This is a genomic window from Limnohabitans sp. MORI2, assembly GCF_027925025.1.
Lineage (GTDB): Bacteria > Pseudomonadota > Gammaproteobacteria > Burkholderiales > Burkholderiaceae_C > Limnohabitans.
The window spans coordinates 1,361,275-1,418,945 of the sequence record NZ_AP027058.1 but is presented as its reverse complement, the minus strand read 5'-3'; the positions used below and the strand labels follow the sequence as shown (position 1 = coordinate 1,418,945).

The window sequence follows — 57,671 nt, the reverse complement described above, 5'->3', positions numbered from 1 at the left end:
CGTTTTTGATCTGCGCCACCTACATTGGTCGTTACACCTACATTGCCTCCATCTAGCTCACCAACTTTACTGATGAAGTTGATTACACCACCTGCAGCGTTAGTGGCCATTGTTGACGCAGAGCCCCCACGGACAACTTCCAATCCGTCTGTGCCTGAATCGGCGCGAATAAACATGTCAGGTGTTACGAAGTTGAAGTCACCATATAGCAAAACTGGCAGACCATCTTCTTGGAATTGGACATAGCGAGAACCACCAGCTGAGATTGGTACGCCGCGAACTGTGACGTTTGCATTGCCGCCCCCGCCGCTAGATTCAGAACGAACACCGGGAATGTTGCGAAGCAGTTCGGCTGAGCTTGACGCGACTGAGTTTGCAATTTGTTCGGAGTCAATAGAGCTGACAGACAAGCTTTGCTTCATCTTTGAGCGACCTTCTGGCGATGCAGTGATCACCATCTCGTCGAGCTTCAAAGCATCGTTCGATTGCGCATATGCAGCGCCAATTTGCAGTGCGGCTAAAGAGGCTGCAACTGCAATCGTTTTAGGACTGATTTTTGTGTGGTTTGTTTTCACAAACGTCTCCTGTAAAAGTTAAGAAAACCTCTAATTCGCAGCAAATTAGCCATGAATTTAGGTGTGACTCTTTGTCGTGCCTTGGATGCATTGCAATGAGTGATTTGAATTTTGTTTTGAAATGCAAACGATTGCAATTAAATTTTTATGAGTTGGGCTTATTAATCTAAAAGTTTGATCTAAAAACGTTTCATAAGTTATTGATTTTTCTTGATAATAGCAAGAAAACTGGGACTTTCCCTAGTGTTATCAGGGTGCAACAAAATATTTTTCCAGCCGAGGGTTTGCCCCAATGCGCGCCAAATTTTCTTGAAATTAGAATTGCAATCGTTTGCAAAGGGTCTTGATGCTCTCTTGCTGCAATCGATAACCAGGAGCCACACACACATGAAAGACTACGCCAGTCAACAACGCAATCCGGGCAAGCATGTTGTCGGATTGGGTCTGGTGGTTTTGTTGCACATCATCTTGTTTTGGGCGATCAGTTCTGGCTTGGCCAAGAAGTTCGTCAAAGTGATCAAGGGGCCTGTTGAGGCTCAGCTGATTGAAGATGCCAAGCCCGACATTCCACCGCCACCTCCACCGCCTCCTCAAAAGAGTGCGCCGCCACCAGAATATGTGCCACCTGTGGACATCGCGGTCAACGCCACAGCAGGTGCCAATGCCATTGCCTCTGTGTCTGCTGCGCCTGTGCGTACAGCGCCGGTAATTAATGCAGCAGCAAGTTGCCCCAAGCCTGAATACCCAAGCGCATCTCGACGCAATGAAGAAGAGGGCACGGTTCAGTTGCGCTTCTTGATTGGCGCAGAAGGCCAGGTGATTGAGTCGCAGGTTGAGAAGAGCTCTGGCTTTACACGTTTGGACGAGGCGGCCCGCATTGCCTTGTCGCGTTGTCAGTTCAAGCCTGGCACGCTCAACGGTAAGGCTGAACAAAGCTGGGCCAGCATGAAATACACATGGCGCTTGGAATAAGCGACACGTCATTCACAAACACATTCAAAAAATTTCTTAGGAGTCATTCATCATGATGAAACAAATCAAAACTCTCGCGCTGAGCGCTGGCCTGGTTGCAGGTTTGCTGTTTGGCATGGTCGGTCACGCACAAGCTGCCAAAGACAAAGCCCCAGCTGCTGCGCCTGCTGCCGCAGAAGTGGCCGCACCAGCACCTGTGGCTGCACCTGCTCCCGCTCCAGCACCTGCTGCACATGCCGGCGAAGAAAACCCCTACGGTTTGGGCGCTTTGTGGGCGCAAGGTGACGTGGTGGCCAAAGGCACCTTGCTGATCTTGGTGATCATGAGCATGGGTAGCTGGTATGTGATCTTCACCAAGTACTTTGAGCAAGCCAAGATTGGTCGCTTTGCCAAAGAAGCGCAAGACAGCTTCTGGTCTGCAGGCAATGTGCGTCAAGGTGCAGACACCTTGGCCGAAGACAGCCCCTTCCGCTTCATCGCTGAAAAAGGCTTGGAAGGCGCAAGCAAGCACACCGGTTTGTTGGGTGCGATTAACTTCAACGACTGGGTGACCATGAGCATCCAACGCGCCATAAACAACGTGCAAAGCCGCATGCAAGATGGTTTGGCTTTGTTGGCGACCGTGGGTTCTACAGCACCTTTCGTGGGTTTGTTCGGTACGGTTTGGGGTATCTACAACGCCTTGGTCAAGATCGGTATGTCTGGCCAAGCCAGTATCGACAAAGTGGCTGGCCCTGTGGGTGAATCGCTCATCATGACGGCCATTGGTTTGGCTGTGGCTGTGCCTGCAGTGCTCGGCTACAACTGGTTGGTGCGTCGTAACAAGTCGGCCATGGAAGATGTGAACGCTTTCGGTTCTGACTTGCACTCTGTGCTGCTCGGCACCAACGGTAAGTAATTACAGGAGTCACCATCATGGCCATGAACGTTGGATCGGATGCAGATGACGAGATCATCGGCACGATCAACACCACCCCCCTTGTGGACGTGATGTTGGTGCTGCTGATCATCTTCTTGATCACCATTCCCGTGGTGACCACATCGGTGAAGGTGGACCTCCCCAAAGAGAAAAACCTGATCCGAGAAACCAAGCCAGAGAACGTGATTATTTCGGTGAATGCGCAGGGCAATATTTACCTGTACGACACACCGATCAAGAACTCAACTGACTTGTTGGACCGTATGAAAACTTTTGCGGTGAAAGACCCACAACCCGAAGTGCAAATTCGCGGCGATGCTCGCAGCGATTTTGAATCAGTGGGTCGTGTGATGTATGCCGTGCAGCGTGCAGGCATTGTCAAGGTCGGTTTCATCACCGAGCCAAACTGATCTAAGGAGCAAGACATGGGAATGAACGTAGGCCAAGGATCAGGCAGCGGTGAACCCGAAGTGATGATGGACATCAACACCACGCCCTTGATTGACGTGATGTTGGTGCTGTTGATCATGTTGATCATCACCATCCCTGCGCAGTTGCATAGCGTGAACTTGGACATGCCAGTGTCTAAGCCACCCACCAAGAAGGTCGACCCTGTGGTGATCAAGATTGATGTGGACGCCAACAGCGTGATCAATTGGAACGGCAAGCCTTTGGCAACGCGTGCAGACTTGGATCTCAAGCTGCAAGAAGCGACCAAGATGGACCCTCAGCCAGAGTTGCATTTGCGCTCTCACGCCAAGGCCAAATATGAGGCTGTGGCGGCAGTGATGGCCAATGCTCAACGATTGGGTTTGAACAAGCTCGGCATCGTGGGATCTGAGCAGTTTGTGAATTAATTTCTTCAAGGTTTCTTCAAGAGGGAAACCCTTTGCCTCTTCCCTCACCGGAAGAGGCATTTTTTTAAGGAGTATGCAAATGACAACATCATGGAAAAAATTGTTTGCATTGAGCGTGTTGGGTGTGGCCTTGCATTCGGTGGCGCAAGTCAATATGCGTCCAGAAGTGTCTAAGCCTTTGCAAGCAGCGCAAGAAGCGATTCAAGCCAAGCAGCCCGATGTCGCGCTGCAAAAAATTCAAGAGGCGCGCGCCACCCCTCAGCTCACCGAACCCGAAAAAATGTACCTAGAGCGTTTGTCTGTCGTGGCAGCGATGAACGCGCAAAAGTTTGATGTGGCCTCTAGTTCGCTGGAATACTTGCTGCAAAACAAAGAACTTTCAGCGGCCGACCGAGCCACTTTGACGGAGACCATGGTGAGCGTGAGTCAACGCAACAAAGACCACGCCAAAGTGGTGCAATGGGCACGTCGTTATGCGCAAGAGGGCGGTAAAAACCAACGCGTGCACATCATGAAAGTGCAGGCCTTGGCCTTGCAGGGGTTGCACAAAGATGTGGTGCAGGAAATGCAAGAGGCCTACAAAGCTGCTGGCTATCAGGCCGAGGAATCTGAGCTACGCATTTATGCTTTTAGCCAAAAGCAACTCAAGGACGATGCGGGTTATGCCAGTACCTTGACACAGTTGGTGACACGTTTCCCAAGCAAAGACTATTGGTCGGACCTGCTCAACAGCATGGGCCGTGCGCCTGGCATCAATGCACGCACACAACTCGATGTGTCGCGCTTGATGGATGCCGCGGGGACGATGGAAGAGGCTGAAGACTATTTAGACACAGCGCAGTTCGCCATCAAGGCGGGCTTGCCTTACGAGGCCTTGCGTGTTTTAGACCAAGGCCAAGCGGCAGGTTTGTACAAAGGTGCCACCGCAGCGAATGCTGCCAAGCTCAAGCAGCAAGCCCAGCAACGCGCTGCCGAGGATGACAAAGCACTCAAGTCACTCAGCATGGCTTCTGACAACGGTCCGCTGTTGGTGCAGTTGGGCGATGTGTTGCTGTCAAAAGGGCAGTGGGCTGAGGCTGCCGAGGCATACCAAAAAGCTTTGAGTAAAGGCGGGCTCAAGCGTGAGGCGGATGCCAAGTTGCACTGCGGTATCGCTTTACTCAAAGCCAAACAAGCTGAGCAAGCCCAAACCATGCTCCAAAGCGTGACGGGTGAACCCACTGTTGTACAGATGGCCAAGCTCTGGATTTCTTTGGCGAAATGACGCCCTATGATTGGAAGGTATTCAAGTGGTGAAACCAATTTCCAAACGCATGGCCAGTTCAGACAACGACAAACGCAAAATTCAGATGATCGACATCGCTCGCATGGCGGGCGTGTCGACATCTACGGTCTCGCGTGCGTTGAACGGCAGTTCGTTGACGAACGATGAAACGCGTCAGCGCATTATCGAGTTAGCCCGCTCTCTGAACTACACCATCAACCAAAGTGCCAAAAGCTTGCGCATGGGCGACAACCGCACCATCGGTGTGGTGATTCCCTACGACAGCAAAACCCGTCAGCACATTTCTGACCCCTTCTTCTTGGGCATGCTGGGTAGCTTGGCAGATGCTTTGACAGACCGTAATTACGATTTATTGCTGTCTCGTGTGGATGCAGACCATTTGGACGACATGGCTTCGTTGTACGACACGGGTCGTGCCAAAGGCATCATCGTGATCGGACAGTGGGGGCATCATGACCAGCTCAATGAATTGGCTCGCCGCCATGTGCCTATGGCCGTGTGGGGCGCGCAGTTGCCACGTCAGCTGTATTGCAGTGTGGGTAGCGACAACAAGTCGGGCGGGGCGCTGGCCACAGAGCATTTGCTGGGTTTGGGCCGTCGCCGCATTGTGTTCATGGGTGATACCGAAATGCCTGAGGCTGCCAAACGCCATGAAGGCTATTTGCAAGCGCATAAAAAAATGGGTATTCCAGTTGATCCCAAGCTCTACATCAAGTCGCCTTTTACGGCTGAAGAGGCGCAGGCTGCGTTACTTGGCTTTTTAGAAAGTGGTGTTGCGTTTGATGCCATTTTTGCGGCCAGTGATTTGATCGCGATCAATGCCATGGGCGTACTCAAAGGGCAGGGTGTTTCTATTCCAGAACAGGTGAGTGTGGTGGGCTATGACGACATTGACATGGCGTCTCACAGCTTTCCGCCGCTCACCACAGTTCGCCAGCCCATCGATGTCGCGGGTGGTGTGTTGATGGACTCATTGCAAGAGGTGTTGGACGGTCAAATCGCTGATTCCAAATTGCTGCCCACGTCCTTGGTGGTGCGTGGCTCGACGGTGTGAGGCTGGTGTGACCCGACCCCTGCTTGGCGCAATTGGCGTGTTTGATTCAGGCGTAGGCGGCCTGTCCGTCCTGCGTGCCATCCGCGCTGCACTGCCGCACGAGCACTTGGTCTATGTGGCCGATTCGGGGCATGCACCGTACGGCGATCAATCGGAAGATCACATCACCCAGCGCACGCTCACCGTGGGCAACTGGCTGGCGGAGCAAGGTGTGAAAGGCATCACCATCGCGTGCAACACCGCGACGGTGGTGGCCGCCAAAACCTTGCGCGAGCAAACGCATTTGCCCGTGGTTGCGATCGAGCCCGCCATCAAACCCGCAGTGGCGTTGACGCGCAGCGGCGTGGTGGGTGTACTGGCCACGCGCCAAACGGTACAAAGCGCGGCGGTGGCTAGGCTTGTGGCCTTGTACGCCGCAGACAAACGCATCTTGCTGCAAGGCTGCCCTGGTCTTGTTGAACAGGTGGAGCGTGCTGATTTGCACAGCGCTGATACAGAGCACTTGCTGCGCCAATTCATCACGCCGTTGCTAGAGCAGGGCGCCGACACCTTGGTGCTCGGTTGCACGCATTACCCTTTTTTGCGCGACACCATTCAGCGTCTTGTGGGTGAGGGTGTGACGCTGATCGACCCAGCCGAAGCCGTGGCCCGTGAGTTGGTGCGGCGTTTGGATGAAAGCAGCGGTTTGTCTAGCGCAACCACACCAGGCTCGGTGCGCTTTTTCACCTCGGGTGATGTGGCGCAAGCGCAAGCCGTCATGTCGCACTTGTGGCACGAGCCACTCACGGTGCAAGCGCTGTCCTGAAGTACCGCCTGAAAAGCACTTTTCAAGGGCCTTGGCGATAGCCCCTGAAACCTGAAGGAAAGAGCCTAGCCCGTACACTTGAGGCCTTCATGAATGCCTACGCCGACGTCTCCCTATTTCCACGCAACGCCAAGCCGCTGACCAGTTACCGCAAGTACTGGGCGGCCCGTTTTGGCACGGCTCCGTTTTTGCCGATGTCGCGCGAGGAAATGACGCAACTGGGCTGGGACAGCTGCGACATCATCATCGTCACGGGCGATGCGTATGTGGACCACCCTAGCTTTGGCATGTCGGTGATTGGCCGCATGCTGGAGAACCAAGGTTTCCGCGTGGGCATCATTGCTCAGCCCGATTGGCAAAGTGCCGAGCCGTTCAAGGCGCTTGGCAAACCGAACCTGTTTTTTGGCGTCACTGCCGGCAACATGGATTCAATGATCAACCGTTACACGGCTGATCGAAAAATTCGCAGCGATGATGCCTACACCCCAGGTGATGTGGGCGGCAAGCGCCCCGACCGCGCCGCGTTGGTGTACAGCCAGCGCTGCAAAGAAGCCTTCAACGATGTACCCATTGTGTTGGGCGGCATCGAAGGCTCGCTGCGTCGCATTGCGCACTACGACTATTGGTCTGACAAAGTGCGCCGCTCGATCGTGGTTGACAGCAAATGCGATTTGCTTTTGTACGGCAATGCTGAACGCGCGATTGTGGAAATCGCCCACCGCTTGGCGGCCAAAGAGCCGGTGCAAAACATCACCGACGTGCGCGGCACCGCGTTTGTGCGCCGTGAAACGCCTGTGGGCTGGTTTGAGATTGACTCCACCAGCATTGATACACCGGGCAGGGTCGAGGCGCATGTCAACCCCTATTTGATGGTGAGCGAACAAGCCAAAGCCCAAGGCGAAACCTGTGCGCGTGAAGACGAAGCCAACGCCGTGGCCGATGCCGCTAATGCCAAAGCCGGTGCGAAGGCAGATGCAGGCTTTACCGTTTCGCCCTTGAACTTTGTGCCCAACCCCGCTTTCCAAGGCAAAGGTGCACTCAAAGTGCCGCCGCGTGACCGCAGCGTGATTCGTTTGCCGTCTTACGAGCAAGTTAAATCTGATCCCGTGCTGTATGCCCACGCCAACCGCGTGCTGCACTTAGAAACCAACCCCGGCAACGCCCGCGCCTTGGTGCAAGCCCACGGCGAAGGCCACACCGCACGTGACGTGTGGGTTAACCCACCGCCCATCCCGCTCACCACCGCAGAGATGGACCATGTGTTTGACTTGCCCTACGCGCGTAGCCCACACCCTGACTACGCCGATGAAAACGGCAGCCATGACGGCGCGACCAAAATCCCAGCGTGGGAGATGATTCGCTTCAGCGTCAACATCATGCGCGGTTGCTTTGGCGGTTGCACGTTTTGCTCTATCACCGAGCACGAAGGCCGCATCATCCAAAGCCGCAGCGAAGAGTCGGTCATTCGCGAGATTGAGGACATCCGGGACAAAGTGCCGGGCTTCACGGGCGTCATTTCAGACCTTGGTGGCCCCACTGCGAATATGTACCGTTTGGGTTGCAAGAGCCCCGAGATTGAGGCCGCATGCCGCAAACCCAGCTGCGTGTTCCCCGGTATTTGCCAAAACTTGGGCACCAACCACACGCCGCTCATCAACATCTACCGTCGTGCGCGTGCCTTGAAGGGCATCAAGAAGATTTTGATCGGCTCAGGCCTGCGTTACGACTTGGCTGTGAAGTCGCCCGAGTATGTGAAAGAGTTGGTGCAGCACCATGTGGGTGGCTATCTCAAGATCGCCCCTGAGCACACCGAAGGTGGGCCACTGTCAAAGATGATGAAGCCCGGCATCGGCACCTATGACCGCTTCAAAACCATGTTTGACAAGTTCAGCGAAGAGGTAGGCAAGAAGCAGTTCCTCGTGCCGTACTTCATCGCGGCGCATCCCGGCACCAGCGACGAAGACATGATGAACTTGGCCTTGTGGCTCAAGCGCAATGGTTTCAGGGCCGACCAAGTGCAAACCTTCTACCCCAGCCCCATGGCCACGGCCACGGCCATGTACCACTCGGGGCGCAACCCGCTCGGGCGCATCACGCGCACCAGCGAGAGCGTAGACATCGTGCGCGGCGAGCGCCGCCGCCGTTTGCACAAAGCCTTTTTGCGCTACCACGATGCCAACAACTGGCCGTTGCTGCGTGAGGCGTTAAAGGCCATGGGCCGTGCCGACTTGATTGGCAACGGCAAACAGCATTTGATCCCCACCTATCAGCCTCAAACCGATGGGGCCTATACGAGTGCGCGTCGCAAGAACAGCACGGGCGCACCCAAAGCGGTAGGGGCTGGTAAGGTGGTGAGAGGTCGTGTGCTCACGCAACACACGGGCTTGCCACCGCGCAAGAAGAAGTAATCAGCGGTGGCGTGACTTCATGGCACGCTCCACCTCGCGCTTGCCTTCGCGGTCTTTGATGGTGTCGCGTTTGTCGTGTTCGGCCTTGCCTTTGGCCAACGCGATTTCGCATTTGATCTTGCCGTTTTTCCAATGCAAGTTCACGGGCACGAGCGTGTGGCCTTTTTGTTCGACCTTACCGATGAGACGCTTGATTTCGTCTTTCTTCATCAGCAGTTTTTTGGTACGCACTTTGTCGGGTGTAACGTGGCTCGACGCCGTGTGCAGCGGGTTGATTTGGCAGCCAATCAAAAACAGCTCGCCATCGCGGATGACCACATAGCCGTCGGTGAGCTGCACCTTGCCTTCACGGGCGGCCTTGACCTCCCAGCCTTCCAGCACCATGCCTGCCTCGAACTTTTCTTCGAAGAAATAGTTGAACGCCGCCTTTTTGTTGTCGGCGATGCGCGAGGGGGTTGCAGGTTTTTTGGTAGCCATTAGGGAGATATGGGGACAGTAGAGCTTCTTACAATGGCGACCATTCTATGAAAACCGTACACAAGTCCGTTTTGATCTGGTTCAGCGCTGAAGAAATGTTTGCGCTGGTGACCGATGTGGCCCGCTACCCCGAGTTCTTGCCTTGGTGCGACTGCGCAGGCGTGCTCGAAACCCATGCTGATGGCGCGACAGCCCAAGTCGGTATGACCTTTGGTGGCTTTCACAAAAGCTTCACCACGCGCAACGTGCACATCGAGGGTCGCCAAGTCAAGCTAGAGCTGGTGGATGGGCCGTTCAAGCATTTGGACGGTACTTGGGATTTTCATCCGCTGCTCGACCCCAACACGCAACAGCCGCAACGCGCTTGCCGCATTGAGCTGACCTTGAATTACGCCTTTGAGAGCATGTTTGGCAGTTTGGTGGGCCCCGTGTTCGACAAAATCGCCGCCACCTTGGTAGATGCGTTTGTCAAGCGTGCCGAACAGGTGTACACCGCGTGAGTACCTTGCAGATTACGGTGATGTATTCGCCAGCCCCTCGCGTGGTGCACGAGCGTGTGTTGGCCTTAAGCGCCGGCGTGACGGTGATGGAAGCCTTGCAGCTCAGTGGGCTATTGGTTCAGTGCCCTGAAATTGATCTGAGCCAGCCAGAGTTGTTTACCGTGTGCATATGGGGTAAGAAAACCACACGCAACCATGTGCTGCGAGAGTTAGACCGCATTGAAATTTGCCGCCCACTCACCGTTGATCCCAAGGTGGCGCGGCGTGAGCGTTTCCAAAAACAAGGCACCAGTCGTGCAGGCTTGTTCTCCAAGCGTCGCGCAGGCGCTAAGCCTGGCTACTGATCGCCGTCCAACTCTGGCCATCCACCATGACAAATTCGCTTTGGCCCACCTGTGGCTACTCGCTGCTCACCACCAACGAGGCAGGCCACTTGGTGGTGACCGACGACTTTTTGCGTTTTCTTTTAGAGCGTCCTGAGCTGGCCCCTATTGCCAGCTCATGTGCAGCTGAAGTGGCGTTGCATCACAGTTTGATGGACCAACCTCGTCGCGAAGTTCTCCTGCAAGAACTTTCTGAGTTGCAAGACAAAGACGCCGCCGATAACTACGGCGTGTGGTTGCGCTTTCGCCAGCGCATCACCACATTGCCGACGTTAGAGGCCAGCTACATCGCCTTGTTCAAAGGCGAGGGCGTAGATGTACCGCCCTTGTTGGTGCAACAGATCACGCACATCTTGTTGCGCCATGTGTTGGGCAAAGCGCCTACGGCCATGCAAGCCCGTGCTGCAGAGATGCTGATGCACACGCAAAAAATCACCGTGCTTGAAGACGGCGCTGTGATGGCGGCTGATGACGAAATTGTGGAGCGTCACGCCACACAAAGTGGCTTTGGCTCGATTGGCGAGCTGCTCAAGCAAGGCGGCATCAAACTGCGCAGCGTGGACTTGGATGTGCTCAACGATGACAACCAAGACGCATATTGGCCTCGCAGCGAGAGCTTTGACTGGGTGGTGAGCCTCAACCGTGGCCAGCCCGCGCTGAACGCACTGTGCGAGGTGATGGCCAAGTGGGTGCAGCACTTTTTAGGTGTGCAGGTGCGCATTCAAACGGAGCGTGAAATCAACGACGACCACTGGGTATGGCATGTGGGCTTAGATGCCCAAGCCAGCGGCGTGCTCAACGACCTTTACCAAGGCCAAGAGGTCGATGCTGATCGCATGGAGCGATTGCTGTGCCTCTTTAAGCTGGAGTTCGTGGAGCCCAACGACATGCTGGCCGAGGTGCGTGGTAAGCCCGTGTATTTAGCGATGGCGGTGGATGCCAACCAGCGCTTGAAACTCAAGCCACAAAATTTGCTGCTCAATTTGCCATTGGCCAAGCGTTCATGAAAAAAGCCAAGCGCAATGCTTGGCTTCTTGCTGCGGCATCACAAGGACGCGTCAGGGGCGTTCAATTGGCCCAGCGACAGACTTGTACAAGAACACCGCACGTGTGATGTCGGTGACCCACACCAGACCATCACCAATTTGGCCAATCTGCGCGGTGTGAACAATCAGGTCCACGATGCTGTCGCACACCTCGTCAGGCGCCACGATTTCAATGCGCACCTTGGGTGTGTAGTCAGTCAACTCTTCTTTCAAATTGGCGGGGCTGTGCAGGCTAGGGGCTGAGCAGCCTTCGGCTTTGCTCACGGTCATACCCGGAAAGCCAGGCAAGCTACGCAGCTTTTCGCGCAAGGTGGGCAGCTTGGAAGGGCGAATGATGGCTTTGATTTCTTTCATATCAGTCTCTTTTCTTCAATCAAGCTTCTGGGTCTTTTTCGTCAAACCAGTGATAAATCGTGGGCACGACCACCAAGGTCAGCAAGGTGCAGCTGATCAAGCCGCCAATCACCACAATGGCCAAGGGGCGCTGCACTTCAGAGCCGGGGCCATCTGAAATCAGGAAGGGGATGAGGCCTAGCATGGCCACGGTGGCAGTCATCATCACAGGGCGGAAGCGTTGGCGTGCGCCCTCTAGCACAGCGTGTTTGACCGTCATGCCGCCTTCACGCAAGCTGCGGATGTATGACACCAGCACCACACCATTGAGCACCGCTATGCCCCACAGCGCAATAAACCCCACAGACGCAGGCACAGACAAATACTCGCCCGCGATGAACAAGCCAATCACGCCGCCAATCGATGCGAACGGCAGCACCGTGATGATGAGTGTGGCGAACTTGACCGAGTTGAACAGCAAAAACAGCAAGAAGAAAATTGCAGCGACAGTGATCGGCACAATGATTTTCAAGTGGCCCAAGGCACGTTCCATGTTTTGGAACTGGCCACCCCATTCCAAGTAATACCCCTCAGGCAGCTTGACCTTTTCACCCACTTTGGCTTGCAACTCAGCTACGAAGCTGCCCAAGTCGCGGTCTTTCACGTTAATGCCCACGACGATGCGTCGCTTGGCCATTTCACGTGAAATTTGCGCAGGTCCATCTAACACTTGAATTTTGGCTACGTCGTCTAGGCGAGCTTGTGCACCATGTGAGGAGCTCAAAATGATGTTGGAAATGGCTTCTATGTTGTTGCGAAAGCTCTCAGGCAAACGTACCACGGCAGAAAAGCGACGCTCACCTTCGAACACCTCAGATGCGACCTTGCCGCCAATGGCGGTCTCGATCATGTCGTTGACGTCAGATACGTTCAGGCCCATGCGTGCAATGGCTTGGCGGTCGATGTCAATTTGCAAATACTGCTGTCCCGAGATGCGCTCCACGCGCAGGTCTTGCGCGCCTTGAATGCCTTGTGCCACTTTGGCAATTTGGTTGGCGACGCGTTTGAGGTCGTCTAAGTCGTCACCAAACACCTTCACGGCGATGTCTGAGCGCACGCCTGTGACCATTTCGTCGACGCGGTCAGAAATGGGTTGCGCCATCACAATTTGCACGCCGGGCAAGATCTTGAGCTTTTCGCTCATGGCATTGGTGATATCAGTTTGGTCCCAACCCGAGGGCCACTCGCTGCGAGGCTTCAAGCTAACAATGGGGGTGGACTCATTCACGCTTTGTGGGTCTGCCGGTGATTCACCTCGGCCTAAGCCAGAGATCGCCGATTTCACGCCGGGTACGGTCATGACCAACTTCATGGCCTGCATTTCCATCTTGATAGATTCGTTCAGCGAGATGTTGGGCACACGATTGATGCCAGGCACGATGGAGCCTTCCTTCATTTCTGGAATGAAGGCCGTCCCCAAAAACGGCAACATCAGCACTGCGGCTACAAACGCCCCCAAGGAGGCTTGCACGGTGCGTTTTTGGTTGGACATGGCTAAGTCCAACAGTTTCAAGTAGCGTGTCTTCAAGGCTTTGATCAGCGGTGTGTCATGGTCGCCATCACCCTCTGGCGGCTTGAGCAAGTACGAGGACAGCACAGGCGACAAGGTCATCGACAGCGCTAGCGATACAGCCAGTGCAATGGCAATGGTGTAGGCGAGGGGAGCAAACATCTTGCCTTCCATGCCTTGCAGCGTCATCAACGGCAAGAACACCAGAATGATGATGCCCACGCCAAAAATCACGGGCGTGGCCACTTCGACCACCGCATTCAAAATACCGCGTACCTTGCTTTCGCCCAATTCGGCAGCACGACCCAGTCTTGCATAGGCGTTTTCGACCACCACTACGGACCCGTCCACCATCAAACCAATCGCAATGGCCAAGCCCCCAAGCGACATGAGGTTGGCCGAGATGCCCAGCTTATTCATGGCCATGAAGGTCAGCAGTGGTGTGAGCACCAAGGTGGCCACCACGATGAGCGACGAACGCACATCGCCCAAAAACAAGAACAACACAATCACCACCAACACCACACCTTCGATCAGCACTTTGGTGACAGTCCAAAGTGCTGCGTCCACCAACTCTGAACGGTCGTAGTAAGGCACGACTTTGAGTTCATTAGGTAGCATGCCGCGGTCATTGATTTCTTTCACGCGTTTCTTGATGCGACTCACCACTTCTTTGGCATTGCCACCGGTCATCATCATCACAATGCCGCCGACCGCTTCGGTGGTTCCGTTTTTGATGACTGCGCCTTGGCGCACATCGTGTCCGAGTTTGACTTCAGCCACATCACGCATGTACACAGGTGTGCCGTTGACTTCTTTCAACACGATCTGGCCAAGGTCACCGACGCCTTGAATCAAACCCACGCCACGAATCAAATACTGCTCAGCCGCTTGCGGTAGCACACCGCCGCCGGAGTTGGCGTTGTTGCGCGAGACAGCGTCATACACCTCTGACAGACTGATTCTGTAATGACGCAAACGTTCGGGGTTCACCAATACGTGGTACTGCTTGACGTACCCGCCCTGTGAGTTGATTTCAGCCACACCTGGAATCGAGCGCAAGAGTGGACGCAACACCCAATCTTGCACAACGCGGCGTTGGGTGAGTTCTTCTTCGCTCAGCTCACGGTTGCCGTCTGATGCATGCTCTAGCGTGTATTGGTAGACCTCACCCAGCCCTGAAGAGACGGGGCCCAGTACGGGGGTGATGCCAGCGGGCAAGCGTTGACCCACCTCCATCAAACGTTCCATCACCAGCTGGCGTGCAAAGTAAACGTTGGTGCTGTCAGTGAACACCAAAGTAATGAGGGATAGGCCAGGTTTGTTCAGGGAGCGCAGTTCAGTCAAACCGGGCAAGCCCGTCATGGCGACTTCGATGGGGACGGTTGCAAAACGCTCAACCTCTTCAGGCGAACGACCTGGCGCTTCGGTGGCTATTTGTACCTGTACGTTGGTGACATCTGGGAACGCATCAACCGAGAGTTTGGTGGCTGCATTCAACCCAAAAAACAGCAAAACAACGGCGATAACACAAACGACTAAGCGCTGCTTTAGAGCACTACGGACCAAGGATTCAAGCATGCCTTAGCTCCCTTTGCCCATCTCTACAAGGTTGCGGTGGTTGTTCAAGTGAAAAGCACCGTCAGACACAATGCGCATGCTAGGTTTTAAACCATCCAGTACCACCCGATGTCCATTTTGCTCGGTGGCCAGTTTGACGGGGGTGAGTCGAAAACGTTTATCGGACATTTCGACGAACACGTAGTCGGCATCGTCTTGCCTCACGACCGCAGCGACGGGGACGACCAGGCGTTGGGTGGGCGTTGACTCGATGAGCATGGAGGCCAACATAGAGGGTTTGAGGTGGCCACTTTTGTTGTCAAGCTCAGAACGAACGAGCACGGTGCGTGTTTCTGGGTTGACGGTTTGGCCCACGTAAATCAATTTGCCCTCAAGCTTTTCATGGCCCAGTGCGGGAACCTCAATGCGGACAAATTGACCAACTTTGACTTGTCCTACTTGTTGCTCTGGCACTTGAGCGACGGCCCACACGCGGCTTAAATCAGCTACGGCAAACAAGACATCCGAGGGTTGGACCACCTGACCTGCTGCAATTTTTCGCTCCACCACAACGCCTTTGATGGTGGCCATCACACTGGACACAGAGTCGATCACACCCGTGCTGCCCAATCGCTCAATCGACTTTGGACTGACGCCTAATACTCGCAGTTGGTCTTGTGCTGCGCGTGTTTCGGCAGAAGCGATTTCATACTCATTCTCGCGGCGCTGCAATTCGGCTGCGCTGATGACATCGGCATCGAACAACGTTTTCGCGCGCTCCATGTTGCGACGGTGCAGCTCTTTTTCAGAACGCGCTTTCAAATAAGCCAGTTGTGAGCCTGACAACTCGCTGCTGTTGATCAGCGCCAGTGTGTCGCCTTTGTTGACCACTTGACCTAGGCTGGCATGAATTTGCGTCACGCGCCCAGTCACACTGGCACCAATACGGGTCAAGGCCTGTTCATCAAAATCAATTTGGCCTGCCACACGCAAGGTCTCGGAGATGTCTTGGCTCAAAACCTCTGAAACTTGAATCTGCGCTTGCAAGCTCTCGGGCACCGACACAAGCATGTTGTCCGCAGGGGGGCTGGTGACTTCTTGAGTTGTGTTTTTCTTACAAGCAGATAAAGCAACAACAGTGCAGAGCACGACAGCGGCGAAAGCGAAACTTTTGTGTGGTTTGGCGTTCATGGTTGATGGCATTTAAGGTGAAGTTGCTCTTAAACGTTCGATTTCAGACCATGCGCTGGCCAATTCAAACTGTGCCGTGATGAGTTCGTTGCGTGCTGCACGGTAGACCCGTTGTGCATCCATCACATCCAGAAAACTTTTTTCGCCTGCTTTGTAGGCAAGTTCTGCAATGCGCAGTGCATCGGCCGCATGGCGCACGATGCCTCCTTCGAGTGCAACGACTTGTGCATTCGCAATGCCGTACTGTTGGTAAGCGGCCTCCAAACTTTGCAGCAATGAAAACTCTTGATAGGCCAGTTGGTTTTCGGTTTGAGATAGCTTGGCAGCCGCTTCACCAACAGGACCACCGCGCCAGTCCCACAGCGGTAGGTTCATGGCCACGCCGACGCGCTTGCTTCGCCACTCGGGGTCTTGGTCTTGGTCGGCGCGTAAGGCGAATTTAGGAAAGCGCAGCGACTTTTCTTCGCTCAATTTGCGATCCAATTGCTGTCGTTCAGCCCGTGTGCGTTGCAGCTCAGGGTTGTTCTTGAGTACATCGTCTCGTACTTCGTTCAACGGCGCAGGTGCAGCGAATGTGTGGGGTTGTTCTTGAATTTCAAACGATTCGGGCAGATCAATCCCAACCAAAGCACGCAGTGCCCCTCTTGCTTGGCGAACGCGTAAACCTGCAGATTCCTGCATTTTTTGTGCGTTGAGTAATTCAGCATTGGCTTTGACGAGTTCAAACCGCGCTTTCTCGCCGGTCTCAACTTGCAGCTCAATGCGTTTGTGAATGCCATTCATCAGCTTGACATCTTCTGCCGCCACACGGTTCTCGGCCGTGCGTCTCACCAAGTCGTAATAGCGTACACGCAACTGGGCGCGCATATCGGCTCTGAAGGATTGCTCATTGGCTTGCGCGGCGTTCAATCCTGCAATTGCACCGTCCACACGAGGGAAGCGATGCCAAGGCATGTCTAAATCTTGTGTGAGGCTAACGGACTTGAGGTTGCCTTGTGGATTCAAGTTATCGGGCCTAGGCTTGCGTGTGCCATTCATGACCTCAATTTGCGGGTTGGGAATGGTGCGTGCTGTGTCAACGGCGGAACGTGCGGCTTGGACAGCGTCCGTGGCACTTCGTATGGCTGGACTTTGTTGAAACATCATGGTTTCCAAATCTGGCAAGCTCAGCTTGGTGATTTGTTGCGCATCGGCGCAATGGCCAAATGTGGCTGACAGGCAAAGAAAAAGAGCCGTCAGCTGTTTGTTGTGGCGCGAAGTCAAATGAGTCACCTTCATACAAGTTTTTCAAAAGTTAAAGTCATTGTCGTTGAAGCAATAATGCCATCCATTTGTTAAGGAATAGCGCAGAGAAGGTGCTGTATACAAGTGTCTCCAAGGGGCTACGTAAAATGCTGTTTTTGGAGCTATCAACATGCGCCTGCTTGGCAAAGCCCTCACTTTCGACGACGTTCTGCTCGTCCCCGCGTTCTCCCAAGTCCTGCCCAAGGACACTTCACTTGCAACGCAATTCACCCGTAACATCCGCTTGAACTTGCCCTTGGTCTCTGCGGCCATGGATACCGTCACTGAAGCGCGCTTGGCTATCGCCATTGCGCAAGAAGGCGGCATTGGCATCGTGCACAAAAACCTCACCGCGCAAGAGCAAGCCGCTCAAGTGGCGAAGGTTAAGCGTTATGAGTCTGGCGTGTTGCGCGACCCTGTGGTTATCACACCCGAAACCACGGTGCGCCAGGTCATGGCCTTGTCTGACGAGTTGGGCGTATCAGGGTTCCCCGTGTGTGAAGGCGGCAAAGTGGTGGGTATCGTCACAGGCCGAGATTTACGTTTTGAGACCCGCTACGACCAGCGCGTGAGTGAAATCATGACGCCGAAAGAGCGTTTGGTCACGGTGCCCGAGGGCACCACCCCTGAGCAAGCCAAAGCGCTGCTCAACAAACACAAGCTCGAGCGTTTGCTGGTCGTGAACGACGCGTTTGAGCTCAAAGGCTTGATCACCGTCAAAGACATCACCAAACAACTCAATTTTCCCAACGCCGCCCGTGACGCCGCAGGCAAGCTGCGCGTAGGTGCTGCGGTGGGTGTGGGCGAGGGCACTGAAGAGCGCGTGGAAGCGCTGGCTCGTGCGGGTGTGGACGCCATCGTGGTGGACACCGCACACGGCCACAGCAAAGGTGTGATTGACCGCGTGCGTTGGGTGAAACAAAACTACCCGCACATCGAAGTCATCGGCGGCAACATTGCCACGGGCGCTGCCGCTTTGGCCTTGGTTGAAGCAGGTGCTGATGGTGTCAAGGTCGGCATTGGCCCCGGCTCCATCTGTACCACCCGCATCGTGGCGGGCGTAGGCGTGCCGCAAATCATGGCGGTCGACAGCGTTGCCACTGCCTTGAAGGGCACAGGCGTGCCACTCATTGCCGATGGCGGCATTCGTTACAGCGGCGATATCGCCAAAGCCATAGCCGCAGGCGCTGGCACGGTAATGATGGGCGGCATGTTTGCGGGTACGGAAGAAGCGCCTGGCGAAGTCATCCTGTTTCAAGGCCGCAGCTACAAGAGCTACCGTGGCATGGGCTCTATCGGGGCCATGCAGCAGGGCAGTGCAGACCGCTACTTCCAAGAGTCCAGCACCGGCAACCCCAATGCCGACAAGCTGGTGCCCGAGGGCATTGAAGGCCGTGTGCCCTACAAGGGTTCTGTGGTCGCCATCATTTACCAAATGGCGGGTGGCTTGCGTGCCAGCATGGGCTATTGCGGTTGCGGCACGATTGAAGAGATGCACAACAAGGCGGAGTTTGTGGAAATCACCGCAGCCGGCATTCGCGAAAGTCATGTGCATGACGTGCAAATCACCAAAGAAGCACCGAACTATCGGGCGGAATAAGCGCTGAATAAGCTTTTAGTGTTCTCGCACAGGCCACCCCTCGGGGTGGCTTTGTTTTTTGAGACAATAGCGGGCTAGGCCATTTGAAGGCCCTTTTTTATTTATGTCGCATCAAAAAATCCTCATCCTCGATTTCGGCTCTCAAGTCACCCAACTCATCGCCCGCCGTGTGCGCGAAGCGCATGTGTTCTGTGAAGTTCATCCTTGCGACGTGACCAGCGACTGGGTGCGCGAATATGCCAAAGACGGCAACCTCAAAGGCATCATCCTTTCCGGCAGCCACGCCAGCGTGTATGAGGTGGACGACCGCGCACCTGACGCCGTGTTTGAACTGGGCTTGCCCGTGCTGGGCATTTGCTACGGCATGCAAACCATGGCCACTCAGCTGGGCGGCAAGGTGGAGGCGGGCACGACCCGCGAATTTGGCTATGCCGAAGTGCGAGCCCACGGCCACACCGAATTGCTCAAAGGCATTGAAGACTTCAGCACGGCCGAAGGTCATGGCATGCTCAAGGTGTGGATGAGCCACGGTGACAAAGTGACCCAGCTGCCCGAAGGCTTCAAGGTCATGGCATCCACGCCAGCTTGCCCCATCGCGGGCATGGCCGACGAGGCGCGCAAGTTTTACGCGGTGCAATTCCACCCCGAAGTCACGCACACCGTGCAAGGCCAAGCGTTGTTGAACCGCTTTGTGTTGGATATTTGCGGCACACGCCCCGACTGGATCATGGGCGACTACATCGAAGAGGCAGTGGCTGCCATTCGCAAACAAGTGGGCGACGAAGAGGTCATCTTGGGCCTCTCCGGCGGCGTCGATTCATCGGTGGCCGCTGCGCTGATTCACCGCGCCATTGGCGACCAGCTCACCTGTGTGTTTGTGGACCACGGTCTGTTGCGCCTGAACGAGGGTGACATGGTCATGGACATGTTTGCTGGCAAGTTGCACGCCCGCGTGATTCGCGTGGATGCGAGCGATTTGTTTTTGGGCAAGTTGGCGGGTGTGAGCGAGCCAGAGGCCAAGCGCAAAATCATCGGCGGCTTGTTTGTGGACGTGTTCAAAGCCGAGGCTGCCAAGCTCAAAGCGGGCGATGGTGGGCACAAAGGAGCCACCTTCTTGGCGCAAGGCACGATTTACCCCGACGTGATTGAAAGCGGCGGCGCGAAGAGCAAAAAAGCTGTGACCATCAAGAGTCACCACAACGTGGGCGGCTTGCCCGAGCAATTGGGCTTGAAACTGTTGGAGCCCTTGCGCGACTTGTTCAAAGATGAAGTGCGCGAACTCGGCGTGGCATTAGGATTGCCCCGCGAGATGGTATACCGCCACCCCTTCCCAGGCCCAGGCTTGGGCGTGCGCATTTTGGGCGAAGTGAAAAAAGAATACGCCGACTTGCTGCGCCGAGCTGATGCCATCTTCATCGAAGAGCTGCACAACTTCACCGATGAGGCTACTGGCAAAACTTGGTACGACTTGACCAGCCAAGCCTTCACCGTGTTCTTGCCCGTTAAGAGCGTGGGCGTGATGGGCGATGGCCGCACTTACGACTATGTGGTGGCCTTGCGTGCGGTTCAGACCAGCGACTTCATGACCGCCGACTGGGCTGAGTTGCCTTATGCGCTGCTCAAGAAAGTGTCTGGACGCATCATCAACGAAGTGCGTGGCATCAACCGCGTGACGTATGACGTGTCTAGCAAGCCGCCAGCGACGATTGAGTGGGAATAAGACCTCAAGTCGAACAGCCTACAATCGGGGGCTAACGTTAGTTGCCCGCTTTGGGCCAGATTTTTAAATTAGAGAACACAGAAGTACATGGCAAAAGAAGAAATGATCGAAATGAAGGGTGTCGTGACCGAGGTCTTGCCCGACTCTCGCTACCGCGTCACCCTGGAAAACGGTCACTCCCTGATCGCATACACCGCCGGCAAAATGCGCCTGCACCGCATCCGCATCATCGAAGGCGACAAGGTCACGGTTGAACTGTCGCCTTACGACATGAACAAAGCCCGCGTGACTTTCCGTCACATCGAAGGCAAAGCCCCAGGCGGCCCAGCCGTCAAACGTCGTTTTTAAGCAGGCCCTCTGCGGTCGTTTGGCATGTACCTGCCCCCGCAGTTCAAGGCCAAAGATGAGGCACATGCGCTCGCTATCATGCGGGCGCATCCGTTTGCGAATCTCATCAGTGTGGACGACGATGGTTTTCCATGCGTCACACACATCCCCCTTTATTTGACACAGATAGATGGCCAGCACGTGCTGCTCGGTCACTGCGCCAAAGCCAATCCGCATTGGCGCTACTTGCAAGCTCGCCCTCAAGCACTGGTGACCTTCATGGGCCCACAGGCCTATATGTCGCCCAAGGTCTACCTAGACCTCACGCGGGTGCCTACATGGAGCTATTTGGCCGTACATGCCAAGGTGGAAGCTTCGCTGGTACAAGAACCACAAGCGAAAGACCGTTTGCTCAAGCAACTCATTGGCGATCACGAGCCGCCTTATGCTGCGCAGTGGCATGGTTTGGGTGAAGACTACCAACACAAGATGCTCAGCGCCATTGTGGCGTTCGAGCTACGCATCACTGAGCTGCAATGCAAGCTCAAACTCAACCAACACCGACCCGAATCACACGCCGCCATGCACGCGATATATGCGCAGGGCAGCGCGGATGAGCAAGCTTTGGCCGAGTGGATGGTCAAACTCGGTATGGTTCAGCCATGACGCATTCGCCAGAAGACATTGGCTTCATGCAGCTGGCCCTGCGCCAAGCGCAAGCCGCCGCTGATGCAGGCGAAGTGCCGGTGGGCGCGGTAGTGGTGAGGGCAGGGCAGGTGATTGCATCGGCCCACAACGCGCCACTGGCCAGCCTTGACCCCACGGCACATGCCGAAGTGAATGCCATGCGCGCTGCGGCCCAAGCACTGGGCAACTATCGGCTGGACGACTGCACCTTGTATGTGACGTTAGAGCCTTGCGCCATGTGCAGCGGCGCAGCGCTGCATGCGCGTTTCAAGCGCGTGGTGTTTGGTGCGATCGAGCCCAAAACAGGTGCAGCGGGCTCTGTGCTCAATTTATTTGCAAATGAACACATCAACCACCAAACCCAAGTGACGGGTGGTGTGTTGGCCGACGAATGTGCAGCTGTGCTGCAAGATTTTTTTGAACAACGCCGTGTTCAGCAGCAACTCAGAAAAGTACCGCTGCGTGAAGATGCTTTGCGCACGCCTGATGGTGCGTTTGCGGGGCTGGATGTGCCCTTGGAGATGTCGCACTTCTCTGCTGATTTGCCCGCTTTAGAAGGCTTGCGTTTGCATTGGTTTGACAACCGAAAAGACGGTCAAGCAGCGCCGCATGTCTACATCCATGGGCTTGACGCCTGGAGCGTGCAATACATGGCTCAGCTGCAATCAACAGAGCCTGTGGTTGCTTTGGACTTGCCAGGTTTTGGCATGTCCGACAAGCCCAAAAAAGTGGCGACACACCGCATTGCTTGGCATGCCCAAGTACTCAGCGAGTTTTTGGCCAGTTTGCAACCTGCGCCTGTTGCTTTGCATGCACCGCGTGTGATGGCCCCGCTGTTGACCAAACTGGCGTTGCCTATTCATTGGATCGAATCGCTCGCGTTACCTGCAGCCTTGCGTGACGCACCTTATCCCGACCGTGGCCACATGGCCGGTCCTCGTGCCTTGAGCACCTTGTTGGCTGACCCCACACCGACACCGAAACGAAGTTAATCATGTCCAACGCCACACCACCCATCGGTTACGAAGTGAAGTTTCAGAGGGTCGGTGTCGGAGGCGGGGCTGATTTGCAAATACGCTCGTTGCTGGACAAGCAGCAGTTTTACGATCCATTGGGTTTGGCGTTGGATGCCGGCATCTCATCGGCGACGTGGCCTTTGTTTGGTTTGGTCTGGCCATTTGCTCAAAAGTTGGCTGACCTCATGCAAGCGTGGGATATCAATGGCAAGCGTGTGCTGGAAGTCGGGTGCGGCTTAGGCTTGGCCAGCTTGGTGGTGCATCGCCGCGAAGGCAACATCACGGCGAGTGATTGCCATCCATTGACGGAGACTTTTCTAAAAGCCAATGTCTTGCTCAACGACTTGCCGCCTCTGCATTACGAAACGGGTAACTGGGGCAGAGTGAACAAGGGGCTAGGGGCATTTGATTTGCTGATTGCCAGCGATGTGTTGTACGAGCGTAGCCACCCTGCGCAGCTCGCGGGCTTTATCGAAGAGCATGCAGCAGAGGGTGCTGAGGTACTTATCGTTGACCCCAACCGTGGCAACCGCAGCGCGTTTCACAAAGACATGGCTAACATGGGTTTTGGTGTGACTGAAATCATCATTAACGAGCCCTTAGAAGACCTCAGTGCTTATCGTGGCCGCTTGCTGCACTTCAAGCGCAGTTGATTTCGTCGCGTTAATTTGCCGCGACAATGTGCGCATGGCTCACATTTACATCTATTCCCCCAGCGGCGCAGTGCGCGACAAAGCGGCGTTCAAACGTGGCGTGGCACGCCTGAAAAAACTCGGTCACGAGGTCGAACTAGATGCCGATGCCCTGAGCAGCTACACCCGATTCGCTGGGGACGACGTCACCCGTTTGGCCGCCATTCACCGTGCAGCCGCTAGTGGTGCAGATGTGGCGCTCATCAGTCGTGGCGGTTACGGCCTCACACGCATCTTGCCAAATATCCAATACAAGCAAGTGGCCAAAGCGATTGCCAAAGGCACGCAGTTTGTGGGCTTGAGTGATTTCACAGCGTTTCAAAGCGCCATGCTGGCTAAAACAGGCGCGATCACTTGGGCTGGCCCGGCTCTTGGCGAGGACTTTGGGGCTGAACAACCCGACGACATCATGGAAGCCTGTTTTGACGACATGGTCAGCGGGCAGGGCGAGGGCGCGGGTTGGCAACTTTCTAAGGCTTGTGCTTTGGCTAACGAAAAGCGGCGCCCTGGCGTTTGGGCGCACGATGCTATTTTGTGGGGAGGCAATTTGGCCGTATTGGTTTCTTTGCTTGGCACGCCCTATTTCCCGCAAATCAAACACGGCGTGCTGTTTTTAGAGGATGTGGGCGAACACCCATACCGCATTGAACGCATGCTCACCCAGTTATTGCATGCAGGTGTATTGGCTGATCAAAAAGCGATCGTGTTGGGCCAGTTCAGTAGTTACAAACTCACACCGCATGACAAGGGCTTCAAACTTCAGAGCGTTGTTGATTGGCTGCGTACACAAATCAAAATCCCTGTGTTAACAGATTTGCCGTTTGGACATGTACCCACCAAACTGTGTTTGCCAGTGGGCCAGAAGATTGATTTAGTGGTTGAAGAACGCGATGCTTTGCTGCTTTGGGCCCATACAGATCATTAATTTGGTCAAGCTTCAATTTGATACGATGTATATTATGTAAAGTTTATGTTGTGATAGGAAAAATACGTTTTAGTTAATAAAAGGAGACTTTTTGGATTCATAATATAAAAATGAAATCACCAAATAGTTTCAAAATATTAATAACTAGCCCTAAAGGTGGTGTTGGCAAAAGCACAGTCTCAGCCAATCTAGCGGCATTTATGCAATCACAGGGCCAAACTGTGACGCTTCTGGATTTTGACAACCATGGCTCATCGAGCAGCTGGCTGAGACGAGCTCCTAATGTGGGTGTCGTTGTTCAGCATCAGCCGCTTCCCCTGCATCAAGGTGGCAATCGTTCAACGCTCGATGCGCGCCTTCATCTGCGTCGTGCGGCCGTGAGTACCGAGGTGGTCATTTGCGATTTAACTTGGAGCAACACCATCGCCGGTGAGTTGATGTTTGAGTACGACTTGGTGGTTGTGCCGACTTCTGTATCGGAAATTGAACTGACAGCCACGGTGGGCTTTTTGAGTCATCACCATTGGGTTTTTGACTCAGCCATGCACGCGCCGCCTTTGTTGCTGTTAAGCCCCACGCGAGTTCAAACCGATCAGATGAACGATGACACGTTTTCGAAGCAACGGTTTCCAGTGAAGTTCATATTAACGCCCCCAATTTTGGAAGCGCAAAGCGCCAAGAGCATGTTTGAGCGGGGTTACCTGATGGACATGACAGATGCTTGTGGGCAATCGTTTGTTGAGTTTTGCCATGCCGTTTTAGAGGCCCAAGTGCTGAGCAAGGCGAATCAAAAAATTCGTCAAATTTCAAAATTAAGTTCTGCGCGAAGCCGTGGCACTTTGGATACGGCCTCCGCATTTGCCAATCAGGGCTCATTGCTGGGGCGTCATCGGGTGCACAAGGCCAAGCAATACGACGAAATATTTACCCAATCGGCCCAGCATGAGGCCGGCACGGCTACTACTACGGCAAGGCTGACAGGCTTTCTCAATCGATGGTCAGCCAGTCGGCTTTGAGTGGACCTGATCACTCGGGGGATTGGGTGACGATCGGGTTCTGAATAAACCAAGCTTCTATATAAGCGCGAATGTAAAACGCACTTTGCGTATGCTCTTTGCTCAGCGCAATGTCCAGTGCCGAGAGTTGTTGGTGATTCACCAAAGTGGGATCTGCGCCCTCTTCCAATAAGAGTTTGACGGCCAGTGGGGGCGCTGAAAAAGCAGCCATCATCAACGGTGTAGTGCCATCGTCAGTCTCACTGTCAAGGTAGGCATCGTTTTCGATCAACAAGCGCATCATCTCGCGATGCCCTCGTGTCGAGGCGTAATGCAAGGGTGTCCAGCCCGGCTTGTTGACGTCCGCACCCCGCTCAATGAGAAGCTGTGCGAGTCCAAGCTGGTTATGGATGGCTGCTAGCATCAAGGCCGTTTCACCGTTCAAATTGGTGGCATTGACCTGAGTCAGTGGATGCTTGGCGAGCACCAAGGCGGATTTGGGCGATGGGGATTGAATGGCAACCAGTAGCCCTGGAATGCCTTTTTCGTTGGGGGTATTTGGATCAAAACCCCGTGCCAGTAGCTTTTCAATGGTCTCGGGCTGATCAAAAGTGACTGCCGCGATAAAGTCATCATAAGACCCTGCATTGGATGATGAAAATCCTATAAAAACATATAGATATAAAAAATACTTAAAGTATTTTCTCATCTGAGAACCTCGCTGAAAAGCTGGTCAAAGTTACGGCTGGTTGCCTCTGCCACCGCCTCCACTGACAGACCTTTAATCTCGGCAATCTGTTTTGCGACAAACGGCACATAAGACGGGTTGTTGGTTTTGCCACGGTGCGGGACAGGTGCCAAATACGGGCTGTCGGTCTCAATCAGGATGCGATCCATCGGCACAAAGGCGGCCACATCCCGCAAGTCTTGGGCATTTTTGAAGGTCAAGATGCCTGAAAACGAGATGTAAAGCCCCAGGTCCAAGCCGGCTCGCGCCACGTCTGAGGTCTCGGTGAAGCAATGAAACACGCCGCCCGCACTGCCCGCCGAGCCGTCTTCGCCTTGCTCTTTCAAAATCGCCACGGTGTCTGCGGATGAGCTGCGGGTGTGGATGACCAAAGGCAGCTGGGATTGCTGCGCGGCTTGGATGTGGATGCGAAAGCGGTTGCGTTGCCATTCCATGTCGGCCACGGTGCGATCGCCCAAGCGGTAATAGTCAAGGCCGGTTTCGCCAATGCCCACCACTTTGGGTAGTTTGGCGCGGGTCAAAAGGTCGTCAAGCGTGGGCTCTTGCACGCCTTCGTTGTCGGGATGCACGCCCACGGTGGCCCAGAAGTTGTCGAACTGCGTGGCTAAGCCGTGCACTTCAGGAAAACGCTCCAGCGTGGTGCTGATGACCAAGGCGCGCGTGACTTGGGCTTTGGCCATGTCGTCACGGATGGTGTGGATGTTTTCAACCAGCTCTGGAAAATTGAGGTGGCAATGGGAGTCGGTGAACATGTCAAGAGATCAATCGCAATTAGTCTTTGGCGCGCAAGGCGGTTTGCGCACGCGCCACCAAGGCTTCAAACATCAAGCCTGCGTTGTACGGGTGTTCTGAGGTACGGGCTGCGTCCATCAAGTCTTTGGACCATTGGGTGAGTGAACTCACCGTGCCAGCCGCAGGCAAATCAGCTGCCATGAAAAAGCGTGGTTCGCCGCCAGTGCGTAAGGCCAGCAAGTCATGACACAACTTTTGCAACATGGCGATGGCTTGCGAGGGCGTGGCATCCGACACGGCGCCCACATCTCCTCGCATGATGGCTTTGGGTAAACCAGCCCAAATGGTGGCTCTGAGGCCAGCATTCGCTAGGTCGAGCGCATCTTCGGGACGCCCGCCCGCAGCACGCAACAACACGGTGGCATCGGCGGCGGACACGCCTTGAGTTTGCAGCCAGCTCAATGCTTCAGCTTCGGTCGGCCAAACCATGGTGTGTGTTTGGCAGCGGCTACGAATAGTGGGCAAAAGCTGGTGGGCAGCTTCGCTGGCCAATACAAAACGACATTCGCCTGGCGGTTCTTCCAAGGTTTTGAGGATGGTGTTGGCCGTCACATGATTCATGCGCTCGGCGGGGTACACAAACACCACTTTGGTCGACCCACCTGAGCGGGTGTGTTGGGTGAATGCCACCATCTCGCGTGCCGCTTCGACGCGAATCTCTTTGCTGGGCTTGCGTTTTTTGTCGTCGAGGTCTTTTTGGGTTTTTTCGTCCAAGGGCCAGTTCAGCTCTAGCGACAAGGTCTCAGGCATCAAGGTGCATAGGTCGGCATGGGTACGCACATCTACGGCGTGGCAACTGCGGCATTGGTAACAAGCACCCTGTTTCGTCGGTGCTTCGCACAGCCAAGCGCGGGCCAGCTCTAAGCCCAGTGTGTATTGGCCCAAGCCCGATGGGCCTTGCAGCAGCCAAGCATGGCCACGGCGCTCCAGTAGCTTGGAGAGCTGGCCTTGAATCCAAGGGCTCAACACAGGGCGCGTTTGGGTTGTTTCGTTCATGCAGCGGGTTTCGCGAATGGCGTGTGCGTGGCTTACTGGGCACTGAGCAGACCACGCTGCACAAACTGCTGGTGCAACTGCTGCCACACAGCCTCACGGGTTTGGGCCGCATTCAGGCGCACAAAGCGCTGAGCATCGACTTCAGCGCGTGCGGCATAACCGCCGGACACTTGCTGGAAAAAAGCCACGGGTTGTGCCTCAAAGCGGTCAGGCACACGAGCGCTGGCTAAACGCTCAGCAGCAATCGCGGGGTCGAGTTCAAACCACACGGTCACATCGGGTTGACGCAGCCCCTCGGCCCTGCCCTGCACCCATTGTTCCAGCTGACGCAGTACATCAAGGTCAAAGCCACGGCCACCGCCTTGGTAGGCAAAGGTGGCATCGGTGAAGCGGTCACACAGCACCACATCACCACGAGCCAAGGCGGGTTCAATCACTTGATTCAGGTGGTCGCGGCGGGCGGCAAACACCAGCAACGCTTCGGTCAGCGGGTCCATCGCGTCATGTAACACCAGCTCGCGCAGCTTTTCAGCCAAGGGCGTGCCGCCAGGCTCACGGGTGAGCGTGACTTGGCGGCCTTGCGCTTTGAATGCCGCGGCCAAGCCCTCGATGTGCGTGGATTTACCCGCACCGTCGATGCCCTCAAAACTGATGAACAGACCTGTTTTTGTCATAGCCCGCTATTTTGCCTGTTCGGCATCACTGTCCAGCGGCTTTGCGTTGGTAGCGATTGACCGCAGCGTTGTGCTCTTCCAGCGTGGCGCTGAAGTGGCTCGTGCCGTCGCCCTTGGCTACAAAGTACAAGGCGTTGCTCGGCGCAGGTTGAACCGCCGCTTTGAGCGCGTTGCGCCCGGGCATGGCGATCGGCGTGGGCGGCAGGCCTTTGCGGGTGTAGGTGTTCCAAGGGTGATCGGCGCGCAAGTCGGCGCGGCGCAGATTGCCATCGAAGTTGTCGAACATGCCGTAAATCACAGTGGGGTCCGTTTGCAGCGGCATATCAACAGCCAAACGGTTGTGAAACACGCGGCTGATGGTGGTGCGGTCGCTCTCACGACCAGTTTCTTTTTCAACGATGCTGGCCAAGATCAAGGCTTCATCGATGGTTTTGATTTGTATGTCCGAGTGGCGTTGGCCCCAAGCAGCGGCCAGTTGTTTGGTCATGGCGTTGGCCGCGCGTTGCATCACGCGCAGCTCTGACGTGCCTTTGCCGTAGGTGTAGGTGTCCGGGAAAAATCGGCCCTCAGGGGCCACGCCGGGCATGCCCAGCTGGGCCATGATTTGTTCATCGCTCAAATCTTTGGTGTCGTGCTTCAAGCCTTCGGCTTTGTTGAGGGCTGCTCGGAATTGGCGAAACGTCCAACCGTCAATCAAGCTCACTGCTTTAAGGCTTTCTTCGCCACGGCTGAGTTTGCGCAGCAAATCAAGTGGGGTATTGCCTTCGTTCAGTTCGTAGCTGCCAGCGCGTAGCTTGCGCGATTGCCCACTGACTCGGAAAAAAGCGTACAGCACGAGAGGTTGCGCCTCGACGCCCGCATCCGCCACAGCTTGAGCAATGCCGCGCACGGGCGTCTGGGGCTCAATCGACAAATCAATCGTGGATGACTTCAATGACAGGGGTTGCAAGACCCACCAGCCAGAAACAGCTGTCAGGAGCAGCATCAGGCTCAGCACTGTCCAAAAGATTCGTTTGATGAGCCGCATCACAACCCTATGTTCAATCACGTTAATCCAACGGGCATGATAATTCAGTCATGTCATTGAACACTTTTTCAGTCTCCGCGCCTTTGAACGGCATCGCTCCCCTGCCTCACCTCGGCATCATCCGCGCAGCGGGCGCAGATGCAGCCAGCTTTTTGCACAACCAACTCACCAACGATGTGCTGTTGATGAAAGCAGGCCAATCGCGTTTGGCCGCTTTTTGCAATGCCAAAGGTCGTATGCAGGCAAGCTTTGTGGTTTACAAGCGTTCTGCCGAGGAAGTGCTGCTGATTTGTCGCAAAGACTTGATTGCCCAAACCGTCAAACGCATGTCGATGTTTGTGATGCGTGCCAAAGCTAAGTTGAGCGATGCCAGCGATGAATTTCAGTTGTTGGGCTTGGCAGGTGATGCCGTGCTTGCTGCTTTGAACGGCGCATCAACAGCTGCATGGCAACGCCATTCGGTCGGGGCCGCCGATGTGTTGACCCTCTACCCTGCCCTAGCGCAACCACGCGCTTTCTGGATTGCCCCCAAAGACGTGGCCGTACCAACCGGAGCGACCCTCAGCGCTGATCTGTGGCAAGTGGGCGAAGTGATGAGCGGTATTGCATGGGTTGAGCTCGCCACCTTCGAAGCCTTTGTGCCACAGATGCTCAATTACGAATCTGTTGATGGTGTGAACTTCAAAAAGGGCTGTTATCCCGGCCAAGAGGTGGTGGCCCGGAGCCAATTTCGCGGTACCTTGAAACGCCGCGCGTTCATTGGGCAAGGCGCAGTGGCCATGGCTGCTGGTCAAGAAGTGTTTTCAAGCATAGACGCCACCCAGCCTTGCGGCCTCGTGGCGCAGGCCGCGAGCGATGGTGCTTGCCATGTGGCAGTGCTGGAGCTGCAACTCAGTGCCACTGAAAACAGCAGCTTGCATTTAGGTGCTGCAGATGGCCCCGTGCTGAGCCTGCTACCGCTGCCCTATGCGCTGCGCGACGACATTTGATCTGCAGGGCCGTTTAGAAACGCACGCCAGCTTTGATGCCGACTGATGTGTTTTTGCCAGTACGGTCGTACTCGGCGGAGAGGTTGAGCAGCAAGACGTTCCAGCTCACACCGACAAATGATTTGCTTTGTGTGAAGCTCTCATCATTCTTGCCCGTGGCTTTGGCATTTGAATAAACCGTGCCCACACCTGCATAGGGCGTGAATCCCACAAAGCCTTTAGAGATCAACACATCTAAACCTGTGTTGTTCAATTCCATGCCCGACACGCCACCCATACGACTGTGGCTACCGCGTACGGCGATGGCTGGTGTGATGGCATTGCCTTCTAGCAATGCATATTTGATATGCACGCCAGATGCTGACACGTTGGTGGATGCCACTTTGGACACAAAGCCACCCACGTCCCAGCCGCCAGACAAACCTTTGCTCACCGACAGTTTGGTTTGAGTCAGGGTATCTGTATTGCTTCCAGACACTTTGCGCCAAGCGTCGCCTGCTTGTGTTTGGGTGAATGACGCTGACCCGCTGATGTCAAAACCTGAGATACCCAAGGGCGCAGCGGGTTCGATGGCCTTGGTGCTGGTTGTTGCTGCCAAGTCTTTGCTCAACGCTAGGAATTCTGTTTGGTTGAGTGTGCTGAAGTTTGTTAAATCAGCTGCAATTGCACTGGTGCTTAAGGTCAATGTGCTCGTTATGACGAAAGTGATGGGCCACAAGCGATTGATGATTTTCATGGAGTTATTTTTAAGAAAAGATTGAAGTCATTTTCGCATGGCTAAAAATTCAAAACTGAATAGCCATCAGTCAGTAAAGCGTGAAGATGGGCAGTAACTGACCTTGTCCAAAAGACTCAATCGTCGTGCTTAAATTGTTCATTTCGATCATTGCACCTGTGCTGATTGATGCAGAAAAGTCCATGCCTTTTGTAGCTCTTGTCACAGTCAAAGGTGTCGTCATCGGTATGACTGCCACTAACTTATCAATTGTTCCAATATCGTTTGGAATAGAGGTTGCCAACTTGTAATTTGATTGAACAAGGTACCCGGTGAGTACACCAAAATCTCGACTGACATCGCCGTTTCCTGAGCCATCAGCACCAAGAGCATTAGACACTTGCGTTGTAAATCCATAGCTAGAGCCTACGTTTGATCCGCAATCAACTAAATCACTGATGTGCCCTATGCGATTTGAATAAAAGCGTCCTGCTCGTGACCAGCAGACCCTACCACTTGTCGCTGTTTGTCCTGCCGCTGGGTAATTTTGTCGATCTTGATCGAACCTCAAAATAGTTTTAATTTCTGAATACGGTGAAAGAACAGCAAATGAATATGAATAAGTCCCGTTCGATGGGCGCTTCACCACACCGTCTAGTTTTGTTGGGATGCCTTTGATAATTCTGACCCGAGCTCCTGAGCTGTTTTCAAAAATGATGGCGCATCGAGAGAATTCAATGGCGGTGCTAGCCGTAGGCGCTGCAGGTGGGGTTGTACACAATCCAAGCTTGTAAATCGTGATGTAGAGCTCTTTAGGCTCAGCCATGCAGTTGGCGTTTGTGTCAGTGATTTCACCATTCACGGTATTGCAACTAGACTGGGCTTTAGCAAGCTGAGTCAATGCCAATAAAAAAAGAACAACCAAAAATCTGTTCATGAGCTAGGCCTGTATGACTTAACGACCAGTGGCTGTGACGGTGAAATTTTCATCCGAATTGCTGCTTGAGCCACCACACGCACTGAGTAGAAGAAAGAAAGTAAGGGTAAGGACTTTAAGAATTTTGAACATAGACAGCTATTTGTTAAGTGATCGTAAAAGCCTTTGTGGTTTTACGTTTTGACCAACATCAAACACATCTCCACATGCGGTATCCCCACTTCATCAAACGGTTCCCCCGCAACCACAAAACCATACGCTGCATAAAAGCCTTCGGCTGTGCGTTGCGCACTCAGGCGTACCTCTTTGTGACCCCTTTGTCGTGCGTAGCGAATCAAGGCCTGTAGCAACCTTGCCCCATAGCCCTTGCCTCGTGCATCTTTGAGAACTGCCATACGCCCTACCTTGGCCACGGTCGCCGAAGGTTGCAGCAAACGTGCGTTGCCCAACGCTTGGCCATTCACATCAAACAACACGGCATGCAAGGCAGTGGCATCGTCTGCGTCCCACTCATCCGCGGGTGTAATGCCTTGCTCGTGAACAAACACAGCTGTGCGCACGGCTTGTGCCGCGTTTTGCATCAAAGCCCATTCGCCAATTTCTATGTAAGTCATCGACTTCAGCTTACAGCCCAAACGCATGCCGCAAAGCACGCGCCGCATCCATGTGCGCGGTCAGCGCCTCTGGAATGACACGGCCCATTTGAATGAAGCTGTGCACCACGCCTTTGTAAATTTCTAAGTCCACAGGCACGCCGCTCAAACGCAGATGGTCTGCATAGGCGATGCCTTCATCCACGATGGGGTCGCACTCGGCCAAGCCCAACCACGCAGGCGCAACGCCCGACACATCGGCGAGCATGGGCGAAAAGCGTGGGTTTTCTCGGTCTTCCAGGTTGGGAATGTAGTGGCCGTAAAAGTATTCGATGCTGGCTTTTTCTAGCAAGAAGCCTTTCTCAAACGTATGCGCTGACGCCAAGTACTCAGGCGAGCAGCCTGGGTAGAACATGAGTTGGAGCTTGAGGTCAATGCTTGCATCGCGCGCTGCAATGGCAGTCGATGCGGTCAATGTGCCACCTGCGCTGTCACCGCCAATGGCGATGCGTGTGGCGTCGAGGCCTAAGTCGGGTGCGTTGGCTGCGAGCCATTGCAACGCGTCAAACGCATCGTTGTGCGCCGTGGGGAATGTGAACTCAGGTGCAAGTCGATAGTCCAACGACACGACCGCGCAGTGCGCCAAATGAGCCAAGTGTTTGCACAGCACTTCGTGGGTTTCGGGGCTGCCGACTGTGAAGCCGCCGCCATGAAAGTACAACAGCACGGGTAGGTTGGGCTTGGCGTGTTCGGCCCACAGTTTGGCCCGCAAGGTAGAGCCATCGCGCGCAGGGATATGCAGCGTGTCATCACGCGCCATTTTGTGAGCATTGATTTCCAGCACGCCTGCACCGAGCGCGAAGGCTTGCTTGGCTTGCTCGGGCGTCAGCAGCGCCATCGGCGGGCGGCCTGCTTTGGCAATGGCATGCAGCACATCGCGCATGGCGGGGGTTAGCAGGCTTTGCGGGTTACGTGGGTGACTCATTTGGATTTGCTTTTTTGGATTCGGCTTTTATAGTGTGCCATGGCTCAAATCCTCTACCTCACCAACATCCAGATTGACTTTGGCGTGCTCGCGACCCTTGGGGCCGAGTGTGAAAAGGCCAACATCAAGCGACCCCTCATCGTGACCGACCAAGGCGTCAAAGCTGTGGGCATTTTGCAAATAGCGCTGGATGCGTTGCATGACCATCACGGTATTGAACAGGTCGCGGTGTTTGACCAAACCCCATCCAACCCGACCGAGGCCGCGGTTCGTGCCGCGGTGGCGGTGTACCACGCGCATCAGTGCGACGGTCTCATTGCGGTGGGCGGCGGCTCATCCATCGACTGCGCCAAAGGCGTGGCCATTGCTGCAACGCACGAAGGCCCGCTCAAAACCTACGCCACTATTGAAGGTGGCTCGCTCAAAATCACACCCGCTGTGTCACCCATCATCGCCGTGCCCACCACGGCAGGCACAGGCAGCGAGGTGGCGCGTGGGGCCATCGTCATCGTGAACGATGGGCGCAAGCTGGGTTTTCACTCGTGGCATTTGGTGCCAAAGGCCGCCTTGCTCGACCCCGAGCTCACCCTCGGTTTGCCCCCTGCCCTCACCGCTGCCACTGGCATGGATGCCATTGCCCACTGCATGGAAACCTTCATGGCCGCGCCGTTTAACCCGCCTGCAGATGGCATTGCACTGGATGGCCTCACGCGTGGCTGGGCGCACATCGAACGTGCCACAAATAACGGCCAAGACCGTGAGGCACGCCTGAACATGATGAGCGCCTCTATGCAAGGCGCCATGGCGTTTCAAAAAGGCTTGGGCTGCGTGCATTCGCTCAGCCATAGTTTGGGTGGCGTGAACCCACGCTTGCACCACGGCACATTGAACGCCATGTTCTTGCCTGCTGTCGTGCGCTTCAACGCTAAAGCTGAGTCAGTTCAAAAAGAACGCCGCATGCAGCGCATGGCCTATGCGATGGGCTTAGGAGAAATACACCACGCGTTCGAAGCGGCTGAGTCGATTGCCCAAGCCATCACCGCCATGAACGCCCGTTTAGGCCTGCCCAAAGGCTTGGCCGAGATGGGCGTGGAAGCCTCATGGTTTGACAAAATCATCGAAGGCGCGATGGCTGACCATTGCCACAAAACCAACCCACGTTTGACCACGCCAGAGGAATACCGCGAGATGCTGCAAGCGGCCATGTAGCAGCTGCCGTCGCTTACTTCCTCCAGGTGATGGTGTTCAACACGCTGCCCTCTTTGGGGCCGAATGTGTACAGCACCTTGCCATCGCGTTCTAGCAAGTAGGCACCTTCGGTGGTGCGATAGATCTTTACTTTGCGAGGTTGCGAGGCCAGCACCAAGGGGCGAATGTCGCCTTCAGGCGTGTGCACCACATCCAGCGGCCAAGGCTCAGCTTCTCCTGGCCAGTACAACTCGGCAGCTTTGACTTGGTTGCCGTTCGCTGGGGCGGTCAGCACAAAGGCATGCAGGGTTTGGTCTGGGTTGTAGGGTGTTGGGTCAAAAGCAATGCCCGCCTCAAACACTTTCACGCACGCTTTGCGTGCAGGGGACCACAGATAACCCGCAGTGGGAATGCAGCCTTGGGCATCTCGTTCTTGGCCCGTTATAGGTGTGGCCACTTCACTGGTGGCGCTGCGTTGGCAAGCGGTCATGGACAGGCTGAGCATCAAGATGGATAGAACTGAAAACGATTTCATTTGGAATTAAAAATAATACCAATTTATTCTATCTTTTGAGCGGCACCCTCCCCTGTCTTGGCAAAAAAAAGTAGCGATCAGCGCTTGGGCTTGTGTTTGGCAGCTTGTGCGCGCAGCGCCGCCTCGAAGGCTGTGAGGCCCCAATAGCGTGCCTCGTCACGGTCATCCAGCACCGCCTCCGGCGCTGACCAGTAAGACAGCTTCACAGCCTTGCCGCGCTGTGTATAGGTAAACGGCTCAGACCCTGCAGCCTCAAACTGCGCCACGTTATGCGCATCGGTTTTCAAATACAAACGTCCTGCGGCATACAGACCAAACATCAAGCCATCGTGATAAATGCCCCAACCGCCAAACATGCGGCGGGCACGGATGGGACCGAATGCATCAAAGACTTCGTGCAGGTAGTCGATGGATTCGTTCATCGTCGTGTACTGGCGTTTAGAGTGACTGCACGCGAGACAGGTTTTGTTGAGCTAACCATGAAGTGAATTCATCAGCCATTTGCTCACTCGCACTCACTGCAGTTTTCCAAACTTTTACCCGCCCCTCAAAATCAGAGGCATAAGTGACGAAATCACTTCGGTCTGGCAGCTTGGCGTTGGGCAAGGTGTTGACCCACTCGGGATTGGGGGCCAAAACGATGGTGTTGTCTAAATACGAAGTCGCTTTGTGTCGCCACTTCAGGGCTTTGTCTAGCCAGCCGGGCACCACGGCTTGTTGAAAGTGCGGATACAGCACTAAGCCTTTGTAGTTGAGGTGCAAGTGGTAGTCGGTGATGCCGCCATCCCAATACGCGCCCGTGGGTGCATCGGGAATGTCGTGCACGGCTTGCAGCACAAACGGGATGGAGCAACTGGCTTGCAGTGCGGCCATGAAGTTGCGCTCGTTGAGCGTCATGTGCTGGGTGGCAAAGTCAGACGCATCAAACGGCAGCTCGCCACGGGTAGAGAACACCACACGCTCTAGCCAGGCATCCATGGCTTTGCGCTTTACAGCGTTGCACAAATACGCGCCTGCATAGCCCAAGGGCGTGAGCAACGGGTGCTCATGGTGCAAGATGTGTTTGCCACGCGAGGTCACCACATGCAGGCGATAGCGCTGGTTGCGCAGCACTTCGCTGACATGGCCACCATAAAAATTTTGCAGGGTTTGACTGAACTCGTCACTCACCTGTTTGGCGCTGGGGCGCTTTTGGCCTTCGGGTACTTTGTAGTCTTGGTGGATGTAATCTTGCGAAAGCCGATCAAAGCCTTGGACAGGGTTGTCCAAACACGCCGTGGCCATGCGCCACGCGCCGATGGATGCGCCAACGAGGTCAATGGGCTGCGTGCTTTGGGGCAACCATTCGCCAAACAAAAAACGATCCAGTGGCCCGAGGATCAAACCCTTGGGCCCACCCGCCGCAGCGGGAATCACACCAATGTGTTCGGGCTTCAAGCCATTGGCCTCGATGTGGGCCAAGGCTTTGGGGCCAGCGTAGATGTGCAGGGCTTTCAACGCGTGGCCTTGTGATTACTTCTTCAAACCTTGCAGCTTGGCAAATGCACTAGCCATGGCCGAGCCTGCTGCCGCTTGCGGTGGTGCGGTGTAGCCACTGCTGTAGCTGCCACTGCCACGTTGGCGGTTGTCACGGCCAGCGTGTTCAAAGCGGTTGTCGCGAGGTCCATCTTTACGCGCAGGTGCGCCATCCATCTTCATGGTCAAGCTGATGCGTTTGCGGGCCACGTCGACCTCTAACACCTTCACTTTGACGATGTCGCCGGTCTTCACCACTTCGCGCGCGTCGGTGATGAACTTGTTGCTGAGTTGGCTCACGTGAATCAGGCCGTCTTGGTGCACGCCCAAGTCGACAAACGCGCCAAAGGCGGCCACGTTGCTGACCGTGCCTTCGAGCACCATGTCGACCTTCAGGTCTTTGATGTCTTCCACGCCGTCTTGCAGTTTGGCCACTTTGAAGTCGGGGCGCGGGTCGCGGCCTGGCTTTTCGAGTTCGCTCAAGATGTCTTTGACGGTGATCACACCCACGGTGTCATTGGCAAACAGCTCGGGCTTCAGTGTTTTGAGCATGTCTGCGCGGCCCATCAGCTCGGCCACGGGCTTTCCCGTTTGCGCCATGATGCGCTCGACCACGGGGTAGGTTTCGGGGTGCACCGCGGTCATGTCCAGCGGGTTGTCGCCGTTGCGGATGCGCAAGAAGCCTGCGCTTTGCTCAAACGTTTTCGCGCCGAGGCCGGTGACTTTGAGCAACTGCTGGCGGTTGGCAAACGCGCCATTGGCTTCGCGCCAACGCACCACGGCTTTGGCGGTGGTGGTCGAGAGGCCCGACACACGGGTGAGCAATGGCACGCTGGCGGTGTTCAGGTCCACGCCCACTTTGTTCACGCAGTCTTCCACCACAGCTTCGAGGGTGCGGGCGAGTTCGCTTTGGTTCACATCGTGTTGGTACTGACCCACGCCGATGGATTTGGGGTCAATCTTCACCAACTCAGCCAAGGGGTCTTGCAAGCGACGTGCAATGCTGGCCGCACCGCGCAGGCTCACGTCGACATCGGGCATCTCTTGGCTGGCGTATTCACTGGCGCTGTACACCGACGCACCTGCTTCGCTCACCACCACTTTGTCGATGACCTTGGATGCATCGTGTTTAGCCATAAGCTTGATGAGTTCACCCGCCAGTTTGTCGGTCTCGCGGCTGGCTGTGCCGTTGCCAATGGCAATGAGGTTCACGCCATGCTTCTCGGCCAACTTGGCCAAGGTGTAGAGCGAGCCATCCCAATCTTTGCGCGGCTCGTGTGGGTAGACGGTAGATGTTTCCACCAGCTTGCCCGTGGCATCGACCACAGCCACTTTCACGCCAGTGCGAATGCCAGGGTCCAGGCCCATCACCACGCGCGGGCCTGCAGGGGCTGCCAGCAACAAGTCGCGCAGGTTGTCGGCAAACACTTTGATGGCCACCTTTTCAGCTTCTTCACGCAGACGTGTGAACAAGTCGCGCTCGGTAGAGAGGCTGAGCTTCACACGCCACGTCCACGCCACGCATTTGCGAATCAGATCGTCCCCTGCCCTGCCCGAATGGCTCCAGCCGAGGTGCAAAGCAATCTTGCCTTCGGCCAAGCTAGGCTTACCAGGCTCGGGTTCGACGGGCAGAACCAATTTAGCGTCGAGCATTTCTAGTGCACGGCCACGGAACACGGCCAAGGCGCGGTGCGAGGGCACGCGGCCAATGGGCTCGTCATATTCAAAGTAGTCACGAAACTTCGCCACATCGGGGTTGTTTTCGTCTTTCCCAGCGGCCAGCTTGCTGCGGAACAAGCCTTCAGCCCACAGCCACTCGCGCAAAGATTGAACCAGCGACGCGTCTTCAGCCCAACGCTCGCTCAACAGGTCGCGCACACCGTCAAGGACAGCAGCCACGGTGGTGAAGTCGGCCCCTTCAATCTTGCCCGCAGGCAAGATGAACGCTTCGGCTTCTACATTGGGGTTGAGTGTGGGATCGGCAAACAGCTTGTCGGCCAGTGGCTCCAAGCCAGCTTCTTTAGCAATCATGCCCTTGGTGCGGCGCTTGGGCTTGAACGGCAAGTAAATGTCTTCCAGCTCTTGCTTGGTGGGTGCAGCTTCAATAGCAGCCAACAACTCGGGCGTGAGCTTGCCTTGTTCTTGAATGCTCTTGATCACCGCAGCGCGGCGGTCTTCCAGCTCGCGCAGGTAGCTCAGGCGCGCTTCGAGTTCACGAAGCTGAATGTCATCCAAACCGCCTGTGACTTCTTTGCGGTAACGGGCAATAAAAGGCACGGTTGCGCCACCGTCGAGCAACTCAACGGCAGAGCGCACTTGGGCTTCGGAGATCTTGATTTCGTCCGCCAGTTGGCGGGTAATTTTTTGCATGTTTGAAGGAAGGCTGTTTCGTCAAAGTCGGCAATTTTGCCTTAGCTCAGAGTGACACTTGAAAACAGACTTGGCTTAGCTATCGAGGTTTGTGGTAGGTGTTTATGTGCCTCGTACCACCCAATAAAAAGGGGTTGTGGTGTGCCAAGGCGGCGCCATTCGTCGCGCAGCGATGTAAGCCGCTTTTGGCATACCGCAACCCCGAGCCACCGAAGGGTAGCCCACTCTCCGAGCGCAACCAGAGCTAGTCCGTAGACACCTCATGCAACTCAGTAGGCCCCGCATCACGCTTGACGTACTTAAAAGTAGCCGTCGCATGCGCACACACATTCCCTTGCGCATCCAACAACGTCCCCTCACAAAACGCCATACTCCCAGTGCGGTGCATCAACCGCCCTTTGCCCGTCAACTCACCTTTGGCAGGCTGCATGAACGAGGTTTTCATTTCAATCGTGACCACCCCCATGCCCCGGTCCACGCTGCGTGCAGCCGAGGCCAGTGTCACATCTAAGAACGTCATCACCGCCCCGCCATGCGTCACATTGAACGAATTCATGTGCTCCGGTTCGGGCGTGTAACGCAGCTCTGAATAGCCATCGTCAAAGAACACCAACTCAAAACCGAGATGGTCGACAAACGGGATGTAAGCGCCAAAGCTTTCTTGCATGATGTTCTCCTTGTGGTGTTACAGAACTTCGAAGATGCCCGCAGCGCCCATGCCACCGCCAATGCACATGGTCACGCAGACGCGTTTGGCACCACGGCGTTTGCCTTCAATCAAGGCATGGCCGACCAAGCGTTGGCCGCTCACGCCATAGGGGTGGCCCACGGCGATTGCACCGCCGTTGACGTTCAAGCGGTCATCGGGGATGCCGAGTTTGTCGCGGCAGTACAGCACTTGCACCGCAAAGGCTTCGTTGAGTTCCCACAGGTCAATGTCGCCCATGCCAAGACCTAGGCGCTTGAGCACTTTGGGAATCGCATACACAGGGCCAATGCCCATTTCGTCTGGCTCGCAGCCGGCCACGGCAAAGCCGAGGAAGCGGCCCAAGGGCTTTAGGCCACGTTTGCTGGCGAGCTCTTCGCTCATCACCACGCAAGCGCCCGCGCCGTCTGAAAACTGGCTGGCATTGCCCGCAGAAATCAAACCACCGGGCATGGCGGACTTGAGGTTGGCCAAGGCTTCAACGGTCGAGCCTTCGCGGATGCCCTCGTCTTTGCTGACCGTCACTTGCTTGGTCATCAAGCCCATCACTTTGTCGGCAATGCCAGCTTTGACGGTGATGGCGGCAATTTCTGCATCAAACAAACCCGCCGCTTGTGCAGCAACAGCGCGTTGCTGGCTGCGTGCGCCGTATTCGTCCATCGCTTCGCGGCCAATGTTGTAGCGCTTGGCCACGTTCTCGGCGGTTTGCAGCATGTTCCAGTAGATCTCTGGCTTCTTTTTGTTGAGCGCCAAATCCATCAGCATGTGTTGGTTCATCTCTTGTTGCACACACGAGATGCTTTCTACGCCACCGGCTACATACACATCGCCCTCGCCCGCAATGATGCGCTGCGCAGCGGTGGCAATGGTTTGCAAACCTGAAGAACAAAAACGGTTGATGGTCATGCCCGATACCGACACAGGGCAATCGGCCATGAGTGCGATTTGACGGGCAATGTTGGTGCCGGTTGCGCCTTCGGGCAAGGCGCAGCCCATGATGACGTCGTCCACTTCGGCAGCTTCAATGCCAGCGCGCGCAATGGCGTGTTTGACGACGTGACCACCCAAGGTTGCGCCGTGGGTCATGTTGAAAGAGCCCTTCCAGCTTTTGGCAAGCGGTGTGCGGGCGGTAGAGACGATGACAGCGTTGGTCATAGGGATTCCTTAAATTCGGTTCAGTTGAAGGTTTTGCCTTCAGCGGCGAGCTTGGCGAGCAAAGGTGCGGGCTTCCAAAACTCGGCATCATCGTGGGGGTTGGTGGCAAAGCGTTGCATGGCTTGCACCACGTTGAACAAGCCCAACTCGTCGGCGTAGTTCATGGGGCCGCCGCGGAAGATGGGGAAGCCGTAACCGCTGATGTAGACCATGTCGATGTCGCTGGCCTTGCTAGCAATGCCCTCTTCCAAAATGTGCGCAGCTTCGTTGACCAACGCAAAGTTCAGGCGCTGCACGATTTCTTCATCGCTGATCTTGCGTGGCTTGATGCCCAGATCTTCGCGGTGTTTGGCAATCATGGCCTCGACATCTTTGTTGGGGATGGCATCGCGTTTGCCAGGCTTGTAGTCGTACCAACCCGCACCGGTTTTTTGACCGAAGCGACCTTGTTCGCACAACAGGTCGGCGGTTTTGCTGTAGCGACGTGTGGGGTTTTCGGCGTATTGGCGCTTGCGGATGGCCCAGCCAATGTCGTTGCCCGCCAAGTCGCTCATGCGGAATGGGCCCATGGCCCAGCCAAATTTTTCAAGGGCGCGATCCACTTGCGCTGGGGTGCAGCCTTCGTCGAGCAAGAAGCCGGCTTGACGCGCGTATTGGTCAATCATGCGGTTACCAATGAAACCATCGCACACGCCGGAGAGCACGGCAATCTTCTTAATTTTCTTGGCCACGTCCATCGCGGTGGCCAGCACGTCTTTAGCGGTGTCTTTGCCACGCACCACTTCGAGCAGCTTCATCACGTTGGCAGGACTGAAGAAGTGCAAGCCCACCACGTCTTGCGGACGCTTGGTGAAGTGGGCAATTTTGTTGAGGTCCAAGGTCGAGGTGTTGGACGCCAAAATCGCGCCCGGCTTCATCACCGCATCGAGTTGTTTGAACACCGCTTCTTTGACACCCATGTCCTCAAACACAGCCTCAATCACGAGGTCGGCGTCTTTGATGTCGTCGTAGCTCAGCGTGGTGCTGAGCAGCGCCACGCGCTGGGCAGCCTTGTCTTCTTTGAGCTTGCCTTTTTTGACACGGTCTTCGTAGTTTTTCTTGATCGTGGCCACGCCACGGTCTAAGGCTTCTTGTTTGGTTTCCAGTATTTTGACGGCAATGCCTGCGTTCAAAAAGTTCATGGCAATGCCACCGCCCATGGTGCCTGCCCCAATGACGGCCACCAGTTTGATGTCGCGCACCGGTGTATCGCTGGGCACATCGGCAATTTTGCTGGCTGCGCGTTGGGCGCCAAACAAATGGCGCAAGGCACGGCTCTCAGGCGTCCACATGAGGTTGATGAAGTGCTCGCGCTCAAACATCATGCCGTCGTCAAACTTCTTCTTAGTGGCCTGCTCCACCGCATCCACCGCTTTAGGTGGTGCGGGGTAGTTCTTAGCCATGCCTTTGACCATGTTGCGGGCAAACTGGAAGTACGCATCGCCTTGTGCGTGCTTGCATGGCAAGTCGCGCACTTTGGGCAAAGGGCGCACATCGGCCACTTCGCGTGCGTAGGCAATGGCTTCGTCCATCAGGCTTTGTGCGGACATGGCCATTTGGTCAAACAGCTTTTGGCCGGGCACCATGCTGAGCATCTCGCTCTTGACGGCTTCGCCGCTGACGATGAGGTTCAACGCGGGTTCGACGCCCAAGGCGCGTGGCAAGCGTTGTGTGCCGCCTGCGCCTGGAATGAGTCCGAGCTTGACTTCAGGCATGCTGATGCTGGTGCCTGGTGCACAGATGCGATAGTGGCAACCCAAGGCAAGCTCTAAGCCGCCACCCATAGCCACGCTGTGCATGGCCGCCACCACGGGCTTGCTGCAGTTTTCCACGCATGAAATCACGCTGAGCAAGTTGGGTTCTTGGAAGGCTTTGGGCGAGCCAAACTCGCGCACATCTGCGCCACCTGAAAACGCTTTGCCGTGTCCCGTGATGACCACGGCTTTCACCGCAGCATCAGCTTGCGCTTGCGCAATACCCGACACCAAGGCGCGGCGGGTCTCTAGCCCCATGCCGTTGACGGGTGGGTTGTTCAGCGTGATCACGGCCACATCGCCGTGTACTTGGTAGTCTGCACTCATCGGATTTCCTTTTGAAAACGAATTCTTGGTTTTAAGTGTTGGGCAGCTTGTAGTCTTTGAGCAGCTCGCGCAATTTGGTTTTGAGCATCTTGCCGGTGGCCCCGATGGGGATGGCATCGACAAACACCACATCGTCTGGGATTTGCCACTTGGCAGTCTTGCCTTCGTAGAAAGCCAACAACTCTTCGCGACTCACCTGTGCTTCTGGTTTTTTCACCACGGCCACGATGGGGCGCTCGTCCCACTTGGGATGCGCCACACCAATGCACGCGGCCATTGCCACAGCAGGATGCGCCACGGCGATGTTTTCAATGTCGATGGAGCTGATCCACTCGCCGCCCGATTTGATGACGTCTTTGCTGCGGTCGGTGATTTGCATGAAGCCATCGGCATCAATCGTGGCCACATCGCCTGTGGGGAACCAATCCAGGCCGTCTTTGTCTTTCACCAGCGGGTTGCCCTCGCCTTTGAAATAGTTGGCAACAACCCAAGGACCACGCACCAACAAGTCACCGTAGGCTTTGCCGTCGTGGGGTTGCTCCTCGCCAGCGTCGTTGACGATTTTCATGTCGACGCCGTAGATTGAGCGGCCTTGCTTCATCAACAACTTCATTTGCTCTTCTTTGGGCAACTTGAGGTGTTTGTTTTTCAAGGTACACAAAGTGCCCAGTGGGCTGAGTTCAGTCATGCCCCAGGCATGCAACACATCCACGCCGTAGTCCTCGCGGAAGGCGTCAATCATGGCAGGCGGGCAAGCTGAGCCACCAATCACGGTGCGCTTCAAGGTGGAGAACTTCAAGCCATTGGGTTTCATGTAGCCCAGCAACATTTGCCACACCGTGGGCACGCCAGCCGCATAGGTGACGCCTTCGTTTTCGATCATTTCATAGACGGATTTGCCGTCCATGCCTGGGCCTGGGAACACCAGTTTGGCGCCTGTGAGCGCGGCGCTGTAGGGGATGCCCCAGGCGTTGACGTGAAACATGGGAACCACAGGCAGGATCGAGTCGCGGGCAGAAATGGACATCACATCTGGCAGTGCGGCGGCGTAAGCGTGCAAGGTCGTCGAGCGGTGGCTGTACAAGGCAGCTTTTGGGTTGCCTGTGGTGCCGCTGGTGTAGCACATGCTCGACGCAGTGTTCTCATCAAACACAGGCCATGTATAGCGGGTGCTTTGTTGGCCCATCCAAGCTTCGTAGCTCACGAGGTTGGGGATGCCACTGTCAGCGGGTAGTTTGTCGGCGTCGCACATGGCCACCCACTGCTTGACCGTCGGGCACTTGCTGTGCACGGCTTGAATGATGGGCAAGAAGGTCATGTCAAAGCACAGCACTTGGTCTTCGGCATGATTGACGATCCAAGCAATTTGTTCTGGGTGCAAGCGAGGATTGATGGTGTGCAACACGCGGCCCGAACCACTGACGCCAAAGTAAAGCTCTAAGTGGCGATAACCGTTCCATGCGATGGTGGCCACCCGATCACTGAATGCCAGCTTCATGCCGTCGAGTGCATTCGCCACTTGGCGTGATCTACGAGCTACATCAGACCACGTATAACGGTGAATATCCCCTTCTACCCGTCGAGACACGACTTCGCTGTCGCCATGGTGTTTGTCTGCGAACTCAATCAAATTTGAGATGAGCAGCGGTTGGTTTTGCATCAAGCCGAGCATGGTGGTTCTCCTGGTGTTTTATGTTTTCGCACGATCGTGCTTTTTTGTTATTGTGCCAATACTTTCAAGCATTTGAGGATCACCCACAAAAAACCAGCCTATGGATAACCCGAGACAATGGCGACCATGTTTCATCGCCCTGCCATCCCTACTGTTGAGTTGCCTTGGCTAAGCGCCTCTGGCAATGCAGGCTTTGCAGCACTTGGCGCGTCATTTGCCACACCCACGTCCCCCACGCCATTGCCAGCACCTCATTGGGTTGGGTGCAATGACGCATTTCGGGCTCAGCTAGGTTTACCCAACGAACTTTGGCAACAGCAAGAGGTGCTTGAGTTGTTGACTGGCAACCGTGAGCCCGCGAACCATGCCACCTATGCCAGCGTATACAGCGGCCATCAGTTTGGGCACTGGGCTGGACAGTTAGGCGATGGCCGCGCCTTGAATCTGGGCGCAATACAAAGCCCCATTGGCTTACATGAACTGCAGCTCAAAGGTGCAGGCCCCACGCCTTATTCGCGCCGAGGCGATGGCCGCGCTGTGTTGCGCTCTAGCATCCGTGAGTTTTTAGCGAGCGAGGCCATGCATGGCTTAGGCATTTCCACCACGCGGGCCTTGTGCGTCACGGGCTCACCCGCCCATGTGCATCGCGAAGAAGTGGAGACCGCTGCTGTCGTGACCCGCATCGCCCCTAGCTTTGTGCGTTTTGGCCACTTTGAGCATTTCGCTGCCAATGGACAAATCGACGAACTACGCACCTTGGCAGACCATGTGGTGGCAGAGCACGTCCCCAAGTTGCAGGCCATGCAGGGTGCGCAACGCTATGTGGCTTTGTTGCACGAAGTCACGCAACGCACGGCGGCGTTGATGGCAGATTGGCAAGCCGTGGGCTTTTGTCACGGCGTGATGAACACGGACAACATGAGCATTTTGGGCCTCACGCTTGACTACGGGCCATTTCAGTTCATGGACGGATTTGACGCCAACCACATTTGCAACCACTCAGACCACCAAGGCCGGTATGCCTATGCGCGGCAGCCCCAAATCGCGTATTGGAATTTGTTTTGTCTCGGCCAAGCGTTGATGCCGTTGATTGACGAGCAAGGCCCCGCCTTGGCGGCTTTAGAGAGCTACAAGCAAGCGTTTCCTGAAGCGATGGACCAACGCATGCGCGACAAGCTGGGTCTGCAAGGGGCGCACGAAGGCGACCGTACGTTGGTCGAGGACCTGTTGCAAGCCCTGCAACAAGACCATGTGGACTACACCGTGTTTTGGCGGCGTTTGAGCATCGCCGTGCGCGAATCGGCGCACAGCAGCCATGCGTTTGAGCCGGTACGTGATCTCTTTCTTCACCGCGAGGTGTTTGATGCGTGGTGCACACGTTACCTCGACCGTTTAGGAGCAATCGACCGCCAAGCCACGGGAGACGCCATGTTGCGCACCAACCCCAAATACATTTTGCGCAACCATTTGGGCGAGCTGGCCATTCGCCAAGCGAAAGCAGGCAACTTTGCGATGGTGCAAGACCTGCTGCATGTATTGCACAGCCCTTTTGACGAACATCCCACTTACGAAACTTGGGCTGGCCTTGCGCCAGAATGGGCATCTTCTATCGAAATCAGTTGTTCTTCATGACGATTCACAAAACCGAACAAGAATGGCGTGTGTTGCTGGCAGCTAAAAACGCCGAGCCCGTGGCCTTTGCTGTCACACGCCAAGCCGCCACTGAGCGGCCATTCACAGGCAAGTACGAAGACCATTGGCAAAGCGGCAGCTACCACTGCATTTGCTGTGGTGCCAAATTGTTTGATTCATCCACCAAGTTTGATGCTGGATGCGGCTGGCCTAGCTTTCACACGGCCGCCAGTGCTGATGCCATTGCCGAGCGCAGAGACACCAGCCACGGCATGGTGCGTGTGGAAACGGTCTGCAGTCAGTGCGAGGCACACTTGGGCCATGTATTCGAAGACGGCCCTGCCCCCACGGGCTTGCGCTACTGCATGAACTCGGCTTCGTTAGACTTCGTGCCTAGCTAAGACATAAAGCACGTATGAAATTACTCCTCGATTTTTTCCCCATCATCCTCTTTTTCATCACCTTCAAAACTTGGGGAATCATGGCCGCCACTGCCGTGGCCATTGCGGCCACCGTCGTGCAAATTGGCTACCTCTGGCGCAAAAACGGCTTTGTGGAACCCATGCAGTGGGTCAGCTTGGGTGTCATCGTCGTGTTTGGTGGCGCAACCTTGCTCACCCAAGATGAAACCTTCATCAAATGGAAGCCTACGGTGTTGTACTGGCTCATGGGCGGCGCTTTGTGGGTGGGTCACTTCGTGTTCAAGCGTAATTTCATTCAACAACTCATGGGCGCACAAGTCACTTTGCCCGATCATGCTTGGGGTGTGTTGCTGCACAGCTGGGCTTGCTTCTTCACCGTGATGGGCTGCATCAACATTTGGGTGGCCAATCACTTTGACACCGACACTTGGGTGAGCTTCAAACTCTTTGGTGGTTTGGGGCTTATGTTGGTGTTTGTGGTGGCTCAAGGCATTTACATGAGTCGCTTCATGCAAGACCAGCCAGAGGACGGCGCATGACCATCACGGCACAGGCGCTGACACAAAAATTACAAGCGCGTTTAAATCCTGAGTTCGTGGAAGTTTTAGACGAAAGCGCTGCACATGCAGGCCATGCAGGCGCCAACGGCACAGGCTTTGGGACCCATTTTCGGGTTCGCATTCAAAGTGCCCTTTTCATTGGTAAATCGCGGGTTGCACGTCATCGCCTTGTGTATGATGCGTTGCAAGAATATATTGATCAAGGCTTGCACGCCTTGGCCATTGAAGTCATCGAACACACCTGAGACCTGACATGAAAAAACAAATGATTTGGACCGCTGTTGCTACTGCTGCCTTTGCCTGCTTGAGCATGGGCGCTTCGGCACAAAACATCGCCATCGTGAATGGCAAGGCTGTGCCCTCGACCCGTGTCGAGGCACTCAAGCAGCAAGTGGCTCGCTCTGGCCGTCCCATCACACCTGAGGTCGAAGCCCAAATCAAAGAAGAAGTCATTGCGCGCGAAATCTTCATGCAAGAAGCGCAAAAGCGTGGCTTGGATTCCACTGACGAATACAAAGCTCAAATTGAGTTGGCACGCCAAACCATTTTGATTCGCGAGTTGTTCGCTGAATTCCAAAAAACATCTGCGGTCACTGACGCCGATGTGCAAGCCGAATACGACAAATTCGTGGCAGCCAACGGTGGCAAAGAGTACCGCGCACGTCACATCTTGGTGGAAACCAAGGAGCAAGCTGAAGCCATCCTCGCCAGCTTGAAAAAAGGTGGCAAGTTTGAAGACATCGCCAAAAAGCAATCCAAAGACCCAGGCTCAGGTGCCAACGGTGGTGATCTCGATTGGGCGGCTGCTGGCAATTACGTCAAAGAGTTCTCTGAAGCCATGGTCGCTTTGAACAAAGGCCAAGTCTCTGCCCCCGTGCAAAGCCAATTTGGTTTCCACATCATCCGTTTGGACGATGTGCGTGAAGCGCAATTGCCCTCTTTGGAAGAGGTGAAGCCACAAATCGTGCAACAAATGACCCAACAGCGCATGGCTGCTTTCCAACAAGAATTGCGCGCCAAAGCCAAGGTCGAGTAATTCACCTTTGCCTCATGCACACAGCGGCCTTCGGGCCGCTTTTGTTTTTCAGATAATCGCACCATGTCCTTGCTCAACCACCAACTCGAACTGCTTGCCCCCGCCCGCGATGCAGACATTGGCATTGCCGCCGTTCACCACGGGGCCGATGCGGTGTACATCGGGGCCCCTGCATTTGGCGCTCGCGCCAGCGCGGGCAACAGCTTGCAAGACATCGAACGCCTGTGCAAAGAGGCGCACCGCTTCAACAGCAAAATTTTCATCACCCTCAACACCATCTTGCGTGACGACGAATTGGAAGACGCGCAAAAAATGGCGTGGGATGTCTACCGTGCAGGTGCCGATGTGCTGATCGTGCAAGACATGGCGTTTTTGGAAATGGACTTACCGCCCATCCAATTGCACGCCAGCACGCAAACCGACATTCGCACACCCGAGAAGGCGAAGTTCATGCAAGACGTGGGCTTTTCGCAAATCGTCTTGGCGCGTGAGCTGACGCTGCCGCAAATCCAAGCCATCCACGATGTGCTCGACATGGACCGCTGCAAGCTGGAGTTCTTCGTACACGGCGCTTTGTGCGTGGCCTACAGCGGCCAGTGCTACATCAGCCATGCGCACACAGGTCGCAGCGCCAACCGTGGCGACTGCAGCCAAGCCTGCCGCCTGCCCTATCACGTCACCGATGCACAAGGCCGCTTCATTGCCCACGACAAGCATGTGCTTTCGATGAAAGACAACAACCAAAGCGAGAACCTCGCCGCCTTGGTCGACGCCGGTGTGCGCAGCTTCAAAATCGAAGGCCGCTACAAAGACATGGCCTATGTGAAAAACATCACCGGCCACTACCGCGTGTTGATCGACGAGTTAATCGAGTCACGCCAATACTCAGCCGACCCCGAGCGCCCACCGTTGGCCCGCGCATCGAGTGGCAACACCACGCTGTACTTCACGCCCAACCCCGAGCAGAACTTCAACCGCGAATTCACCGACTACTTTGTGCAAGGCCGCAAAGAAGACATTGGCGCGTTTGATTCGCCCAAAAACCCCGGCATTGTGTTGGGCGAAGTCACGGCTACGGGCACGAACTGGCTCGAAGTCAAGCCTTACGACAAGGCGGCCGTGCTGCACAACGGCGATGGCCTGTGCTACTACGACCTGCAAAAAGAACTGGTGGGCGTGGCCATCAACCGCGCCGAAGCGACGGCCAAGAAAGGCGTGTGGCGCTTGTTCCCCAAAGACCCGATGGAAGGCTTTCGCGATTTGCGTGCAGGCATGGTCATCAACCGCAACCGCGACATGGACTGGGTGCGCGGGCTTGAAAAAACATCGAGCGAGCGCCGCATAGGCGTGTGGGCCGAGTTGGCAGAAACGCCGCAAGGCTTTGAGCTCAAACTCACCGACGAAGATGGCCACACGGCAGCCGCCGCCCTCTCCTGCCCCAAAGAACTCGCCAAAGACGCGGTGCGCAACGACGCCAGCCTGCGCGAGAACTTGGGCAAATTTGGCGCTACCGCGTTTGAAGTGCTCAATCTGCAACTCAATTTGAGCCAAGCGTGGTTTGTGCCAGCCTCGTCCATCAACGCTTTGCGCCGCGATGCGGTGGCGGCTTTGGAGCAAGCGCGTTTAGACGCTTACCAACGCCCCACACGCTTAGCCGCAGTGCAGCCCCCTGCGACCTACCCCGAAGACTCGCTCACCTACCTAGCCAACGTCTTCAACCAAAAAGCCCACGACTTTTATGCCAAGCATGGCGTGAAAGTGATTGAAGCTGCGTACGAAAGCCACGAAGAACTGGGCGAAGCCAGCCTGATGATCACCAAGCATTGCGTGCGTTTCAGCATGAGCCTATGCCCCAAGCAAGCCAAGGGCGTGACAGGGGTGCAAGGCACGGTCAAGGCCGAGCCGCTCATGCTCATCAACGGCAGCGAAAAACTCACCCTGCGCTTTGACTGCAAGCCCTGCGAGATGCATGTGGTGGGCAAGATGAAAAAGTCGGTGCTCAACCAACGTGTCAAAGAGATGGCCGAGTCACCCATCACGTTTTACAAAACACGCCCATGACGCAGCCTAGGCGCAAATGACTTCACCACGCAGCGCAACGGTTTCTATCTTCATTGGCCAAGTGCGCGCCTTGCCCGAAACGGGGCGCCCTACGGGCATGTACAAAACTGCCGTGCAATCGCCGATTGCTTTGGGTGTAAACGGCTTCGAAGGCGACCAACAAGCCGACCTGCGCGTGCACGGCGGGCCCGACAAAGCGGTGCACCTCTACCCCACACGCCACTACGCCCAGCTGGCTGCTAAGTTTGACGAAGCTGCAGCGTTGATGCAGCCCGGCAGCATGGGCGAAAACATCGCCACGCCCGACTTGGACGAACACGATGTGCGCCTAGGCGATGTGTGGCAACTCGGCACAGCGCTGATTCAAGTCTGTCAACCGCGCAACCCATGCTGGAAGATTGACGAGCGCTTTGGCGCAGACGGCATGGCCTTGTTCATCGACCAACACCTGCTCACCGGCTGGTACTGGCGCGTGCTGCAAACGGGTGTGGTCAATCCCACCGACACCTTGGTGTTGCACGAAGCTGCCAGCCACGCCCCGACCCTGCACCAAGCCATGACGCTGTGGCGTGAGCATCGACCGGATTTGGCTGCATTGTCGACCTTGGCCGAAACGCCAGGTATTGCCAAGGTCTGGCAAGACAAGATCAAGCAGCGTGTGATCTACTTGATGAAGCCAACCTAGCCCGTTCAAGCCCCCATAAAAAAACGCAGCGCTAAGCTGCGTTTTTCGTTTGTGCTGCGGCGTATTAGCCAACCCACTTACGCGCATTACGCCACATGCGCATCCATGGGCTAAACGCCTCGATGCCACCAGAGGCGTTCAAATCGGTCCAGCTCATTTGCACGTTGCGGAACACGCGCTCGGGGTGCGGCATCATGGCGGTGAAGCGGCCGTCGGCGGTGGTGACGGACGTCAAGCCACCGGCGCTGCCGTTGGGGTTGAACGGATAGGCCTCAGTGGCTGCACCGTGGTTGTCCACAAAGCGCATGGCGGGCAGCACTTTGGCGGCATTGCCGCGTTGGCTGAAGTTGGCAAAGCCTTCGCCGTGCGCCACGGCAATGGGCAAGCGCGCACCGGCCATGCCTGCGAAGAACAGCGAGGGTGACTCCAACACCTCCACCATGCTCAAACGCGCTTCAAAGCGCTCGCTTTGGTTGGTGGTGAAGCGTGGCCAGTCTTGCGCGCCAGGAATGATGTCGGCCAACTCGGCAAACATTTGGCAGCCGTTGCACACGCCCAAGCCAAAGGTGTCGGTGCGGGCAAAGAAGGCTTGCATTTGCGCCGACAGCGTGGGGTTGAACGTGATGGAGCGCGCCCAGCCAATGCCTGCGCCCAAGGTGTCGCCGTAGCTGAAGCCTCCGCAAGCCACCAAGCCTTTGAAGTCTTGCAGCTTGGCGCGGCCCGTTTGCAAGTCGGTCATGTGCACGTCGTAAGCGTCAAAGCCTGCGGCGGCAAAGGCGTAGGCCATTTCCACATGCGAGTTGACGCCCTGCTCGCGCAGCACGGCCACTTTGGGTTTGGCACCCACGTTGATGAAAGGCGCGGCCACATCGTCCAACACACCCGCTGGCAAATGCACATGCATGCCGGGGTCGGTGGGCACGCCTTTGCTGGCGTGTTCGGCGTCGGCGCAGGCAGGGTTGTCGCGCTGCTGGCAAATCTTCCAGCTCACGCTGTCCCACACTTGGTGAAGGTCGTGCAAGTAGGCGCTGAACACCTCTTTGGTGTCGCGCCACACGCTCACTTGGCCCTTGCCTTTGTCCACGGTCGACGACTCGGGGCGTGTGCTGCCCACAAAGTGGCTGTGTTTAGACAGACCATGCTCGCGCAGCACTTGCATCACGTCGTTGCGCTCGCTGCTGCGCACTTGCAAGACCACGCCCAACTCTTCATTGAACAAAGCTTGCAGGGTGAGCTCTTCACGACGGGCGCTGACTTGGGTGGCCCAGTTTTTCGAGTCGCCGTACTCGGCGCGGCTGTCGGTGATGCCGTCGCCCTCGGTGATGAGCATGTCCACATTCAGCGCCACGCCCACTTGACCTGCAAAGGCCATTTCGCAAACGGCGGCCATCAAACCACCGTCGCTGCGGTCGTGGTAAGCCAAGATCTTGCCCTGCGCACGCAAGGTGTTGATGGCCTTCACCAAGGCCACCAGCTCTTGCGGGTTGTCAAGGTCGGGCACTTGGTCACCCGCCTGGTTGAGCACTTGGCCTAACACGCTGCCGCCCATGCGGCGCTGGCCTTCGCCCAACTGCACCAAGACCAAGGTGGTGTCTTCGCTGGCGTCGAGCTGAGGCGTGAGCGTGCCACGCACATCGCCCAAAGTGGCAAACGCGCTGATGATGAGGCTCACAGGCGACGTGACTTTTTTGGTCTCACCGTGGTCGGTCCACTGCGTGCGCATGGACAAGCTGTCTTTGCCCACGGGGATGGAAATGCCCAAGGCGGGGCACAGTTCCATACCCACGGCTTTGACGGTGTCGTACAAGGCGGCATCTTCGCCCGCTTCGCCGCACGCGGCCATCCAGTTGGCGCTGAGCTTGACGCGGGGTAAATCAATCGGGGCCGCCAACAAGTTGGTGATGGCCTCGGCCACGGCCATGCGACCCGAGGCGGGGGCGTTCAAGGCGGCCAAGGGCGTGCGTTCGCCCATGCTCATGGCCTCGCCTGCGAAGCTTTGGTAGTCGGCCAAGGTCACGGCCACATCGGCCACAGGCACTTGCCATGGGCCGACCATTTGGTCGCGGTGCGTCAGGCCACCCACGGCGCGGTCGCCAATGGTGACGAGGAAACGCTTGCTCGCCACCGTGGGGTGGCTCAGCACTTGAATCACGGCATCTTGCAAACTCACACCCGTGAGGTCCATCGGGGCGCTGGTGCGCGCCACACGCTTGACGTCGCGGTGCATTTTGGGCGGCTTGCCGAGCAGCACATCCATGGGCATGTCCACGGGCTGCACGGCTGCGCCTTCGTCGGCCAACACCAGTTGGCGCTCTTCGGTCGCCACACCGACCACCGCAAACGGGCAACGTTCGCGCTCGCAGAAGGCTTTGAACTGGTCAAGCGACTCAGGCGCAATGGCCAACACATAGCGCTCTTGGCTTTCGTTGGACCAAATTTCTTTGGGGGCCAAGCCTGATTCTTCGAGCGGCACGGCGCGCAAGTCAAAACGTGCGCCACGGCCTGCATCATTGGTCAGCTCGGGGAAGGCGTTGGACAAGCCGCCTGCGCCCACATCGTGAATAGCGAGGATGGGGTTGGCCTTGCCTTGCGCCCAGCAATGGTTGATGACCTCTTGTGCACGGCGCTCGATCTCGGGGTTGCCGCGTTGCACCGAGTCAAAGTCCAGCTCAGCCGCATTCGTGCCGCTGGCCATGGAGCTGGCTGCGCCGCCGCCCATGCCAATGCGCATGCCGGGGCCGCCGAGTTGAATCAGCAAAGTGCCTGCGGGGAATTCAATTTTCTTGGTTTGTTCGCTGTCGATCACGCCCAAGCCGCCCGCAATCATGATGGGCTTGTGGTAGCCGCGTGTCACGCCGGCCACTTCTTGTTCGTACTCGCGGAAATAGCCGGTGAGGTTGGGACGGCCAAACTCGTTGTTGAACGCCGCGCCACCCAAGGGGCCGTCGATCATGATTTGCAAGGGGCTGGCCATGTGCGCGGGGCGGCCCAAATTGCTGTCCCACAGCTTGGACACGGTAAAGCCGGTCATGCCCGCCTTGGGCTTGGAGCCACGGCCTGTGGCGCCCTCGTCACGAATCTCGCCGCCGTTGCCGGTGGATGCGCCGGGGTATGGCGAAATGGCGGTGGGATGGTTGTGGGTTTCGACCTTCATCAACACATGGTTGGTGGCAGCCACTTTTTCGTACTGAGGCAGGTCTTTGCCGTTGTTCACGGCCACAAAACGCTGCACGGGGTTGCCTTCCATGATGGAAGCGTTGTCCGAATACGCCACCACCGTGTATTGCGGGCTGGTTTTTTCAGTATGGCGAATCATGCCAAACAGGCTGTGAGGCTGCGCCTCACCGTCGATGGTGAACTCGGCATTGAAAATTTTGTGGCGGCAGTGCTCGCTGTTGGCCTGCGCAAACATCATCAGCTCCACATCGGTGGGATTGCGTTTGAGTTGCGTGAAAGCGTTGACCAAATACGCAATTTCGTCCTCGGCCAAAGCCAAGCCCCAGCGGGTGTTGGCGTCGCGCAGCGCGGCTTCGCCACCGCCCAGCACATCCACTTGCTCCATCGGCGCGGGGTGCAGCTCGGTAAAGAGGCCCAAGGCCTCGTCACGCGCGGGCATGACGGACTCGGTCATGCGGTCGTGCAACAGGTCGGCCACTTGAGCGAGTTGCTCGGGGCTCAGCGCTGCTTTGCTCAGCAAGCCGTCCTTGAGCTGCACTCGGAACTCGGTGATGCGCTCCACGCGTTTGATGGGCAAACCGCAGTTGTGCGCAATGTCGGTGGCCTTAGACGCCCAAGGCGACACCGTGCCCATGCGGGGCGTGACCACCAACAACACACCGTCTTGGCTACCGTGGGCCGGCTCGCCGTAGGTCAGCAAAGCTGCCAAGGTTTTTTGCTGCTCGGCACTCAGCGCGTCGACGCTGGCGACCAAGTGCACATGGCGGGCGCTCAGGCCTTGAATGCTGGGCGCAATCGCAGCCAAACGTGGCAAAAGTTGTTGAACACGGAAGTCGCTGAGGGCGTTGCCGCCTTCGAAAATGCTGATGTGCAGAGACACGGAGGGCCTTGAGATAGAGACAGAAATCAATTCATGCCGGGCCGCTGACTGGGGCTGGTCGGCAAAGGCTAGATTTTACGTGGCTACCGAAGGTGTTTTGTACACAATTCAGCCCCAGAAGCAGGTGTTTAGCTGCGGATGGGATAATCCAATCCATGACCATTTCCATCAAAGACGCCCAAGGCGCACAAGGCATGCGCATCGCGGGCAAGCTGGCCTCCGAAGTTCTCGATTTCCTCACCCCGCATGTGGTGCCTGGCGTGACGACCAACCAGCTGGACAAGCTGTGCCACGACTACATCGTGGATGTGCAAAAAGCCATCCCAGCGCCGTTGAACTACGACCCATCGGGCAACAACCCCTATCCCAAGTCGATCTGCACATCCATCAACCACCAGGTATGCCACGGCATTCCCAATGACAAGGCGCTGAAAAAAGGCGACATCGTCAACATCGACATCACCGTCATCAAAGACGGCTGGCATGGCGACACTAGCCGCATGTTCATCGTTGGCGAGGCCTCTATTGCGGCCAAGCGTTTGTGCAAGCTCACCTACGAAGCTATGTGGCATGGCATCGTCAAGGTCAAGCCCGGTGCACGTTTGGGTGACATTGGCTTTGCCATTCAGCGCTTTGCTGAGAGCAACGGCTGCTCGGTGGTGCGCGAGTTTTGCGGTCACGGCATTGGCCAGGTGTTCCACGAAGAGCCGCAAGTGCTGCACTACGGCAAGCCCGGCACTGGCGAAACATTGCAAGAAGGCATGACCTTCACCATCGAGCCCATGATCAACGCGGGCAAGAAAGACATCAAAGAGTTGGGCGACGGTTGGACCATCGTCACACGCGACCACTCGCTCTCCGCCCAGTGGGAACACACCATCCTCGTCACGCCCACGGGCTACGAGGTGCTGACCCTCTCTGAAGGCAGCCCCGCCCTGCCCGACTTTGTGACCACTACCTGCTGTTAAGCACCCGCGATGAACGCCTTGGCTAATCTGTACCGAAAGGACAAGGCGGCTTTGCTGCTGGCCGCGTCCGGCTCAACCACCCCTCGTAGCGTCAACAACTTGTTGCACAAGCTGTGCAACATGACCGACACCACCTTGCGTACGCTGTGGGACGCGGCAGGCTTTGACAACAACTTTTGCCTCGCTGCAGTGGGTGGCTATGGCCGTGGCGAGTTGTATCCGTACTCCGACGTGGATGTGCTCTTGCTCATGCCCGATGGCACTTCGCCTGAAAAAGACGAGCATCTCAAAGCGCAGATTGAAAAATTCATCGGCAGCTGCTGGGACACAGGTTTAGAAATTGGCTCTAGCGTGCGTACCGTCACCGAGTGCGTGCAAGAAGCTTCGGCCGACATCACCGTGCAAACCTCGCTCTTGGAAGCGCGTTTTTTGGTGGGCAGCGTCAAGCTGTTCAAAACCTTCCAAAAGCATTACGCGATCGCGTTAGACCCCAAAGCGTTCTTTGTGGCCAAAACCGCTGAGATGCGCCAACGCCACGCCAAGTTTGAAAACACGCCTTATTCGCTGGAGCCAAACTGCAAAGAATCACCCGGTGGCCTGCGCGACTTGCAAGTGGTGTTGTGGGTGGCCAAAGCCGCAGGCTTGGGCGACAGCTGGGAGAGTTTGGGACGCAAAGGCTTGGCCACCGATTTTGAAGTCAAGCAGCTCAAGCGCAATGAAGATGCCTTGGCCCTCATCCGCACCCGCTTGCACTTAGCGGCCAAGCGCCGCGAAGACCGTTTGGTGTTTGACATGCAGCACGCCGTGGCGCAGAGCTTGGGGCTGGGCAACGACGATGAAGGCAACTTCAACGCCCGCGTTGCCAGCGAAGCGCTGATGAAGCGCTACTACTGGGCTGCCAAAGCGGTGACGCAGCTCAACCAAATTTTGTTGCTCAACATCGAAGAGCGCCTGAGCAGCAACCAACACACCTTGCGCCCCATCAACGAGCGCTTTGCCGACAAGGCCGGCATGCTTGAAGTGACGAGCGACGACGTCTACCAAAACAACCCCCACGCGATTTTGGAAACCTTCTGGTTGTACGAAAACACGGTGGGCATCAGCGGCTTATCGGCACGCACCCTGCGTGCGCTGTACAACGCCCGCACGTTGATGGACGGCAAGTTCCGCGCTGATCCGGCCAACCGTGAGATGTTCATGCGCATCTTGCAAGCGCCCAGCGGCATGACGCACGCCATCCGTTTGATGAACCAAACCTCGGTGCTGGGTCGCTACCTGTGGCCTTTCCGTCGCATCGTGGGGCAAATGCAGCATGACTTGTTTCACGTCTACACCGTAGACCAACACATCCT

Annotated in this window: 53 protein-coding genes and 1 pseudogene (2 of these 54 only partly in view); 30 read left to right on the top strand and 24 right to left on the bottom strand. The window is 56.0% G+C overall.

The annotated features are described in order from the left end of the window. Positions 1-575: the 5' end (the start) of a TonB-dependent receptor gene (locus QMG27_RS06680; protein WP_281810291.1), read on the bottom strand. 1,672 nt of this gene lie to the left of the window's left edge; only the first 575 of its 2,247 coding nucleotides appear in the window; its start codon is at positions 573-575; its stop codon lies beyond the left edge, outside the window. Between the two features lie 387 nt (positions 576-962). On the opposite strand from QMG27_RS06680, the gene QMG27_RS06675 reads away from it, so the two are divergent. The 8 genes from QMG27_RS06675 to QMG27_RS06640 all read left to right on the top strand — a co-directional run bounded on the left by QMG27_RS06675 (position 963) and on the right by QMG27_RS06640 (position 8,875). Continuing rightward, complete coding sequence (locus tag QMG27_RS06675) at positions 963-1,547, top strand: energy transducer TonB (RefSeq protein ID WP_281810290.1); 585 nt, start codon at positions 963-965, stop codon at positions 1,545-1,547. Positions 1,548-1,599: 52 nt separating this feature from the next. Then, positions 1,600-2,445 (top strand): MotA/TolQ/ExbB proton channel family protein, encoded by an 846-nt coding sequence (locus tag QMG27_RS06670; RefSeq protein ID WP_281810289.1) that lies wholly within the window; start codon positions 1,600-1,602, stop codon positions 2,443-2,445. 17 nt (positions 2,446-2,462) lie between these two features. Continuing rightward, positions 2,463-2,876 carry a biopolymer transporter ExbD gene (locus tag QMG27_RS06665; protein ID WP_281810288.1) on the top strand — a complete coding sequence of 138 codons (414 nt, stop codon included), beginning with the start codon at positions 2,463-2,465 and terminating at the stop codon, positions 2,874-2,876. A gap of 15 nt (positions 2,877-2,891) precedes the next feature. Beyond that, on the top strand, positions 2,892-3,323 hold the full coding sequence (locus tag QMG27_RS06660) for a biopolymer transporter ExbD (protein WP_281810287.1): 432 nt from the start codon (positions 2,892-2,894) through the stop codon (positions 3,321-3,323). A gap of 79 nt (positions 3,324-3,402) precedes the next feature. Further along, positions 3,403-4,587, top strand: a complete 1,185-nt coding sequence (locus QMG27_RS06655) for a hypothetical protein (RefSeq protein WP_281810286.1) — start codon at positions 3,403-3,405, stop codon at positions 4,585-4,587. 28 nt (positions 4,588-4,615) lie between these two features. Continuing rightward, positions 4,616-5,662: a LacI family DNA-binding transcriptional regulator gene (locus QMG27_RS06650; RefSeq protein WP_281810285.1), complete on the top strand. Its 1,047-nt coding sequence runs from the start codon at positions 4,616-4,618 to the stop codon at positions 5,660-5,662. A 7-nt stretch (positions 5,663-5,669) separates the two neighbouring features. Next, positions 5,670-6,467 carry a glutamate racemase gene (murI, locus tag QMG27_RS06645; RefSeq protein ID WP_281810284.1) on the top strand — a complete coding sequence of 266 codons (798 nt, stop codon included), beginning with the start codon at positions 5,670-5,672 and terminating at the stop codon, positions 6,465-6,467. 89 nt (positions 6,468-6,556) lie between these two features. Next, complete coding sequence (locus QMG27_RS06640; RefSeq protein ID WP_281810283.1) at positions 6,557-8,875, top strand: YgiQ family radical SAM protein; 2,319 nt, start codon at positions 6,557-6,559, stop codon at positions 8,873-8,875. On the opposite strand, the gene smpB is transcribed toward QMG27_RS06640, so the two are convergent. Then, a complete protein-coding gene (gene smpB, locus QMG27_RS06635) occupies positions 8,876-9,352 on the bottom strand; it encodes an SsrA-binding protein SmpB (RefSeq protein WP_281810282.1) in 477 nt (158 codons plus the stop codon). Positions 9,353-9,399: 47 nt separating this feature from the next. On the opposite strand from smpB, the gene QMG27_RS06630 reads away from it, so the two are divergent. Genes QMG27_RS06630 through QMG27_RS06620 form a run of 3 tightly spaced genes read left to right on the top strand, consistent with a single transcriptional unit; the run spans position 9,400 to position 11,242 of the window. Further along, the gene (locus QMG27_RS06630) at positions 9,400-9,852 is read left to right on the top strand and encodes a type II toxin-antitoxin system RatA family toxin (protein WP_281810281.1); all 453 of its coding nucleotides are present in this window, start codon (positions 9,400-9,402) and stop codon (positions 9,850-9,852) included. Continuing rightward, entirely contained in the window at positions 9,849-10,196 is a 348-nt protein-coding gene (locus QMG27_RS06625) for an RnfH family protein (protein WP_281810280.1), read from the top strand. Before QMG27_RS06630 ends, QMG27_RS06625 begins: the two co-directional genes overlap by 4 nt. 26 nt (positions 10,197-10,222) lie before the next feature. Beyond that, the gene (locus QMG27_RS06620) at positions 10,223-11,242 is read left to right on the top strand and encodes a DUF6352 family protein (protein ID WP_281810279.1); all 1,020 of its coding nucleotides are present in this window, start codon (positions 10,223-10,225) and stop codon (positions 11,240-11,242) included. Between the two features lie 51 nt (positions 11,243-11,293). On the opposite strand, the gene QMG27_RS06615 is transcribed toward QMG27_RS06620, so the two are convergent. Genes QMG27_RS06615 through QMG27_RS06600 form a run of 4 tightly spaced genes read right to left on the bottom strand, consistent with a single transcriptional unit; the run spans position 11,294 to position 17,213 of the window. Further along, on the bottom strand, positions 11,294-11,635 hold the full coding sequence (locus QMG27_RS06615) for a P-II family nitrogen regulator (protein WP_281810278.1): 342 nt from the start codon (positions 11,633-11,635) through the stop codon (positions 11,294-11,296). Positions 11,636-11,654: 19 nt separating this feature from the next. Beyond that, on the bottom strand, positions 11,655-14,765 hold the full coding sequence (locus QMG27_RS06610; RefSeq protein WP_281810277.1) for an efflux RND transporter permease subunit: 3,111 nt from the start codon (positions 14,763-14,765) through the stop codon (positions 11,655-11,657). A gap of 3 nt (positions 14,766-14,768) precedes the next feature. After that, entirely contained in the window at positions 14,769-15,935 is a 1,167-nt protein-coding gene (locus QMG27_RS06605; protein ID WP_281810276.1) for an efflux RND transporter periplasmic adaptor subunit, read from the bottom strand. Between the two features lie 12 nt (positions 15,936-15,947). Then, positions 15,948-17,213, bottom strand: coding sequence for a TolC family protein (locus QMG27_RS06600; RefSeq protein WP_281810275.1), 1,266 nt, complete (start codon positions 17,211-17,213; stop codon positions 15,948-15,950). 136 nt (positions 17,214-17,349) lie between these two features. Between QMG27_RS06600 and guaB the strand changes: the two genes are divergently transcribed. From guaB to QMG27_RS12690, 8 genes and pseudogenes are all read left to right on the top strand, one after another. Next, positions 17,350-18,819: an IMP dehydrogenase gene (gene guaB / locus QMG27_RS06595; RefSeq protein WP_281810274.1), complete on the top strand. Its 1,470-nt coding sequence runs from the start codon at positions 17,350-17,352 to the stop codon at positions 18,817-18,819. Positions 18,820-18,922: 103 nt separating this feature from the next. After that, positions 18,923-20,539 carry a glutamine-hydrolyzing GMP synthase gene (gene guaA / locus QMG27_RS06590; RefSeq protein ID WP_281810273.1) on the top strand — a complete coding sequence of 539 codons (1,617 nt, stop codon included), beginning with the start codon at positions 18,923-18,925 and terminating at the stop codon, positions 20,537-20,539. An 87-nt stretch (positions 20,540-20,626) separates the two neighbouring features. Then, positions 20,627-20,887 (top strand): translation initiation factor IF-1, encoded by a 261-nt coding sequence (gene infA / locus QMG27_RS06585; RefSeq protein WP_281810272.1) that lies wholly within the window; start codon positions 20,627-20,629, stop codon positions 20,885-20,887. Between the two features lie 24 nt (positions 20,888-20,911). Then, the gene (locus tag QMG27_RS06580; RefSeq protein WP_281810271.1) at positions 20,912-21,532 is read left to right on the top strand and encodes an FMN-binding negative transcriptional regulator; all 621 of its coding nucleotides are present in this window, start codon (positions 20,912-20,914) and stop codon (positions 21,530-21,532) included. Next, complete coding sequence (gene tadA, locus QMG27_RS06575; protein WP_281810270.1) at positions 21,529-22,545, top strand: tRNA adenosine(34) deaminase TadA; 1,017 nt, start codon at positions 21,529-21,531, stop codon at positions 22,543-22,545. The genes QMG27_RS06580 and tadA overlap by 4 nt, the downstream gene beginning before the upstream one ends. Positions 22,546-22,547: 2 nt before the next feature. Continuing rightward, positions 22,548-23,222, top strand: a complete 675-nt coding sequence (locus tag QMG27_RS06570) for a methyltransferase domain-containing protein (RefSeq protein WP_281810269.1) — start codon at positions 22,548-22,550, stop codon at positions 23,220-23,222. Between the two features lie 34 nt (positions 23,223-23,256). Next, a complete protein-coding gene (locus QMG27_RS06565) occupies positions 23,257-24,186 on the top strand; it encodes an LD-carboxypeptidase (RefSeq protein WP_281810268.1) in 930 nt (309 codons plus the stop codon). Positions 24,187-24,296: 110 nt separating this feature from the next. After that, a pseudogene (locus QMG27_RS12690) lies at positions 24,297-24,647 on the top strand (P-loop NTPase); the annotation flags it as partial. Between the two features lie 565 nt (positions 24,648-25,212). Here QMG27_RS12690 and QMG27_RS06555 read toward each other — a convergent pair. From QMG27_RS06555 to mltG, 5 genes are read right to left on the bottom strand one after another with little or no spacing between them, the layout of a single operon-like run. Then, positions 25,213-25,890 (bottom strand): ankyrin repeat domain-containing protein, encoded by a 678-nt coding sequence (locus tag QMG27_RS06555; RefSeq protein ID WP_281810266.1) that lies wholly within the window; start codon positions 25,888-25,890, stop codon positions 25,213-25,215. Continuing rightward, positions 25,887-26,681, bottom strand: coding sequence for a TatD family hydrolase (locus tag QMG27_RS06550; RefSeq protein WP_281810265.1), 795 nt, complete (start codon positions 26,679-26,681; stop codon positions 25,887-25,889). The genes QMG27_RS06555 and QMG27_RS06550 overlap by 4 nt, the downstream gene beginning before the upstream one ends. A 19-nt stretch (positions 26,682-26,700) precedes the next feature. Then, positions 26,701-27,717, bottom strand: a complete 1,017-nt coding sequence (locus tag QMG27_RS06545; RefSeq protein WP_281810264.1) for a DNA polymerase III subunit delta' — start codon at positions 27,715-27,717, stop codon at positions 26,701-26,703. A gap of 32 nt (positions 27,718-27,749) precedes the next feature. Then, positions 27,750-28,391, bottom strand: coding sequence for a dTMP kinase (gene tmk / locus QMG27_RS06540; RefSeq protein WP_281810263.1), 642 nt, complete (start codon positions 28,389-28,391; stop codon positions 27,750-27,752). 25 nt (positions 28,392-28,416) lie between these two features. Beyond that, positions 28,417-29,409, bottom strand: coding sequence for an endolytic transglycosylase MltG (gene mltG / locus QMG27_RS06535; protein ID WP_348773631.1), 993 nt, complete (start codon positions 29,407-29,409; stop codon positions 28,417-28,419). 59 nt (positions 29,410-29,468) lie between these two features. Between mltG and QMG27_RS06530 the strand changes: the two genes are divergently transcribed. Further along, complete coding sequence (locus QMG27_RS06530) at positions 29,469-30,407, top strand: folate-binding protein (protein WP_281810261.1); 939 nt, start codon at positions 29,469-29,471, stop codon at positions 30,405-30,407. Positions 30,408-30,420: 13 nt separating this feature from the next. Here the strand turns inward: QMG27_RS06530 and QMG27_RS06525 are convergent, their stop codons facing one another. The 4 genes from QMG27_RS06525 to QMG27_RS06510 all read right to left on the bottom strand — a co-directional run bounded on the left by QMG27_RS06525 (position 30,421) and on the right by QMG27_RS06510 (position 33,637). Next, positions 30,421-31,143: a hypothetical protein gene (locus QMG27_RS06525; RefSeq protein WP_281810260.1), complete on the bottom strand. Its 723-nt coding sequence runs from the start codon at positions 31,141-31,143 to the stop codon at positions 30,421-30,423. A gap of 70 nt (positions 31,144-31,213) precedes the next feature. Further along, on the bottom strand, positions 31,214-32,059 hold the full coding sequence (locus QMG27_RS06520; protein WP_281810259.1) for a hypothetical protein: 846 nt from the start codon (positions 32,057-32,059) through the stop codon (positions 31,214-31,216). A gap of 173 nt (positions 32,060-32,232) precedes the next feature. Beyond that, positions 32,233-32,673: a GNAT family N-acetyltransferase gene (locus QMG27_RS06515; RefSeq protein WP_281810258.1), complete on the bottom strand. Its 441-nt coding sequence runs from the start codon at positions 32,671-32,673 to the stop codon at positions 32,233-32,235. A gap of 10 nt (positions 32,674-32,683) precedes the next feature. Next, a complete protein-coding gene (locus tag QMG27_RS06510) occupies positions 32,684-33,637 on the bottom strand; it encodes an alpha/beta hydrolase (RefSeq protein ID WP_281810257.1) in 954 nt (317 codons plus the stop codon). A gap of 39 nt (positions 33,638-33,676) precedes the next feature. Between QMG27_RS06510 and QMG27_RS06505 the strand changes: the two genes are divergently transcribed. Next, positions 33,677-34,846, top strand: coding sequence for an iron-containing alcohol dehydrogenase (locus QMG27_RS06505; RefSeq protein ID WP_281810256.1), 1,170 nt, complete (start codon positions 33,677-33,679; stop codon positions 34,844-34,846). A 13-nt stretch (positions 34,847-34,859) separates the two neighbouring features. Here QMG27_RS06505 and QMG27_RS06500 read toward each other — a convergent pair whose 3' ends face one another. The 8 genes from QMG27_RS06500 to QMG27_RS06465 all read right to left on the bottom strand — a co-directional run bounded on the left by QMG27_RS06500 (position 34,860) and on the right by QMG27_RS06465 (position 44,898). Next, the gene (locus QMG27_RS06500) at positions 34,860-35,360 is read right to left on the bottom strand and encodes a hypothetical protein (RefSeq protein WP_281810255.1); all 501 of its coding nucleotides are present in this window, start codon (positions 35,358-35,360) and stop codon (positions 34,860-34,862) included. Positions 35,361-35,437: 77 nt separating this feature from the next. Next, complete coding sequence (locus tag QMG27_RS06495; RefSeq protein ID WP_281810254.1) at positions 35,438-35,782, bottom strand: TfoX/Sxy family protein; 345 nt, start codon at positions 35,780-35,782, stop codon at positions 35,438-35,440. 16 nt (positions 35,783-35,798) lie between these two features. Then, the gene (locus tag QMG27_RS06490; protein WP_281810253.1) at positions 35,799-36,857 is read right to left on the bottom strand and encodes a phospholipase; all 1,059 of its coding nucleotides are present in this window, start codon (positions 36,855-36,857) and stop codon (positions 35,799-35,801) included. 15 nt (positions 36,858-36,872) lie between these two features. Further along, positions 36,873-39,245: a Tex family protein gene (locus QMG27_RS06485; protein WP_281810252.1), complete on the bottom strand. Its 2,373-nt coding sequence runs from the start codon at positions 39,243-39,245 to the stop codon at positions 36,873-36,875. A 244-nt stretch (positions 39,246-39,489) separates the two neighbouring features. Beyond that, on the bottom strand, positions 39,490-39,912 hold the full coding sequence (locus QMG27_RS06480; protein WP_281810251.1) for a PaaI family thioesterase: 423 nt from the start codon (positions 39,910-39,912) through the stop codon (positions 39,490-39,492). An 18-nt stretch (positions 39,913-39,930) separates the two neighbouring features. Then, positions 39,931-41,106: an acetyl-CoA C-acyltransferase gene (locus QMG27_RS06475; protein WP_281810250.1), complete on the bottom strand. Its 1,176-nt coding sequence runs from the start codon at positions 41,104-41,106 to the stop codon at positions 39,931-39,933. Positions 41,107-41,126: 20 nt separating this feature from the next. After that, complete coding sequence (locus tag QMG27_RS06470) at positions 41,127-43,226, bottom strand: 3-hydroxyacyl-CoA dehydrogenase NAD-binding domain-containing protein (protein WP_281810249.1); 2,100 nt, start codon at positions 43,224-43,226, stop codon at positions 41,127-41,129. 31 nt (positions 43,227-43,257) lie between these two features. Then, positions 43,258-44,898 carry a 3-(methylthio)propionyl-CoA ligase gene (locus QMG27_RS06465; RefSeq protein ID WP_281810248.1) on the bottom strand — a complete coding sequence of 547 codons (1,641 nt, stop codon included), beginning with the start codon at positions 44,896-44,898 and terminating at the stop codon, positions 43,258-43,260. Between the two features lie 126 nt (positions 44,899-45,024). On the opposite strand from QMG27_RS06465, the gene QMG27_RS06460 reads away from it, so the two are divergent. The 7 genes from QMG27_RS06460 (at position 45,025) to QMG27_RS06430 (ending at position 51,294) form a co-directional block, all read left to right on the top strand. Further along, on the top strand, positions 45,025-46,530 hold the full coding sequence (locus tag QMG27_RS06460) for a protein adenylyltransferase SelO (RefSeq protein ID WP_281810247.1): 1,506 nt from the start codon (positions 45,025-45,027) through the stop codon (positions 46,528-46,530). Further along, a complete protein-coding gene (gene msrB / locus QMG27_RS06455; protein ID WP_281810246.1) occupies positions 46,527-46,931 on the top strand; it encodes a peptide-methionine (R)-S-oxide reductase MsrB in 405 nt (134 codons plus the stop codon). Before QMG27_RS06460 ends, msrB begins: the two co-directional genes overlap by 4 nt. Before the next feature lie 14 nt (positions 46,932-46,945). After that, positions 46,946-47,491: a septation protein A gene (locus QMG27_RS06450; RefSeq protein WP_281810245.1), complete on the top strand. Its 546-nt coding sequence runs from the start codon at positions 46,946-46,948 to the stop codon at positions 47,489-47,491. Beyond that, the gene (locus tag QMG27_RS06445) at positions 47,488-47,757 is read left to right on the top strand and encodes a BolA family protein (RefSeq protein ID WP_281810244.1); all 270 of its coding nucleotides are present in this window, start codon (positions 47,488-47,490) and stop codon (positions 47,755-47,757) included. The genes QMG27_RS06450 and QMG27_RS06445 overlap by 4 nt, the downstream gene beginning before the upstream one ends. Before the next feature lie 8 nt (positions 47,758-47,765). Beyond that, entirely contained in the window at positions 47,766-48,548 is a 783-nt protein-coding gene (locus QMG27_RS06440) for a peptidylprolyl isomerase (RefSeq protein ID WP_281810243.1), read from the top strand. Between the two features lie 63 nt (positions 48,549-48,611). Then, the gene (locus tag QMG27_RS06435) at positions 48,612-50,609 is read left to right on the top strand and encodes a U32 family peptidase (protein WP_281810242.1); all 1,998 of its coding nucleotides are present in this window, start codon (positions 48,612-48,614) and stop codon (positions 50,607-50,609) included. A 16-nt stretch (positions 50,610-50,625) separates the two neighbouring features. Next, entirely contained in the window at positions 50,626-51,294 is a 669-nt protein-coding gene (locus tag QMG27_RS06430) for an MOSC domain-containing protein (protein WP_281810241.1), read from the top strand. Between the two features lie 64 nt (positions 51,295-51,358). On the opposite strand, the gene purL is transcribed toward QMG27_RS06430, so the two are convergent. Next, positions 51,359-55,351: a phosphoribosylformylglycinamidine synthase gene (gene purL / locus QMG27_RS06425; protein WP_281810240.1), complete on the bottom strand. Its 3,993-nt coding sequence runs from the start codon at positions 55,349-55,351 to the stop codon at positions 51,359-51,361. Between the two features lie 155 nt (positions 55,352-55,506). Between purL and map the strand changes: the two genes are divergently transcribed. Beyond that, a complete protein-coding gene (gene map, locus QMG27_RS06420; protein ID WP_281810239.1) occupies positions 55,507-56,319 on the top strand; it encodes a type I methionyl aminopeptidase in 813 nt (270 codons plus the stop codon). 9 nt (positions 56,320-56,328) lie between these two features. Further along, a protein-coding gene (locus QMG27_RS06415) for a [protein-PII] uridylyltransferase (RefSeq protein WP_281810238.1) crosses the window boundary here: on the top strand, positions 56,329-57,671 show its 5' portion. 1,255 nt of this gene lie beyond the right edge of the window; 1,343 of the gene's 2,598 nt are visible here — the first part of the coding sequence; the start codon lies at positions 56,329-56,331; the stop codon falls past the right edge of the window.

Bases quoted from the DNA above. Each gene is read 5' to 3' on its own strand.
- QMG27_RS06670 (WP_281810289.1), top strand. From the start codon at position 1,600: ATGATGAAACAAATCAAAACTCTCGCGCTGAGCGCTGGCCTGGTTGCA.
- msrB (WP_281810246.1), top strand. From the start codon at position 46,527: ATGACGATTCACAAAACCGAACAAGAATGGCGTGTGTTGCTGGCAGCT.
- QMG27_RS06445 (WP_281810244.1), top strand. From the start codon at position 47,488: ATGACCATCACGGCACAGGCGCTGACACAAAAATTACAAGCGCGTTTA.
- QMG27_RS06565 (WP_281810268.1), top strand. From the start codon at position 23,257: ATGGCTCACATTTACATCTATTCCCCCAGCGGCGCAGTGCGCGACAAA.
- QMG27_RS06435 (WP_281810242.1), top strand. From the start codon at position 48,612: ATGTCCTTGCTCAACCACCAACTCGAACTGCTTGCCCCCGCCCGCGAT.
- guaA (WP_281810273.1), top strand. From the start codon at position 18,923: ATGTCGCATCAAAAAATCCTCATCCTCGATTTCGGCTCTCAAGTCACC.
- QMG27_RS06655 (WP_281810286.1), top strand. From the start codon at position 3,403: ATGACAACATCATGGAAAAAATTGTTTGCATTGAGCGTGTTGGGTGTG.
- QMG27_RS06515 (WP_281810258.1), bottom strand. From the start codon at position 32,673: ATGACTTACATAGAAATTGGCGAATGGGCTTTGATGCAAAACGCGGCA.
- QMG27_RS06615 (WP_281810278.1), bottom strand. From the start codon at position 11,635: ATGAAAGAAATCAAAGCCATCATTCGCCCTTCCAAGCTGCCCACCTTG.
- smpB (WP_281810282.1), bottom strand. From the start codon at position 9,352: ATGGCTACCAAAAAACCTGCAACCCCCTCGCGCATCGCCGACAACAAA.
- QMG27_RS06630 (WP_281810281.1), top strand. From the start codon at position 9,400: ATGAAAACCGTACACAAGTCCGTTTTGATCTGGTTCAGCGCTGAAGAA.
- QMG27_RS06460 (WP_281810247.1), top strand. From the start codon at position 45,025: ATGTTTCATCGCCCTGCCATCCCTACTGTTGAGTTGCCTTGGCTAAGC.
- QMG27_RS06465 (WP_281810248.1), bottom strand. From the start codon at position 44,898: ATGCTCGGCTTGATGCAAAACCAACCGCTGCTCATCTCAAATTTGATT.
- infA (WP_281810272.1), top strand. From the start codon at position 20,627: ATGGCAAAAGAAGAAATGATCGAAATGAAGGGTGTCGTGACCGAGGTC.
- QMG27_RS06470 (WP_281810249.1), bottom strand. From the start codon at position 43,226: ATGAGTGCAGACTACCAAGTACACGGCGATGTGGCCGTGATCACGCTG.
- QMG27_RS06510 (WP_281810257.1), bottom strand. From the start codon at position 33,637: ATGAGTCACCCACGTAACCCGCAAAGCCTGCTAACCCCCGCCATGCGC.
- QMG27_RS06675 (WP_281810290.1), top strand. From the start codon at position 963: ATGAAAGACTACGCCAGTCAACAACGCAATCCGGGCAAGCATGTTGTC.
- QMG27_RS06605 (WP_281810276.1), bottom strand. From the start codon at position 15,935: ATGAACGCCAAACCACACAAAAGTTTCGCTTTCGCCGCTGTCGTGCTC.
- QMG27_RS06545 (WP_281810264.1), bottom strand. From the start codon at position 27,717: ATGAACGAAACAACCCAAACGCGCCCTGTGTTGAGCCCTTGGATTCAA.
- QMG27_RS06505 (WP_281810256.1), top strand. From the start codon at position 33,677: ATGGCTCAAATCCTCTACCTCACCAACATCCAGATTGACTTTGGCGTG.
- QMG27_RS06480 (WP_281810251.1), bottom strand. From the start codon at position 39,912: ATGCAAGAAAGCTTTGGCGCTTACATCCCGTTTGTCGACCATCTCGGT.
- QMG27_RS06430 (WP_281810241.1), top strand. From the start codon at position 50,626: ATGACTTCACCACGCAGCGCAACGGTTTCTATCTTCATTGGCCAAGTG.
- QMG27_RS06555 (WP_281810266.1), bottom strand. From the start codon at position 25,890: ATGAGAAAATACTTTAAGTATTTTTTATATCTATATGTTTTTATAGGA.
- QMG27_RS06530 (WP_281810261.1), top strand. From the start codon at position 29,469: ATGTCATTGAACACTTTTTCAGTCTCCGCGCCTTTGAACGGCATCGCT.
- QMG27_RS06520 (WP_281810259.1), bottom strand. From the start codon at position 32,059: ATGAACAGATTTTTGGTTGTTCTTTTTTTATTGGCATTGACTCAGCTT.
- QMG27_RS06580 (WP_281810271.1), top strand. From the start codon at position 20,912: ATGTACCTGCCCCCGCAGTTCAAGGCCAAAGATGAGGCACATGCGCTC.
- QMG27_RS06620 (WP_281810279.1), top strand. From the start codon at position 10,223: ATGACAAATTCGCTTTGGCCCACCTGTGGCTACTCGCTGCTCACCACC.
- QMG27_RS06640 (WP_281810283.1), top strand. From the start codon at position 6,557: ATGAATGCCTACGCCGACGTCTCCCTATTTCCACGCAACGCCAAGCCG.
- QMG27_RS06665 (WP_281810288.1), top strand. From the start codon at position 2,463: ATGGCCATGAACGTTGGATCGGATGCAGATGACGAGATCATCGGCACG.
- QMG27_RS06495 (WP_281810254.1), bottom strand. From the start codon at position 35,782: ATGAACGAATCCATCGACTACCTGCACGAAGTCTTTGATGCATTCGGT.
- QMG27_RS06550 (WP_281810265.1), bottom strand. From the start codon at position 26,681: ATGTTCACCGACTCCCATTGCCACCTCAATTTTCCAGAGCTGGTTGAA.
- tmk (WP_281810263.1), bottom strand. From the start codon at position 28,391: ATGACAAAAACAGGTCTGTTCATCAGTTTTGAGGGCATCGACGGTGCG.
- QMG27_RS06475 (WP_281810250.1), bottom strand. From the start codon at position 41,106: ATGACCAACGCTGTCATCGTCTCTACCGCCCGCACACCGCTTGCCAAA.
- QMG27_RS06500 (WP_281810255.1), bottom strand. From the start codon at position 35,360: ATGAAATCGTTTTCAGTTCTATCCATCTTGATGCTCAGCCTGTCCATG.
- QMG27_RS06485 (WP_281810252.1), bottom strand. From the start codon at position 39,245: ATGCAAAAAATTACCCGCCAACTGGCGGACGAAATCAAGATCTCCGAA.
- QMG27_RS06660 (WP_281810287.1), top strand. From the start codon at position 2,892: ATGGGAATGAACGTAGGCCAAGGATCAGGCAGCGGTGAACCCGAAGTG.
- QMG27_RS06600 (WP_281810275.1), bottom strand. From the start codon at position 17,213: ATGAAGGTGACTCATTTGACTTCGCGCCACAACAAACAGCTGACGGCT.
- guaB (WP_281810274.1), top strand. From the start codon at position 17,350: ATGCGCCTGCTTGGCAAAGCCCTCACTTTCGACGACGTTCTGCTCGTC.
- QMG27_RS06570 (WP_281810269.1), top strand. From the start codon at position 22,548: ATGTCCAACGCCACACCACCCATCGGTTACGAAGTGAAGTTTCAGAGG.
- QMG27_RS06440 (WP_281810243.1), top strand. From the start codon at position 47,766: ATGAAAAAACAAATGATTTGGACCGCTGTTGCTACTGCTGCCTTTGCC.
- tadA (WP_281810270.1), top strand. From the start codon at position 21,529: ATGACGCATTCGCCAGAAGACATTGGCTTCATGCAGCTGGCCCTGCGC.
- QMG27_RS06610 (WP_281810277.1), bottom strand. From the start codon at position 14,765: ATGCTTGAATCCTTGGTCCGTAGTGCTCTAAAGCAGCGCTTAGTCGTT.
- map (WP_281810239.1), top strand. From the start codon at position 55,507: ATGACCATTTCCATCAAAGACGCCCAAGGCGCACAAGGCATGCGCATC.
- QMG27_RS06525 (WP_281810260.1), bottom strand. From the start codon at position 31,143: ATGAAAATCATCAATCGCTTGTGGCCCATCACTTTCGTCATAACGAGC.
- QMG27_RS06450 (WP_281810245.1), top strand. From the start codon at position 46,946: ATGAAATTACTCCTCGATTTTTTCCCCATCATCCTCTTTTTCATCACC.